The 41569-nt window shown below is 44.1% G+C and carries 37 protein-coding genes and 2 tRNA genes (1 of these 39 cut by a window edge); 28 read left to right on the top strand and 11 right to left on the bottom strand.

Annotated elements, in window-relative coordinates; genetic code table 11:
• Nucleotides 1-398, top strand: partial view of a hypothetical protein gene (locus H150_RS0107630; protein WP_019958459.1) — the final stretch only. The gene continues 469 nt to the left of window position 1, outside the view; 398 of the gene's 867 nt are visible here — the last part of the coding sequence; its start codon lies off the left edge, out of view; it ends in the stop codon at nt 396-398.
• A gap of 72 nt (nt 399-470) precedes the next feature.
• Here the strand turns inward: H150_RS0107630 and H150_RS0107635 are convergent, their stop codons facing one another.
• From H150_RS0107635 to H150_RS0107645, 3 genes are read right to left on the bottom strand one after another with little or no spacing between them, the layout of a single operon-like run.
• Complete coding sequence (locus tag H150_RS0107635) at nt 471-1943, bottom strand: efflux transporter outer membrane subunit (protein ID WP_019958460.1); 1473 nt, start codon at nt 1941-1943, stop codon at nt 471-473.
• Nucleotides 1936-5271, bottom strand: coding sequence for an efflux RND transporter permease subunit (locus H150_RS0107640; RefSeq protein ID WP_019958461.1), 3336 nt, complete (start codon nt 5269-5271; stop codon nt 1936-1938). The genes H150_RS0107635 and H150_RS0107640 overlap by 8 nt, the downstream gene beginning before the upstream one ends.
• Before the next feature lie 12 nt (nt 5272-5283).
• Entirely contained in the window at nt 5284-6567 is a 1284-nt protein-coding gene (locus H150_RS0107645; RefSeq protein ID WP_019958462.1) for an efflux RND transporter periplasmic adaptor subunit, read from the bottom strand.
• 255 nt (nt 6568-6822) lie between these two features.
• Between H150_RS0107645 and H150_RS0107650 the strand changes: the two genes are divergently transcribed.
• From H150_RS0107650 to H150_RS0107670, 5 genes are all read left to right on the top strand, one after another.
• Complete coding sequence (locus H150_RS0107650; RefSeq protein WP_019958463.1) at nt 6823-7464, top strand: TetR family transcriptional regulator; 642 nt, start codon at nt 6823-6825, stop codon at nt 7462-7464.
• Nucleotides 7465-7580: 116 nt separating this feature from the next.
• A complete protein-coding gene (locus H150_RS0107655; RefSeq protein WP_019958464.1) occupies nt 7581-8492 on the top strand; it encodes an AAA family ATPase in 912 nt (303 codons plus the stop codon).
• Entirely contained in the window at nt 8476-9429 is a 954-nt protein-coding gene (locus H150_RS0107660) for a DUF58 domain-containing protein (protein ID WP_019958465.1), read from the top strand. The genes H150_RS0107655 and H150_RS0107660 overlap by 17 nt, the downstream gene beginning before the upstream one ends.
• Nucleotides 9402-11399 (top strand): transglutaminase TgpA family protein, encoded by a 1998-nt coding sequence (locus tag H150_RS0107665; RefSeq protein WP_155970488.1) that lies wholly within the window; start codon nt 9402-9404, stop codon nt 11397-11399. Before H150_RS0107660 ends, H150_RS0107665 begins: the two co-directional genes overlap by 28 nt.
• A gap of 26 nt (nt 11400-11425) precedes the next feature.
• Complete coding sequence (locus H150_RS0107670) at nt 11426-14365, top strand: FtsZ/tubulin family protein (protein WP_019958467.1); 2940 nt, start codon at nt 11426-11428, stop codon at nt 14363-14365.
• On the opposite strand, the gene H150_RS0107675 is transcribed toward H150_RS0107670, so the two are convergent.
• Nucleotides 14362-15216 (bottom strand): RnfABCDGE type electron transport complex subunit B, encoded by an 855-nt coding sequence (locus H150_RS0107675; RefSeq protein WP_019958468.1) that lies wholly within the window; start codon nt 15214-15216, stop codon nt 14362-14364. The two genes, H150_RS0107670 and H150_RS0107675, sit on opposite strands and share 4 nt — an antisense overlap.
• 207 nt (nt 15217-15423) lie before the next feature.
• Here H150_RS0107675 and H150_RS0107680 point away from each other — a divergent pair, with 207 nt between their 5' ends.
• Complete coding sequence (locus tag H150_RS0107680) at nt 15424-15723, top strand: I78 family peptidase inhibitor (protein WP_019958469.1); 300 nt, start codon at nt 15424-15426, stop codon at nt 15721-15723.
• Nucleotides 15724-15919: 196 nt separating this feature from the next.
• On the opposite strand, the gene glnA is transcribed toward H150_RS0107680, so the two are convergent.
• Nucleotides 15920-17338, bottom strand: a complete 1419-nt coding sequence (glnA, locus tag H150_RS0107685) for a type I glutamate--ammonia ligase (RefSeq protein ID WP_019958470.1) — start codon at nt 17336-17338, stop codon at nt 15920-15922.
• Nucleotides 17339-17596: 258 nt separating this feature from the next.
• Between glnA and aroE the strand changes: the two genes are divergently transcribed.
• Together aroE and mtgA are read left to right on the top strand one after the other, a co-directional pair.
• The gene (gene aroE, locus H150_RS0107690) at nt 17597-18424 is read left to right on the top strand and encodes a shikimate dehydrogenase (protein WP_019958471.1); all 828 of its coding nucleotides are present in this window, start codon (nt 17597-17599) and stop codon (nt 18422-18424) included.
• The gene (gene mtgA / locus H150_RS0107695; RefSeq protein ID WP_019958472.1) at nt 18409-19146 is read left to right on the top strand and encodes a monofunctional biosynthetic peptidoglycan transglycosylase; all 738 of its coding nucleotides are present in this window, start codon (nt 18409-18411) and stop codon (nt 19144-19146) included. The genes aroE and mtgA overlap by 16 nt, the downstream gene beginning before the upstream one ends.
• A 214-nt stretch (nt 19147-19360) precedes the next feature.
• Here mtgA and dapB read toward each other — a convergent pair whose 3' ends face one another.
• A complete protein-coding gene (gene dapB, locus H150_RS0107700) occupies nt 19361-20173 on the bottom strand; it encodes a 4-hydroxy-tetrahydrodipicolinate reductase (RefSeq protein ID WP_019958473.1) in 813 nt (270 codons plus the stop codon).
• Nucleotides 20174-20271: 98 nt separating this feature from the next.
• On the bottom strand, nt 20272-20631 hold the full coding sequence (locus H150_RS0107705; RefSeq protein WP_019958474.1) for an outer membrane protein assembly factor BamE: 360 nt from the start codon (nt 20629-20631) through the stop codon (nt 20272-20274).
• Between the two features lie 153 nt (nt 20632-20784).
• Here H150_RS0107705 and fur point away from each other — a divergent pair, with 153 nt between their 5' ends.
• From fur to dapD, 3 genes are read left to right on the top strand one after another with little or no spacing between them, the layout of a single operon-like run.
• Nucleotides 20785-21219, top strand: coding sequence for a ferric iron uptake transcriptional regulator (gene fur / locus H150_RS0107710; RefSeq protein WP_019958475.1), 435 nt, complete (start codon nt 20785-20787; stop codon nt 21217-21219).
• Nucleotides 21220-21221: 2 nt separating this feature from the next.
• Nucleotides 21222-21953, top strand: coding sequence for a leucyl/phenylalanyl-tRNA--protein transferase (aat, locus tag H150_RS0107715; RefSeq protein WP_019958476.1), 732 nt, complete (start codon nt 21222-21224; stop codon nt 21951-21953).
• 8 nt (nt 21954-21961) lie between these two features.
• Nucleotides 21962-22783 carry a 2,3,4,5-tetrahydropyridine-2,6-dicarboxylate N-succinyltransferase gene (dapD, locus tag H150_RS0107720; RefSeq protein WP_019958477.1) on the top strand — a complete coding sequence of 274 codons (822 nt, stop codon included), beginning with the start codon at nt 21962-21964 and terminating at the stop codon, nt 22781-22783.
• Between the two features lie 89 nt (nt 22784-22872).
• Here the strand turns inward: dapD and H150_RS0107725 are convergent, their stop codons facing one another.
• Both H150_RS0107725 and H150_RS14020 read right to left on the bottom strand, forming a co-directional pair.
• Nucleotides 22873-23979, bottom strand: coding sequence for a polyamine ABC transporter substrate-binding protein (locus H150_RS0107725; RefSeq protein ID WP_211206676.1), 1107 nt, complete (start codon nt 23977-23979; stop codon nt 22873-22875).
• Between the two features lie 31 nt (nt 23980-24010).
• The gene (locus H150_RS14020) at nt 24011-25405 is read right to left on the bottom strand and encodes an NAD(P)/FAD-dependent oxidoreductase (protein ID WP_040755798.1); all 1395 of its coding nucleotides are present in this window, start codon (nt 25403-25405) and stop codon (nt 24011-24013) included.
• A 435-nt stretch (nt 25406-25840) separates the two neighbouring features.
• On the opposite strand from H150_RS14020, the gene trxC reads away from it, so the two are divergent.
• Together trxC and H150_RS0107740 are read left to right on the top strand one after the other, a co-directional pair.
• Entirely contained in the window at nt 25841-26275 is a 435-nt protein-coding gene (trxC, locus tag H150_RS0107735; protein WP_019958480.1) for a thioredoxin TrxC, read from the top strand.
• A 314-nt stretch (nt 26276-26589) separates the two neighbouring features.
• Nucleotides 26590-27000 (top strand): hypothetical protein, encoded by a 411-nt coding sequence (locus tag H150_RS0107740; protein WP_019958481.1) that lies wholly within the window; start codon nt 26590-26592, stop codon nt 26998-27000.
• Between the two features lie 100 nt (nt 27001-27100).
• On the opposite strand, the gene H150_RS14025 is transcribed toward H150_RS0107740, so the two are convergent.
• Nucleotides 27101-28000 (bottom strand): pirin family protein, encoded by a 900-nt coding sequence (locus H150_RS14025; protein ID WP_019958482.1) that lies wholly within the window; start codon nt 27998-28000, stop codon nt 27101-27103.
• Between the two features lie 87 nt (nt 28001-28087).
• On the opposite strand from H150_RS14025, the gene H150_RS0107750 reads away from it, so the two are divergent.
• The 6 genes from H150_RS0107750 to H150_RS0107775 all read left to right on the top strand — a co-directional run bounded on the left by H150_RS0107750 (nt 28088) and on the right by H150_RS0107775 (nt 33770).
• On the top strand, nt 28088-28636 hold the full coding sequence (locus H150_RS0107750) for a DUF924 family protein (RefSeq protein WP_019958483.1): 549 nt from the start codon (nt 28088-28090) through the stop codon (nt 28634-28636).
• A gap of 466 nt (nt 28637-29102) precedes the next feature.
• Nucleotides 29103-30884, top strand: a complete 1782-nt coding sequence (ilvB, locus tag H150_RS0107755) for a biosynthetic-type acetolactate synthase large subunit (protein WP_019958484.1) — start codon at nt 29103-29105, stop codon at nt 30882-30884.
• A complete protein-coding gene (ilvN, locus tag H150_RS0107760; protein ID WP_026353570.1) occupies nt 30884-31375 on the top strand; it encodes an acetolactate synthase small subunit in 492 nt (163 codons plus the stop codon). The genes ilvB and ilvN overlap by 1 nt, the downstream gene beginning before the upstream one ends.
• A gap of 90 nt (nt 31376-31465) precedes the next feature.
• Nucleotides 31466-32482 carry a ketol-acid reductoisomerase gene (gene ilvC, locus H150_RS0107765; protein ID WP_019958486.1) on the top strand — a complete coding sequence of 339 codons (1017 nt, stop codon included), beginning with the start codon at nt 31466-31468 and terminating at the stop codon, nt 32480-32482.
• Nucleotides 32483-32734: 252 nt separating this feature from the next.
• A complete protein-coding gene (locus H150_RS15105; protein ID WP_155970491.1) occupies nt 32735-32890 on the top strand; it encodes a hypothetical protein in 156 nt (51 codons plus the stop codon).
• A gap of 163 nt (nt 32891-33053) precedes the next feature.
• Nucleotides 33054-33770, top strand: coding sequence for a methyltransferase domain-containing protein (locus H150_RS0107775; RefSeq protein ID WP_040755770.1), 717 nt, complete (start codon nt 33054-33056; stop codon nt 33768-33770).
• 128 nt (nt 33771-33898) lie between these two features.
• On the opposite strand, the gene H150_RS0107780 is transcribed toward H150_RS0107775, so the two are convergent.
• Nucleotides 33899-34501, bottom strand: a complete 603-nt coding sequence (locus H150_RS0107780; RefSeq protein ID WP_019958489.1) for a 2OG-Fe(II) oxygenase — start codon at nt 34499-34501, stop codon at nt 33899-33901.
• Between the two features lie 387 nt (nt 34502-34888).
• On the opposite strand from H150_RS0107780, the gene trmB reads away from it, so the two are divergent.
• The 8 genes from trmB (at nt 34889) to H150_RS0107820 (ending at nt 41569) form a co-directional block, all read left to right on the top strand.
• A complete protein-coding gene (gene trmB, locus H150_RS0107785; protein ID WP_051083017.1) occupies nt 34889-35617 on the top strand; it encodes a tRNA (guanosine(46)-N7)-methyltransferase TrmB in 729 nt (242 codons plus the stop codon).
• A 402-nt stretch (nt 35618-36019) separates the two neighbouring features.
• Complete coding sequence (locus H150_RS0107790) at nt 36020-37729, top strand: proline--tRNA ligase (protein ID WP_019958491.1); 1710 nt, start codon at nt 36020-36022, stop codon at nt 37727-37729.
• 85 nt (nt 37730-37814) lie between these two features.
• Nucleotides 37815-39164, top strand: a complete 1350-nt coding sequence (locus tag H150_RS0107795; RefSeq protein ID WP_019958492.1) for a deoxyguanosinetriphosphate triphosphohydrolase — start codon at nt 37815-37817, stop codon at nt 39162-39164.
• Nucleotides 39165-39210: 46 nt separating this feature from the next.
• Nucleotides 39211-39945 carry a pseudouridine synthase gene (locus tag H150_RS0107800; protein ID WP_019958493.1) on the top strand — a complete coding sequence of 245 codons (735 nt, stop codon included), beginning with the start codon at nt 39211-39213 and terminating at the stop codon, nt 39943-39945.
• Nucleotides 39946-39954: 9 nt separating this feature from the next.
• Complete coding sequence (locus tag H150_RS0107805; RefSeq protein WP_019958494.1) at nt 39955-40611, top strand: GAF domain-containing protein; 657 nt, start codon at nt 39955-39957, stop codon at nt 40609-40611.
• A gap of 1 nt (nt 40612) precedes the next feature.
• Entirely contained in the window at nt 40613-41242 is a 630-nt protein-coding gene (gene ribA / locus H150_RS0107810) for a GTP cyclohydrolase II (RefSeq protein ID WP_019958495.1), read from the top strand.
• 166 nt (nt 41243-41408) lie between these two features.
• Nucleotides 41409-41484 (top strand) — tRNA-Val (locus tag H150_RS0107815).
• Nucleotides 41485-41492: 8 nt separating this feature from the next.
• Nucleotides 41493-41569, top strand: a tRNA-Asp gene (locus tag H150_RS0107820).

Consider the following 41569-nt stretch of genomic DNA (forward strand, 5'->3'; position numbering starts at 1 on the left):
GTCAATTGGATGATGTGTTGGCGGCGCAAGCAGACATGATTTATGTGGGTGGTGAATGGCTAGAAAGTCGTGTGATGCATCAAGAAATAGGTCGTTTGAATGTACCTGTGGTGGTGTGTAAAGACAAACACCACACTTTGGAGCAATGGCTGGTTGCCGCAGAGCGTGTGGCGATGCATGGCAATCACCAATTGATTTTGGGCGAGGCTGGCACTTTGAACATTCAATCCAAACAGTCTTACCGTTTAGACATTGAAGCGATTGCGCAAGCGGTCAAATACACACATTTGCCGGTTTTGGCGAATGTGACACGCTTGGGTTATGGCGTGTTAAGCCAAGCACAATTGGGACAATTGGCGGCGGTAGCAGGTGCGAAAATGGTGTTACAGGACGCTTAAATCAGCGTTTTTATTGCATAAATTCAAAAAAATGCCACCTTGTAAAAGGTGGCATTTGTCATGCAAAAAACATTATGGTTGTGTATTTTGTATCGTTGGAACTTGGCCATCGCTATACGCTTTCAGGCCGCCTCCTAAAGTGCGATACAAGTCCACATGGCTGTTGAGCCATTGTTGTTGCACAGCCAATAAGCTCATTTGTGCTGCATAGCTTTGGCGTTGCGAATCCAATAACGCCAAAGAATCGGTAATGCCTTGGTTGTAACGCATTTGCATCAAGCGGTTGCGATCGACTTCCGCCGTAGTGCTTTTGCTTTGAGAGGCATATTGCGCTTTCAAAGTCGTATTGGCTGCCAAAACATCCGATACATCTTGAAATGCATCTTGTACGGCTTTTTCATAATTCACAATGCTGATTTCTTTGCGCACTTTCACCAAATCCAAACCCGCTTTGGTTGCACCCCAATTGAAAATTGGCCAATTGATTTGCGGCATAAATGACCAAGTTCGGTTAGGACCTGTGAACAAACCATCCAAAGACGTACTGCCTGAGCCAATATTGCCTGTCAGACTGATGGATGGGAAAAATGCCGCCCGCGCTGCTCCGATATCGGCATTGGCAGATTTCAATTGGTATTCTGCTTGGCGAATATCAGGGCGGTAAAGCAACATTTCCGAAGGCAAACCCGCAGGCAAGCTGTCGTAAGCAAATTGTTGCGTCAAGCTGCTGGCTGTTGCCAACTGACTAGGGTAATTGCCGCCGACCAAAGTCACCAAAGCATTGCGCGCTTGTTCTCGTGCGCGCAGTTGTGCTTGGTAATCGGCTTTGGCCGATTCAACCAAAGTTTCGGCTTGGCGCAAGTCAATTTTAGACGACACGCCATGTTGATAACGCAAAGATGCCAAACGCAAACTTTTCTCGCGGCTTTCCATCACGCCTTGCGATACTTTCATGGCTTCATTGGCAAAGCGTTCAGCATAATAGGCTTTGGCGACGGTGGCTACCAAGCTGATTTGTGCCGCATCACGCGCTTCACGACTAGAGAAATATTGATTCAAAGCCGAATCGCTCAAGCTTTTGATTTTTCCCCATAAGTCTAATTCAAATGAAGCAACGCCTAAGCCGACACTGTATTGTTGGCTGATGGCATCGCTGTTTTGACCGCGCAAATCGGCAGCAGAACGTGAACGGCTTTTACTGCCATTGACATTCAAACCAGGAAAACGCTCTGCATTTTGGATGCGAAATTGTTTTTCAACCGATTCGACGTTCAAAGCTGCCAAACGCAAATCTTTGTTGTTTTCCAAAGCCAAGCCAATCAATTGCTTGAGCTGAGGGTCGGTAAAATACGCTTGCCAACCCAAATCATAAGCACGAATTTGGGCATGGTTGGTATTGTTGTAACGGAACTGTGCGTCTTCTGAGAAAACTTCAGGCTGTTGGTATTTTGGTGCCATGCTACAAGCTGACAATACCATCGCAGCAGCGATGGTGATTGTCAAACCAGACAATTTGGCACCAATGGTTTTGCGACCATTAGTCATGTTTGTCCTCGTTTTCTTTTGCTTTGTTTTTACGGTATTCTGCCCACAACTCGGTTTTGATTTCTTGTTTCAAGGCATTGCGATCTTCTTCACTCAAAGAGGCTTCCACTTTGTTGACATAATGGTCACACATCTCTTGATCGACACCAGCTGCATTGGCATGTGCCATGTCGCGTTCTTGTTGGCGGCTAGATTGCTTGAACAAACTGCGCACTACCAAATAAAACACAGGTACAAATAAAACTGACAAAACTGTACCAATGGTCATGCCCCAGAATACGCCTGTACCGATGGCACGTTGGCTCGCTGAGCTGGCACCTGAAGCAAAGAACAAAGGTACCACACCCAAGATAAAGGCAAACGATGTCATCAAGATAGGGCGGAAACGCAAATGGGCGGCTGCCAATGCAGCTTGGGCAGCACTCTTACCTTGAGCTTGTAAGTCTTTGGCAAACTCAATAATCAAAATGGCATTTTTAGCAGACAGACCAATGACGGTAATCAAAGCGACCTGAAAATACACGTCGTTGTTGAAAGAGTAAATCGAGCCTGCCGAAGTCATACCACGACCCCAAACACCCAAAACAGTACCCAATAAACCCAAAGGCACGACCAAAATGACAGCCAATGGAATGCTCCAACTTTCGTATAAAGCCGCCAAACACAAGAAAATGGCCAAGATAGAGAAAGCATACAAATACACGGCTTGATTACCTGCTGCTTTTTCTTCTTTAGAAGCACCCGTCCATTCATAACCGAAACCAGTACCCAAGTCTGAAGCCAAACGTTCCATTTCTGCCATGGCTTCACCAGTACTGTAACCGACTGCAGGTTCACCTGTGATTTTCATCGCAGGATAACCATTGTATTGCACCACTTGCATTGCACCTGAAATCCAGTTGGCAGTCGCAAAAGTAGACAAAGGTACGGCAACACCTTGGTTGTTGATGACACTGATGGCCAAAATATCTTCAGGCTGCATACGCGAATCAGGTTTGGCTTGTACGACCACACGCTGCATACGACCTTGGTTAGGGAAGTCATTGGCATACGTTGAGCCGATTGCTGTTGAAAGAGCAGCATTGATGTTGGCAAAAGGCACACCTTGAGCATTGGCAGCATCACGGTCGATGTCGATACGCAATTGAGGGGCATCTTCTAAGCCTTCAGCACGAAGCGACTGAGGATTGAAAACAGGGCTTTGACGTGCTGCCATCAACAATTTGTTGCGAGCTTCTACCAATGCCAAATGACCATGACTACCACGGTCTTGTAAACGGAAGCTAAAACCGTTACCTGTGCCTAAAGCTGGAATGGCAGGCAAGGTTAAGGCAATCACCACACCGTCTTTGACTTGTTGCATCATAGTGCCAGTGATTTTGCCTGCAATCGAATTGGCATCTTGGCCTGGCGCTGAACGCTCGGACCAGTCCGTTAAAGTCAAGAAACTCATACCCATATTCTGACCTTGACCTGCAAAGCTAAAGCCTGCCACTGTCACGGTTTCAGCAACTTCGGGTAAATTCATGACGAAGTTTTCGTAAGTCTTGACTGTTTCCATGGTTCGATCAGTCGTAGCACCTGGTGGCAATTGGATGATACTCAAAGCCACGCCTTGGTCTTCTGTGGGTAAGAAACCAGTCGGAATGCGTGCTAATACGAACAAAGATACGCCAATTAAAGCGGCATAAATCACCAACATGCGGCCTGAACGGCGCAATAACTTACCGACAAAACCTTCATAACGCTTGGCATTGATGTCAAATTTTTGGTTAAACCAATTGAAAAATTTGCCAAAAAAGCCTTTTTTAACATGGTGGTCTGGGTCAACTGGTTTTAATAAAGTAGCGCACAAAGCAGGTGTCAAAGACAAAGCTAAGAATGCTGAGAAAACAATTGAAACTGCCATCACCAATGAAAATTGACGGTAAATATTACCTGTAATACCTGTGAAAAATGCCATCGGAATGAATACCGATACCAAAACCACGGTAATACCTACCACTGCGCCTTGGATTTGACCCATGGCTTTTTTGGTGGCATCTAATGGTGATAAATGCTCTTCTGCCATGATGCGCTCGACGTTTTCGACCACAACAATGGCATCATCGACCACAATACCAATGACTAAAACCATTGCAAACATGCTTAAAACGTTGATAGACATGCCAGCATATTGCATGATGGCAAAAGCACCCAGCAAGGCAATCGGCACAACAAGAGTCGGAATCAAGGTATAGCGGATATTTTGTAAGAAAATGAACATCACGATGAATACCAAAATCATGGCTTCAATCAAGGTATGTATCACTTTTTCAATCGAGATACCGACGAATAAAGAGCTGTCGTAAGGCACTTTCCATTGCACACCTTCTGGGAAGAATGGCGCCAGTTCATCCATTTTGGCACGGATGGCATCAGATGTGGCCACAGCATTGCCTGAAGGGGATAATTGAATACCAATACCTGCCGCAGGTTTGCCATTCAATCGTGCTTCAGTACTGTAGTCTTGTTGACCCAACTCGACTTTCGCGACATCTTTCAAGCGTACAGTAGAACCATTGCTGTTGGCGCGCAAAACAATGTTTTCAAATGCTTCTACTGTGCTCAATTGACCTGGAACAGTAATGGTGGCACTGATGGTTTGGTTGTTACCTGATGGTTTATCGCCCAAAGTGCCTGGTGCTACTTGGGCATTTTGAGAGCGAATCGCAGCATTGACTTCGTTAATCGACAGATTTAAGCCTTGAAGTTTGGCTGGATCAATCCAAACACGCATTGCCCGCTCTGAACCAAACACTTGTACGTTGCCGACACCTTCAATCCGTTGCAATTCAGGTTGTACGTTACGTGCAATATAGTCTAGCGTGTCGCTCACGGGGGTTTTGCCGCTTTCGTCATACAACATTAAGAACATCAAGAAGTTAGATGTTGATTTGCTGACGGTAACACCGACTTGTTTGACCGCTTCGGGTAGACGTGATTCTGCTTGTGCCAAACGGTTTTGAACGTTGACTTGGGCAATGTCTTCATCGATGCCAGGTTTAAAAGTGATGGTCAAAGAACCTGTGCCATTTGATGTGGCTGAGGATTCCATATAGTCCATACCTTCTAGACCATTCATTTGTCTTTCAATGATAGACAATACTGAGTCTTGCAAAGTTTGTGCATCGGCACCCGCATACGCCACACTCAGTTGAATGGTTGGTGGCGTGACTTGAGGGTATTGTTCCACAGGCAGGCTGCGTATGCCTAATAGACCTGCTAGCACAATAAAAATGGAGACCACCCATGCAAAAATGGGACGGTCAATAAAAAACTTAGACATGTTGACCGTCCTTTATGATGCAGCCGCTTGGCTGGCCGCCACAGGTGCTGAGCTTTGTGCAGGAGCAGAAGCTGGGGCAGCTTGTGGTGTGGTGGTTGCGGTAGCTGCTTTGCTTGGATCTTTCCATGGTTGGGTTTGAACTTTTTTGGCTTGTGTCATACCGACTACAGCCATGCCATCGACAATGATTTTATCGCCTGGTTTCAAGCCATCGGTCACTACCCAATAACTGCCTTGTGAGCGAGAAATTTTGACAGGGCGTGGGGCAAATGAACCATCGGCATTGGCAATCAAAACAATATCCGCTTGGCTACCACGGGTTACAGCTTGTTGTGGTACTAAAGTGGCGTTGGCAATTTCTGCTTGCGGTACTTTCACACGCACATACATACCCGGCAATAATAAATTGTCAGGGTTTGGCACCTCAGCACGCAAAGACATTTGACCTGTATCTTGGTCTACCGTCACATCGGTAAACAGCAAGCGGCCTTTAAGCGGATATTCGCTGCCATCTTCTAATAAAATTGTGACTTCAGGATTGCCATCAATCATAGAAATTTCACCATTGGCCATGGCTTGGCGCAATTTGATGATGTCACCAGTGGCTTGGGTTAAATTGACATACAAAGCAGATGTTTGTTGGATGGTTGCCAAAATAGTGGCATCACCTTGACCGACTAAAGCCCCTTCGGTTACAGAAGCTTTACTGATATGACCTGAAATAGGCGCGGTCACATAAGCATAATTTACATTGATTTGAGCAGTTTTAATCGCTGCTTTGGCTGCTTGTACTTGAGCACGTCCCAAACGCTGTTGGGCGATAGCGGCATCGTATTCTTGTTTGCTGATAGCACCTTCGGCTACCAATGGTGCATAACGTGCCACATCGGCATTGGCCTTAGCTAAGTTTGCTTCTGCAGTGGCCAATTGTGCTTTGGCTGTGTCCAATTGTGCCAAATATGGGGCATTGTCAATTTGGAACAAAGGCTGACCTGCTTTGACATAACTGCCTTCAGTAAACAGGCGTTTTAAAACGATGCCTGCAACGCGTGCACGAACTTGTGCAGTGCGACTGGCTTCCAAGCGACCTGGCAATTCATTGGTAATGGCTACTGTACCTGGTTCAACTGTGAACACAGAGACTGTCGGCGGCGGTGGCGTTTGGCCAGCAGCGCCACCTGGACCTTGTTTTTCACCACCGCAAGCGGCCAATGCTGTGGTCACAATCAAAGCAAGAATGCAGGCTTTAAACCGTTTTGGTTTGGAAGCATGTGTCAGTGGTTTTACGAACGACATGTGATGTTCCCTTTGATGGAAAAGAAATCTTGTTGGAAATGGATAATTCAATCAGCTTTTTGAACTAAGACAAAGCAAATGTTAATATCATGGCAATTTGCGATTATACATACATTGATGTATGTTCAGTCAATGGGCATTTTACAGAGCTTGACTTTTGGTGTGTCAGCCTTGCAAGTATAGATTTTGGTGAGGCTGTGGTATAAAAGTTCCAAATGATTAAATTGTTAATTATTTGAGAAGAATGAGAAAAAAATGAGAAGAAGCAAACAAGCAGCGGCAGAAACCAAATTGCAATTGATTGAAGCGGCCTGTAAGGTGTTTTATCGAGAGGGCGTGGCGAAGGCAACTTTGGAACAAATTGCCCGTGAAGCAGGGGTGACACGTGGTGCGTTGTATTGGCATTTTAACAACAAAGCCGATATTCTTGATGCGGTATTCCAAACCGTCATGCCACAGTTGCATGAATTGGATGATTGTTTGAGCCAAATGCAAGGGGATGAGTATTGGCATGCATTGGAGGCTTATTATGTGGGATTTTTTGAGCGCTTAGAACAAAATTTATTATTGCGTCAGTTTTGTACAGTGGTGCATTTAAAATGCGAAATGACTGAAAACAATGCTCAAGTTGTGTCTTTGCTCGCCCGTTATCGATATTCTTGGGAAGATCGCATTGAAGTCATCATGCAACAAGCCGTGGTGGTTGGTGCTTTACCTAAGAATACCGATGTGCCTAAGACGGTTGCGGTGTTCAAAAGTTATTTGGTCGGTGCCATGGTCAATTATTTAAGCGATATTGAGCAAGGACGCGTATCTTTGTCTGTGTCTATCCCCAGTTTACAATTACAATATATCTTTCGCATATTAAAACAAATGCCTTTGTTACAAGCGTCCTGAAAGCATTTATGTTTAAATGTTGAATCAAAATGGCTGCTTGTGAACATAAACATCCGCATTTTTAGAGATGTTTTTCAAATATGTATGTTAAATCAATGATAAAAAGGCAAGATTGAATGAATCCTGCATTACAAACCATACAAAAACAATTGAACAGTCTGATTTTGGGTAAAAATTCGACTTTGGATTTGGTCTTAACATGTGTGTTGGCACGTGGTCATTTGTTGTTAGAAGATGTACCCGGTGTGGGTAAAACCACATTGGCGACGGGTTTGGCGAATGTGTTGGGATTGAGTTATCAGCGTGTGCAGTTTACCAATGACATGTTGCCATCGGATTTATTGGGTGTGAATGTGTTTCAGCCGCAAGAATCTCAATTCAAATTCCATCAAGGTCCTGTGTTCAACCAATTTTTATTGGCAGATGAAATCAATCGGGCGTCTCCCAAAGTGCAATCGGCTTTGTTAGAGGCGATGGAAGAGGGGCAAGTGTCGGTAGATGGCACCACATATATGTTGCCCAAGCCTTTTATGGTCATCGCCACGCAAAATCCAACCGAACAATTGGGAACGTTTCCCTTGCCTGAAAGCCAATTAGACCGATTTATGATGCGTGTGTCTTTGGGCTATCCTGCTGAGCAAGCCGAAAAATACTTGTATTTGCATGGCGACCGCCGCCAATTGCTACCTAAGTTACAGGCCGCTTTGAATGGCGAGCAGTTGCAAGCTTTGCAGCAGCAAGTTCAACAAGTACAAGTGAGTGAAGCTTTGGCCGATTATGCATATCGCTTGGTTCAAGAAACCCGCAAATTGGGGCTTTTTGTATTGGGCTTGAGTCCACGGTCAGGTTTGGCGGTGATTGCAGCGGCCAAGGCATGGGCGTTTTTGCAATCGCGTCAATTTGTGATTCCAGAAGATGTGCAGGCTGTTTTTCCATCGGTAGCCAATCACCGTTTGCGCTCATTGCAAAGCAATGTGACCGTTGATCAATTGTTACAGAAAATCATACAACATGTGGTCGTGGCCTAGAATCAAACGGCAAAAAATCATTTTGGATGTACAAGAACCTGTTTCTTGGCACCATATTTCTGTACGCCCGACACAATTGGGCATCAATTTATGGTTGATTGCCGCCGCTACATGGCTAGCTGCGCTCAATTACTCGGTCAATTTGGCGTATGGCTTGTCTTTTTGGATAGTCAGCGCCATGGGCGTGGCTTCTTTATTGAGTATACGCCAACTTTTGGGCTTGCGTTTGCGCTTGGATTTGCCTGATGAAGTGTTTGTGGGCGAGTCGGGCGTGGTGAATGTGAATTTGCTTGCCGAGGATTTGCGCAATCGACGCTTGATTGTGCGTATGGTTAATGAAGACACTATCAAACAAAGTTTGAGCAAAGAAGATTTGAATGTGTTACACACCCATTCCAATCATTTGCGTCAAACACATTTGAGTGTCGCGACCACGCATCGTGGTTATCAAAGCATTCCGCATTTGCAATTAATCAGTACGGCGCCATTTGGATTGTTAGAAGTGTCGGTGGTGTGTGAATGTACTGAAACATTCATTGTGTATCCTGCACCGATGGAACACACTGTTGTTCTTACAGGACGCCCTAGCAGCGAAGAGGCGGGCACTCAAAGACAACAAGGCGGCGATGAGGTGGCGTATTTGAAGCAATTTGTGGATGGGTATTCCTTACAAACCATTGCGTGGAAGCAATATGCCAAAACGGGTCAATTGTTGAGCAAACATTTTGAATATCCCACTGCCAGCTTGCCTGATGTCATTTCTTATAAAGATTATCCCAATGTTCATGCTACCGATCAATTGGCGTCTATGTTGTGCTATCGAGTGTTGCAACAACATCAATTGCAAAAACCATTTGTCTTAGAATTGCCTCATTTGACCATCTTGCCACAAGCCAAGCAGCGCAGTTTGTGTTTGAATGCATTGGCGGTGATGTAATGGCGATTTTAGCGCATTGGCAGTTACAACAGCCGACCAGTAAATATGCCCAAGTGGCTGCATTACTCACTTTGTTGTGGATTGCTTTTCCTTTGTTGTTGCAATTGCCTATGGGAGTGGGCATCTTTTTTGGCTTGTTGTTTGGCATTCGTTTGGTGTTGACCAGTTTGGGTATTGGTGGCATACCGACTTGGCTGAATATTGTGTTATTGATTGCAGCAGGTTTGGCGGTATATGTGCAATTGCAAACCTTGTTTGGTCAGCAAGGTGGCGTGGCGTTGCTGTTGTTGATGGTGGTGATCAAATCGTTTGAAGGTCAAAGTACGCGAGACTGGCAAGTTTTATTGGTGGCCAGTTTGTTTTTGGTGGTGGGCGGCTTGCTGTTTCAACAAACTTTGCAAATAGGCGTGTGGCTTTTGTGTGCTGTGAGCATGATTTTTGGCAGTTTGTGTTTGCTCAATGGTTTGTCGTGGCGTGAAGCATGGCGCAATACTTTGTTGAGTTTAGGGCTGTCTATTCCTTTGATGGTAGTATTGTTTTTGACCATGCCTCGTTTTTCGGAGCCATTATGGCGTTTGCCAGTGCAATCTCCCGCTGCCAAAACTGGCCTTTCTACTGAATTGACTTTGGGTGATATGGCTTCGGTCATTGAATCCAATGAGTTGGCTTTCAATGTGACATTTGAAGAGACGTTTCTCCCAAAACTGCGTCAAATGTATTGGCGTACGATGGTGATGAATGATTTTGATGGCAATACTTGGCATGCCAATACAGGCCGCACCTTAGCGCAAGAAACCTTCTTGGAAAATGTGGCTCCAGCTAAAGTGGCTTATGTCATGACACTGCATGATTTTCAAGGACATATTCCAGCTTTACAGCAAGTGGTATCTTGGGATGAAAGTATTTTTTTACGTGAAAATCAAGTGGTCACGGCTAAAAGACGTTATTCGCAATTGCGACAAGTGAGCATGCAAAGTGTCGTGAGCGATCGCATTGGTGAACGTTTGAGTTCGTATCAAATCAAGCGTTGGACAGAGTTGCCTGAGCAGTCCAATTTAAAAACCATCGCATTGGCCCAAAGTTGGAAAAATCAAGGCTTGAGTGATGAGCAATTGATTCAAAAAGCACTGCGTTATTATCAAGAACAAAAGTTTCAATACAGTTTAAGTCCGGGTAAATTAGAACAAAACCGTCAACAAGTAGACCAATTTTTATTTGATACCAAAGTCGGTTTTTGTGAGCATTATGCTACTTCCTTTGTCATTTTAATGCGTGCCGCTGGCATACCTGCTCGTGTGGTCACTGGGTATTTGGGTGGCAGTTTTAATGAAACAGGACAGTTTTGGCAAGTGCGGGGTAAGGAAGCACATGCTTGGGCTGAGGTTTGGCTAGAACAAGAGCAAGCTTGGGTGAGAGTGGATCCTACCAGTTCTGTTTCAGCTTCACGAATTGACGATGGTATCAATGCTGCGTTGCCTGAAAATATGAGTCAAATTGAAGGCAATTGGCCTGCACCATTGCAACGTTGGTTGGCGACATCGCAATATTATTGGCAACAATGGGTAGTCAATTATGATGCAAACAATCAAAAAGCCTTGTTTTCGAATTTAGGCAGTGGCGTGTTTGCTGTGGTAAAAGGGTTGTTGGTATGGGTGTTGGTATTATTATTGACACTGGGACCGATTGTTTGGTGGTGGCGACGACAATATCGACAACAAATTGATCCATTAGAAGCAGGTTTTTTATTGATTAAACACCATTTCATGGAAGATGAACATGAAGACAAATGGCGTATCGGAGCGTTGGAATTACAAGATTGGCTCAAACAACACCAATTGCTAACCGAACAATGGCAATTATTGTTACAGCAATATACACACTGGCGTTATGACCCTTCGAGTCAGGCATCAGAAGATGAATTGTGGCATTGGTATGCACAAGTCAAAAAACAATTGAAACACAGCCGTTAGGGAACAATGACTGTAAGGGAATACAAATGAATCATATTTATATTGGTCTAGGCGATGCCGCTAAAGAAGCATTGGGTGATTTTTATCAACTGTATAAAAGCAGTACGGTTGATAAAAGTTCGTCACTGCATGCGGAGTTTTTAACCGTTACCGATGTGGAACAGCAAAAATTGTATTTGTTTGATAATTTGCCTGAAAATACAGTAGAAGTGAATTATCAGATTCAATCCATTACCGTTGAGCCACCTACCATTCGCGATGCATTGATGTTTTTGCGCGACCATCGTTGGTTGAAAATGGATGCCGAAGAGCAAGTATTTTGGGCCTCTTTGATTGATTCTAATTCAGAAGACATTGAAAAATTGCCTCGGCGTGTGATTCGCCTGAATTTGGCAGCCGCTTTAGAACAATTGTTGAATCAAATTCATGCTGCGTATTTGCGTTTGCAAAGCAAATACGATGATGAAGGCTTGGCGTTACATTTGTTGGTGGATGTCTCGAACGAATGGGTGAAAGCCATTTTGAGTGATGTTGTGGTGCAATTGCGCCAGCATTATCCTTCCTTGTTTTGCCGCTTGAGCGTATTTGTATTGTTGCCACCTAATTTCAGCGTGACCAAGATGGAGCCTACAGAAAGTGCTTCGTTGTACGCCACATTTGTGGAGCTCAATGCTTTATTAAATAACCATTGGTTGCCTGAAAATTTATTGAATATTTTGCCTTTGAGTGAAGATGGCAATTGGGTCAATGCGTGTTATTTGGTGGAGCGAGACAATGAACAATACGATGTTTCTGGCTTGAGTGCTTTATTGCTACGCAAATCTTTTGTCAAAGATACGGTATGGCAAGGCTTGTTTTCAGACGAATATGCTCATTATGAAAATGGGCAAAGGGTGAAAAAACCCAATTTTGTCAGTTTTGGTATGTTGCGTTTGTCGGTTACGGTGGATTATCCAACCGAGTATTATAAAAAGCTGTTTACCGTCCAAGTTTTGAATGCCTTATTGTTTGCCAATTGGCAAGAGGGCATTGGTTTTATTGCTGATGACAATTACGAAACCCGACAAGAGTTTGTCAGCCAACTAGATTACATGATGCGAGAGTGGTGTTTGGACTCGGATTATTTGCGTCTGAACAAATTGATGACCAATGACCAATCGAAATTGCATCCTAAATGGGCTTCGGTCGAAATGGAGTGGGAGCGCAATCGTGAAGAGCGTTTAGACTCTTTGAGCGATGTGTCTTCTTCTGAACGTTCCGATGTTTTGTTGAAAAAATACCAAGACTTTTACCAAGACCGTTTCCGTTTAAAAGGTGTAGACAATTTCTACGAATTGGAATGGACCGAAAGCCGCTTGGATGCATTGGCGTTTAAATTGGTCAGCAATATTGAAAAATCGCTGATTGCGCAGTGGTGGAATTATGAACGTGGCTTGGCGGATTTGCCTGCTATGGTTTTGTCTGTGATGGACTATTTGGAACACCAAAGCAAGGCTTTAGAAGCAGAGCGCGAAGAGCATGAGCAAAAAGAAGCCAAACACATGGCTCAATATCAACGCTTGGCAACCGAAAAAGCCGATAACAAAACTTTATTTCGTTTGTTCGGTACCGATCGCAATGAGTTGGGCGAATTAGATGACCAATTGTATGCAATTTTTACCGCCCGAACTCACATTCAATCTTTGTTGTTTGCCCGTCGATTGTTTGAACGTTTGTATGACAAGCTAGATCAATTGCATGATCAAATCAGTGAGATTTTCAATCATTTGGTCACTGTACGCGATCGTTATGCCAAAATTTTGCAGCAAATTGACCAAATTTCAGCCAAAGGCACGTGGGTTTCACATCAACGTGATACGCATATTCAGCAAGTGTCTTTGAATGTGTATTTGGAAATTGAAAAAATGCGTGATCAGATTTTTGCACAACCTTTTGAAATCAAAAGCTTTGTGAAAAAATTCAAAAGCCAATTGCGCGATCAATTCTCACAACATGCCAATTTCAATATTTTCAATGAGCATTTGGGTCAAAAAGAATTTGGTATGTCATTGGATAAAATTTCCGATGGTTATGCAGAGCATTTGGATTTTTTATTATCAGGTAAAAACAAGCGTCCTGAAACCAGTGAGTTGATTACAGCGGCAGTCAATCTCACACCTCAGCGCAAGATGAACCAGTTTACTGAATTTCTGCAAAAAGTAGTCAGCATTAACCAACCACATAGTTACGTGCCCAGTCTTACCCCACATTTAGCACATGTTTTTGACCAAGACTCAAAATTTTTTGCACCAGAATGGGTGAAAGATACCAGCTCTCAGCCTGTGTTAGACCAATTGTTAAAAGCAGGACAGTTGACAATGGCAGATGTCAAACCTGCGCAGTCTTTAAGCAACTATTTGGACTTAATCAGTGTCTATCATTTGAATGTCAAAACATGGCCGGCCATGACACATTTGGCCAGTATGTATCAAAACAGCTTGAGTGAATATGACAATATCAAACGGGCATTTTTTCAGCTTCATTCAGAACACCGTTTGGTCAGTTGGATGGAGCATGCGTTGATTGATCCAGAATACAGTGCAGAAGCGATACGTCGAATTTTGATTAAAGCCTATGCTTTGAATATCATTGATTTTGAAGTGGATGGTTTTAAAGTCATGTTGACCAAAAATGAAAATGGTCAAGTGTTGACCGTTGATGGTTGGGTGTCATTGGTGACTTTGTTAGACAATATTAAATTGGCAGACATTGCACTTTTGGAACGTGTGTTACAAACCAGCGATGTGGCGAAAAATCTCAATGTTGCGTTCCAAAGCAAATTAGAACAATTGTTATACCAATTGAAGCAGGCATTTTTTGCTTTGGATGACGATGACGATGATGAGGATGATGGGGAATGGGCAGTCGCTGGTATGTTTGTGGCGTGGCAGCGTTCTACCCAAAAAGTATTGAATGAATTGAGTTAATTTTTGTTGGCTTTGCGGCGTTTTTTTTGCTCTCGCAGCAATTTAATCGCCGCTTGTTTTTCTGTTTCTGAGCCAAACTCAATATCACGCATGGCTTGGCGTATGGCAGCGGCATCCATAGCGGCCTGAACTTGGGTTTCTACGTGTTCATCTTGATTGTATACCTGAACTTTTTTCTGTGCTTGGGCATTGGCTGAGGCTTTGGCAATCAGAGCAAAAGGGTCGAATGCCGCTTTGGCAATAGGTGTGGTTTGGCTTGGAGTTTGCGCTGCTTGAGCATCTGCTTTGGCTTTGAGCATGGCTTCACGTTTGGCAACACGTTCGGCTTGCTTGCGTGCCTCTAATTTTTCCAAGCGTTGATTGCGTTTTTCAAAACGGATTTTTGCATGTGCTGCCGCTTGTTGCGCTGACCCGTTTGGTTCGGGTGTGATGCGTGGCAAATACGCATCGTTCACCGCCACCAAATCAATACAATCCACAGGGCAAGGTGGTACGCATAAGCCGCAGCCAGTACATTCGTTGGCAATCACATCGTGCATCCATTTGGTTGCGCCAACAATGGCATCCACAGGACATGCTTTGATACAAGCGGTACAGCCGATACAAATATTTTCATCAATCACTGCCAAAACTTTGGGTGCATCGGTTTTTTCGATGTCTGCAGGTTCCAGTATGGCAGTGTGCAGAAGTTCGGCCAATGCCACAATCGTCGTACGACCGCCAGGAGGACACAAATTGATGGTTGCTTCTTGTTGAGATAAGGCTTGGGCGTAAGGCGCACAACCTGGATAACCGCACTGACCACATTGGGTTTGCGGTAATAAGGTTTCAATTTGTTGTGCGCTGACCATGAGCGAAATCCTCTAAACATCGTTTTCAAAAAGGCAGCCATTGTAACACAGCCATGAAGCCTCTGTTTTGTCAGCACAGATGAGATTTACAGGCCGCTTGAAACAAGGATGTTCATAAACTATTTATGGGCTTGAGAGTCTGTATAACTGGTTGTTAGAAGAAAAACAAACCATCAATCACCGTATCATCATGGTAAGGAGTTCAAAATGAAATTAAAAATGGGATGGGCATTGTTATTGGCACTGGGTTTGGGTGCATGTGCGCAAAACAATCAGCCTGAAACCAAGCCCGCACCACAAGTGAACAAACAATGTGAAGCGGCTTTGGCCATGCGCTTGGTCGGTCAAGATGATTGGCCAGATGCACGCATTAAAGAATTTACCCGTGCTCAAACGGTGCGCAAAGTGGGACCAAATCAAGCAGTCACAGCAGATTATCGCTCTGAACGCGTGACAATTGTCGTTGATCCTGCAACCAAAAAAATCATTCGCGCCGCTTGTGGTTAAGGCGTGTTGTGGGCATGAGTATTGCCAACAGCATTGGATGTGAAATGAAATCAGGGCATGCCTTAAGTATTGATAATGACAAGCGTCCTGTAAACTTTTACAGGACGCTTGTGTGATTGAAATCGTTTGAAAATAAAGCGGATTAAAAAACCGCCTTTCAACAAGGCGGTTTGGAAATAAGGGTAACCGTATCGAATTACAAGCTGTAATACATTTCAAATTCGAGTGGATGTGGTGCCATTTGGATGCGACGTACGTCGTCTGTTTTGAAGGCGATGTAGCTTTCAATCCAATCTGCGCTGAATACACCACCGCGAGTCAAGAACTCGTGGTCTGCTTTCAATGCATTCAATGCTTCGTCCAAAGATGCGCAAACTGTTGGGATCAATGCATCTTCTTCTGGCGGCAAGTCGTATAAGTTTTTGTCAGCTGGATCGCCCGGATGGATTTTGTTTTGGATACCATCTAAGCCTGCCATCAACAAAGCCGCAAATGCCAAGTATGGGTTAGCGGTAGGATCTGGGAAACGCGCTTCAATACGGCGAGCTTTGGCGCTGGCAACGTGAGGAATGCGGATAGACGCAGAGCGGTTTTTCGCAGAGTAAGCCAATTTGATTGGCGCTTCAAAATGAGGCACCAAACGGCGGTATGAGTTGGTTGACGGATTGGTAATGGCATTCAAAGCTTTGGCATGTTTGATGATGCCGCCGATGTAATACAAAGCCATATCGCTCAAACCAGCATAGCCATCGCCTGCGAACATGTTTTGGCCGTCTTTCCAAATCGATTGGTGAACGTGCATGCCAGAACCGTTGTCGCCCATGATCGGTTTAGGCATGAAAGTTGCTGTTTTGCCAAAGTTATGCGCCACGTTTTGAATCACGTATTTCATGTCTTGGGTTTGGTCGGCACGGTGAACCAAAGTGCTGAATTTGGTACCGATTTCCATTTGACCAGCAGTCGCCACTTCGTGGTGATGCACTTCTACAGGAATGCCCAAAGCTTCCAAAGTCAAACACATCGCAGAGCGCAAGTCTTGTCCTGAATCCACAGGTGCTACTGGGAAGTAACCGCCTTTAACCGTAGGACGGTGGCCTGTGTTTTGACCATCATAGCTTTCGCCGCTAGACCAAGCTGCTTCTTCTGAATGGATTTTGAAGCGGGTGCCTTGCATGGTGGTTTCCCATTCAACACCGTCAAAAATGAAGAATTCAGGTTCTGGACCAAAGAAAGCTGTGTCGCCAAGACCTGTTGATTTCAAGTAAGCTTCAGCACGTTTGGCAATAGAACGTGGGTCGCGGTCATAACCTTGACCATTTGCAGGGTCAATCACGTCACATGTGATGACAACTGTTGGGTGGTCGTAAAATGGATCGATGAAAGCAGTGCTGGCATCAGGACGCAACAACATGTCTGAAGCTTGAATGCCTTTCCAACCGCCAATGGATGAGCCGTCGAAAGCTTGGCCATTTTCAAACCATTCTTCGCCATCTTCTAAAACCACGTGTGCAGGCACACTCACGTGTTGTTGTTTACCTTTGGTGTCGGTGAAGCGTAAATCAACGAACTTGACATCATTTTGTTCAATGAGGTCCAAGACATTTTGGACAGACATAGCAGCTCCTTTAAAAGCAATGCGAAAGAAAGAGTGGATAGTTCAATGCAAGTGAAACGATTGTGCCACATTTCTATTATTAAAAGAATGTGGCAATGCAAAAAAATAAACAATAAATGAACAATAATGGACAAATAATTGAGTTTTTTATAAAAATAGTTTTGCATTTTCATTTATACTCAAAAAGGAACTTTTTGCACATTGGATAAAATAAGCATAATATGCTTTTCTTGTTACATCATTGACCTACTTATGAATATGCAAACAAAACCACGTTATGCTGTTTTTGGCCATCCAATCGCTCACAGCCGTTCACCTGAAATCCATTTGGCTTTTGCATTGCAAGAGCAAGTACATATCAGTTATGACAAAATTTTGTTACCCATAGAGGGTTTTTCCCAAGGTGTGGCTGCCGAGATACAGGCTGGTTTACAAGGTGCAAATGTCACTGTGCCATTCAAATTAGATGCTTGTGAATTTGCTGATGAATTGAGCGTGCGTGCGCAATTGGCAGGTGCGGTGAATACATTGGTGGTGCGTGACGATGGCAGCGTTTATGGTGACAATTCCGATGGTTTAGGCTTGATGAATGACATTGAAAAACAATATGGCGTGTCTTTGCAAGACTTGTCCGTATTGGTTGTGGGAGCAGGTGGTGCGGTGCGTGGCATCTTACAGCCTTTGTTGGAAAGAAATCCCAAAGCAGTCAGCGTTGCCAATCGAACAGTGTCTAAAGCGCAAGAATTGGCACACATTTTGGACATCGAGGCTTTGAGTTTACAGGACGCTTCTTTGCGTCAATTTGACATCATCATTAATGGTACGTCTAGCGGCTTATCTGACCAAGCCCCTGATTTGGCTTTGGCGGCGTTTGAGCAATGTCAATTGGCTTATGACATGGTGTATGGAGCTAAGCCAACGGCATTTATGGATTTGGCGCGTCAAGGTGGCGCCAAGCAAGCTGCGGATGGTTTGGGAATGTTGGTGGGTCAAGCTGCGGTGTCGTATCAATGGTGGCGTGGTTTTCAGCCGCAAACAGAATCAGTATTGCAATCATTAAGAGCCAGCTTATGTTCAAAAGCTTAAAAATGGTATTGGCATTGATTTTAGGTGTCGTATTGGTATTCCAATGTTACGCTTATGGCAGCATTTTATTTTGGCGTGCGTTTGCACCAGATGCCACCAGTTTTATGCGTACTCGGGCGGCGCAATATCCTAATGAAAATATCCAATATGATTGGAAAAATTACGATGGAATTAGCGTTAATTTGAAACAAGCGGTGATTGCTTCGGAAGATGCAGCATTTTCCAATCACGATGGCTTTGATTGGCGTGGCATCGAAAATGCCATCAAGCGCAATGAAAAAGCAGGTGAAATCAAAGCGGGCGGTTCAACCATTTCACAGCAATTGGCGAAGAATTTGTTTTTGTGGGAAGGCAAATCGTATGTTCGCAAAGCTGAAGAAGCTGTGATTACCTTGATGATGGAAGCGACGACAGACAAAGAGCGGATTTTTGAAATATATTTGAATGTGATTGAATGGGGACCGAATGTGTTTGGCGCAGAGGCGGCGGCACAATACCATTTCCAAAAATCAGCCCGCAGTTTGAGTAAGCAACAAGCGGCGCGTTTGGCGGCAATGATTCCTCGCCCACGTTATTACAGTGAGCATCCCAAAGACAAGCGTTTGCGCAACAAAACCAATATTATTTTACGCCGCATGGGTGCATCGGAATTGCCAGAAAACGATCCTGTGTTTCAAGGTTTGAATTTGCCTAAATTGCGCAATATGCCCAGCAATTCGTAATCGCTAACATTGTGGCATCAACCAACAAGCGTCCTGTAAGAAATGGTAATCCGCCGTTGTTTATGGGAATGTTGTTATTGTGTAAAGCCGAGTTGATTCATTCAAAAATGTAGGTTTGTTTTTTGATATTTTTGAATCGTTTTTTAAATTAAAAGCCAATCGTCAAGATTGGCTTTTGTTGTAATCTAAGTGACAATCATCAATCGATTGAAACTTACCAGCGCAAGTTTAAAACATCTTGCATGTCATACAAAGCTTTAGGTTGGTCTTTGAGCCAAGCGGCGGCACGCACAGCGCCATTGGCAAAAGTCAAGCGGCTAGAAGCTTTGTGAGTGACTTCCACGCGCTCGCCATCGGCTGCAAACAAGACGGTATGGTCGCCGACGATATCGCCACCGCGCACTGTGGCAAAACCGATTTTGCCCGCTTCACGTTCGCCTGTAATGCCTTCACGTGCATACACAGCCACATCTTTCAAATCTTGACCAATGGCATCGGCCAAAACTTCACCCATGCGCAAAGCGGTGCCAGAAGGGGCATCCACTTTGTGGCGGTGGTGTGCTTCGATGACTTCAATGTCAAAGCCTTCGTTCAATACTTGTGCGGCTTTGTGGATTAAGGCAAATGTTAAATTCACTCCGACGCTGTAATTGGCGGCAAACACAATGCCGATTTTGGCAGCGGCTTCGGCAATTTTGGCTTTGCCTGCGTCATCAAAACCCGTAGTGCCAATAATCATGGCTTTGTTTTGTGCCACACAAGCATCTAAATATTTTAAAGTCGATTCAGGACGGCTAAAATCAATCAACACATCGCTGACTGCCAAAACCGCATCGGTATCGGCACAAATTTTCACACCTGTGTCCAAACCCAAAGTGAACCCAGCATCCAAACCCAAAGCAGGCGATTGGTCGTGTTCCAAAGCGCCAGAGAGGCGACATTGTGGATGGTCGTTGATCGCTTGCACCAAAGCCCGACCCATACGACCGTTAGCGCCAACAATGGCAATATTCAATAATTCAGACATATTTTTCTTTTTAACTAACAAATTTAACAAACAAATTATGAGCACCGCATGTAGAAAGATTGCAAGCCATCTACATGCGGTGAAAACTAACAGGCCGCTTATGGCTTATCGGTTTTTTCGGCAGGGTTCAAAGCCGAACCTTCTGCGCGACTTAACACATCACCATCAAAATACACGGTTAAATTGTGGTTTTCTTGAGTAATGCCGTTGCGAGTGACAGCAAATTGGTAATCCCAACGGTTGGCATGGAAAGCCGAGCGAATGCTAGGCGTGCCTAATAACAAGCGCACTTGCTCGCGTGTCATACCAGCTTGCAATTGTGCTAGGCGTTGTGGGTCTAATTCATTGCCTTGTTCGACTTTCAGTTTATATGATGGAAAATTGGAAACACGCTCAGAAGAACAAGCGCTCAAACCCAAGGCAGCTACGGCTAAAGTTAGGACAATGTATTTATTCACTCGATTACCTCGGTTCAGTAATGAAAAGATTGTGACAGGATTGAGGGTCGTGCAGATGGCCTACTATGAAGCTGATTTACCGCTGCAATCGCGGTGGGCAACCATCCAGAAAGTAGGTATTATAGCGGCTTATGACATCAAGTGGGAATCATCATGGATCACAATAACAACATTGCCCAATTAAAAGACAGCGGTTTGAAAGTTACCGGCCCACGTTTGAAAATTTTGGATTTGTTTGAACAAAATCCAGATGCACATTTGAGTGCTGAAGACATTTACCGTTTGTTGCTGGAAGACGACAGCGACATTGGTGTGGCGACCATTTACCGTGTGTTGACTCAGTTTGAGCAAGCCGAGATTTTAATCCGTCATCATTTTGAAACGGGTAAAGCGGTGTATGAACTCAATCGTGGCGGACATCACGATCACATCGTCTGTGTGAAATGTAACAGTGTGATTGAGTTTTTCGATGAGCGCATTGAAGCGATTCAAGAACAAATTGCACTGGAAAATGGTTTTCGCATTGTTGACCATTCTTTGTACATGTATGGCGTGTGTCCTGAATGTCAGGCCAAAGCTAAAAAATAACCATGCAGTTGTCTTACCTAACCGACGACATTCAGTCTTGGCCTGATTTGACCATCGCCCAACAACAGCGCGATGGTTTGGTGGCTATTGGTGGCGATTTGAGTGTAGAGCGTTTGCTTGCCGCGTATCAACGCGGCATTTTTCCATGGTATAGCGACGGTCAGCCCATTTGTTGGTGGGCTTTGGCACCACGCATGGTTTTGCGTCCTGAAAACTTATATATCGGTCGCTCTTTGGCCAAAAACGTGCGCAATCGTCGCTATGCTGTCACCGTCAATCAACAGTTTCAAGCCGTTTTAAGCGCTTGTGCGAATGTGCCACGAGAAGGACAAGACGGCACTTGGTTGACAGCCGAATTGCAATGGGCATTAACACAAATGTTCCGTCAAGGACATGCGCATAGCTTTGAATATTGGCAACAATCTGCACAAGATGCCAGCCAATGGCAGCTCATGGGCGGACTGTATGGCATTCAAATCGGACGGGTGTTTTATGGCGAATCTATGTTTGCTTTGACGGGTGACGCTTCAAAAATCGCTTTTGTCCATGCCGTAAAGTATTTACAATCTTGCGGCATCGAATTGATCGATTGCCAAATGCACACACACCATTTGGCCAGATTTGGCGCTTTGGAAATCGCATTTGCTGATTTTCAGGCCGCTTTAAACCTTTATTGCCAACAAGATTTGCACCAAGCAATGGTTGCAGGCGTGTTGGTCAATCAAATCAACTAGGGAGCATCATGTCTAATTTACAAACCACCATCGAACAAGCTTTTGAAAACCGTGCCGATATCACACCTGCGAATGCACCTGCAGACGTGAAAGCAGCGGTAGACGAAGTCATCGCTCAATTGAATGCAGGCGTATTGCGTTGCGCTGAGAAAATTGATGGCGCTTGGGTCGTGAATGAGTGGGTTAAAAAAGCGGTTTTATTGTCTTTCCGCTTGAACGACAATAAAGTCTTGAACGATGGTGTGAACCAATATTTTGATAAGGTGCCAACCCGTTTTGATGCTTACACTGACGAAGATTTCCGTCAAGGCGGTTTCCGTGTGGTGCCAGGTGCGGTGGCGCGTACGGGTTCATTCATTGGCAAAAACGTGGTGTTGATGCCGTCTTACGTGAACATTGGCGCCTACGTTGACGAAGGCACCATGGTAGACACTTGGGCGACTGTTGGCTCTTGCGCACAAATTGGTAAAAACGTGCATTTGTCAGGCGGCGTGGGCATTGGTGGCGTGTTGGAGCCATTGCAAGCGAGCCCTACCATTATTGAAGACAATTGCTTTATCGGTGCACGTTCTGAAATCGTGGAAGGCGTGATTGTTGAAGCGGGTTCTGTGATTTCTATGGGCGTTTACATCGGTCAATCTACTAAAATTTTGGATCGTGAAACCGGTGAAATCACTTACGGTCGCATTCCAGCAGGCTCGGTGGTTGTGTCTGGTTCTTTGCCTAGCAAAGACGGCAGCCACAGCTTGTATTGTGCAGTGATTGTGAAAAAAGTGGATGCACAAACTCGCAGCAAAACCAGCGTGAACGAATTGTTGCGCGGCATTTAATTTGTTTTGATTTTTGAAAACAAACAACAAGCGCCCTGTAAGTTTTATAGGGCGCTTGTTTTGTATGGTACGAAACTCTTCAACCTAAATTATTTGGCCAGCCAAGCGTTAAAGCGTGGAATCAACTCTTCTGAGTGGTCACCCCAAAATGCTGCGTTAAATGGCAATGCTTGTTCCATATTGGCTGCAAATGTTGGTAATTCAGTTGCATATTTTTCAGGTACGTTGGCCGCCGCTTGCTTGTTTGGTAAGCCATAAGCCATGAACTCTGGTAATTTCACTTGGTTTTCTGGCAAACTTGCGAACGAAATGAAATCCATAGCGGCTTCTTTGTTTGCCGCACCTTTTAAAATCGCCCAGCTGTCAATCGAGTACATGCTGCCTGGCCAAACGATTTTGAAATTGGTGCCTTCTGTGCGGTTCAAGCCGGCGACACGACCATTGTAAACCGATGCCATAGAGACTTCGCCTGAGGCCAATAATTGCAAAGGTTGTGCGCCAGATTCCCACCACAGCACATGCGGTTTGATTTCATCCAACTTTTTGAATGCCCGTGCTACGCCTTCTTCGCTTGCCAAAACCTCATACACTTTGTCTTGTGGTACGCCGTCAGCCATCAAAGCAAATTCCAACGTGTAAGTAGGGGTTTTGCGCAGTGAGCGTTTGCCTGGGAATTTCTTCACATCCCAAAAGTCCGCCCAAGAAGTCGGGCCACTTTGAATTTTGTTGCCATCGTAAGCAATGACTGAAGACACAACAATGGCGCCCACGCCACAATCGTTTACTGCAGTTGGCAAATAAGCGTCTTTTCCACCGAGTTTGTCCCAATCCAAAGGCTCTAACAAACCATCTTCACAAGCCGATGCCAAAGTCGCACCTTCTACTTGAACCACATCCCAGTTTGGGTTGCCCGATTGCACTTTTGCTTGTAACACACCATAACCGCCATCGTAGTTTTCATCCAAAACCGATTTGCCCAGTTTCTCTGAAAACGGTTTGAAATAGACTTCACGCTGAGCATCCTGGTAAGTGCCACCCCAAGAAGCGATGGTCAAATCGCGTGTCTTATTGCTGGTGCTCGATGTGCTGCTGGCTTCTGGTATAGGTGTGCTAGAAGGCTCTGCGGGCGGATTGTTACAAGCGCTCAAAGCAATCAAAGCGCTGCAAATGGTGATTAACATCGGTTTCAAATGCATCAAAAAACTCCGTGTGTGGTTGAAGCTGTTTTTAGTTAAGTCCACAAATTTTGTAGGCAATGCTTGCCAATGCGGTGGTTTGAGGTTGTTGTTTTCGGTATTCGATTTGATCGGCCCAACCGAGCATGCGGTACATGCTGTGGATGCCTATCCAACGAAATGGCTCTGTTTCCCATGTGGGATTTTGAAAATTGTTCCAAGGCAAGCGTTCCAGCTCGCTTTGTTGCTGCAGAACTTTGGTGGCCATGTGGCGAGCGGCCAAATTTGTGCCTGCTACGCCATGGCCTGCAAAGCCATAAACGTGACCGACTTGGGTGTTGGGGCTCAGGCTGACGCTGGCACACCAATCGCGTGTCACGCCCAAAGAGCCTTTCCATGCATGCGCAATTGCAATGGGGTATTCTGGAAATACCGCTGCCAATTTGTGTTGCAATTGAGCGATGGTGGCGTTGTCCAAATGGCCATGGCCTGCATCAACTGAATTGAATTGATAAGGCGCGCCGCGGCCGCCAAAGACAATTCGATCATCGCGTGTGCGTTGGGCATAGAAAAATTGGTGTGATTGGTCGTTCAAAAGGTATTTTTGTGTCCAGCCAAAGCGTTGCCAAAAAGCTTCTGGTAACACTTCTGTGGTGATGATGGATGAATTGACCGGAATGATTTTGCGGTTTTTGAGCAAAGCGTCGCTGTAGCCTTCGGTACAGCTGACAACGTAATTGGCCGACACTTTTTGACCTTGGACTTGAACGTGTTGTTTGCCAAAAGCTGTAACAGGGCTGTTTTCAAAAATTTTGACCCCTCGTGTGCGCAAACAATCACGCAAACCAAACGCCAATTTCGCAGGCTGAATGCGTGCGCCATGTTTGAATAACAATGCGGCTTTGACATTGTTACTGTTCAAATGCGTTTGTGCTTGGGTTTGATTCAAATACTCAATTTCGTCTTGTGGATAGCCAAATTGGTGGTCGTGCTGCTTTAATTTATGTAAGCGCGTGGCTTGTGCAGGGTTCATGGCGATCGTTAACAAACCACCTTCATGCAAATCACAATCGATATTTTCTTTTTGGCAAACTTGTCTGACTTCGGCTATGGTGGCGGTCACTTGTTGTTGGAAAAACACGATGTTTTCTTGGCTGATACCTGCCTTGAGCATTTTGGAGACAATGCCTGGCATGTGAGGCGAAAGCCAGCCGCCATTGCGTCCAGATGCGCCATAAGCCACTTGTTGGGCTTCAAAAATGGCAATATTCCAATGAGGTTGGGCTTGGTTTAAATAATACGCCAACCACAAACCAGTGAAACCAGCACCAATAATCACAACATCAAAATGTTGGTGCACTTGTGCATCAAAAGTTTGGGCATTGGCATTAAATGCAGTGTGTTCTGGTAAAGATTTGACCCAAAAAGAAATGTTGTTGTGTGACATGGTTTTGGTCTTCAAAGAATAAAAAAGATTGGTATTGGTTTTAAATGCATAAGTCATTAAGATAGGCGTATGGTATTTGAAAAATCAATGAATTTTTACAAATAATTTGAAATTGGAATGGTTAATAAAGTTAAATAATATCTGAATGTTAAATATGAAAATATTATTTTTTTAATATTGAATAGAAAAATTTTCTTTGTTATATCAAACATTATTTTGGAATCAGATGTGGGTATGAGTTTGAAATTTTTCGAATGAATTTATTGAAAATAACAGCCAATTTGTTTCAATGTTTTTTTGTGAAAAAATTGAAACAATTTTTATTTTTAGTAAAAATAAAAATAAAAATCAAATTAGCCTTGAGTCTTATTTGGGCAAACAGTGCGTGGGAAAACTACGATAATATTGGTTTGAAAATTGCCAAGGAGAAAAATGATGTCCGAGAACATACATGTGGTGTGCCCACATTGCCATTCAACCAACCGTGTGCCCACGCAGCGCTTAAATCAAGAGGCCAAATGCGGACATTGCCAAGATGTTTTATTAATCGAAAAATCGGTTGCTTTGGATGCTGCATCATTTGAGCGTCATGTTGGGCGCAGTCAATTGCCGGTGGTAGTGGATTTTTGGGCACCGTGGTGTGGGCCATGTCGCTCGATGGCACCTGCTTTTGAAGAGGCGGCAGACCGTTTGTTGGGTATCGCGCAATTGGCGAAACTGGATACCGAGGCGCATCCACAAGCGGCCGCACCTTACCATATCCGCAGCATTCCGACGATGGTGGTGTTTATCGAGGGTAAGGAAGTGGCTCGTGTCTCTGGCGCTATGAGTGCTGCACAAATTGAGCAATGGGTGCAGTCGGTGTTGTAGCGCGGGTTAGAATGGTGTTCTAAGCGTCCTGTACGGTGCGACAGGGCGTTTTTTTATGTATTGATGGTTTTTTGGCATTGTAAATGCTCATTTGTTGATTTAAATGCTTTCCAATAGATGAATAATAGGTATTTAATATGCTGTTTTAATTGGTGAAGTTATTTATTTTGGGATTTTTTATACAAGATGAAGCAACAATTTGATGTCATAGTCATCTGAGAAAAATAAGATTCTCATGCAATGAGAATATAGATAAGCAGTATCAATTCTATTTCGATAGACCATAAAAACAAAAATATGAGGAGTGAAAAGACATGTATTTGTTGAAAGCCAAATCTCAAAGTAATAATGTTTCCATACAATTAGCGGCATACAAAAATTACGATAGCATTGTGGAAATTTTTGATGCAGAAGCAGTGGTTGCCGCTCAAAAAAATGACAATGCACAGGTTTTAAAATTGGCAAAAAAGCACAAATTGGCTTTTGCTTTGTACCATCCTGAGGTCATAGAAGTAGAACATGATTTGTCGCAAATGTTAGATGGCCGCATGCGCAGCCATGGCAAAATTCTGTATTTGCGTCCCGAGCAAAAAGAGTCTTGGGCTGCTTCAGGTTGGCTAGAGCGTTTTATGGACCAAGGCGCGGTGGTTTTTGAAGGAGATTATGAGGCTCAATGTTTGGATTTGGTGCGTTATAATATGTGTTGGGGTGGGAGTTTTGAGTAATGTATTGAGGATGTTTTAAAACAGCCGTTGCATCATGTTAATGAAAATCCGCTTTCACCACCTCCATGACATCAATCATGAAGATGGTATAAAAACAATATTAAGAACGTGGTCCGCTGGCTTTTAAGGTGCCATTAATGAGCGGTGCTTGTAACCAGCCATCACCTAATAGGCTTAAATTGCCAAAGCGTTCGCTTTGATTTTGCCAATCTTCACGTGCTTGTTCGATTTCTGCTTGCGTACGTGCCACCAAATTCCACCATACAATCAATTCTTCTTGCATCGGTTCACCACCAATGAGCAATACTCGGCTATTGGCTGGTAAATGAACATTCACTTCAGTTTGACCTTTAGGCAAATAAACCAAGACTGACGCATCGCAATCGGTTTGTTCTATGCTGAAGTTGCCTTCTAATGCCATCAAACCATATTCAAAATCAGGATTCAAAGGCAAAGTCACCTGATGGGTTTGTTGGCTTAGGATATCTACTGCGATCAAAGGCGTGTGAACTTTGACGCTAGAGGTCTGTCCTTGCCATGAGCCCACCAAAATCGTTTGCGTGGATTCATCTGTTTTTATGGCAAGCAAATTGGGATAGTTTTCAAATGCAGCAGGCATGTTTTTATGGCTGTCAGGCAAGGCTATCCACAATTGAGCTGAATGCAAGCGTCCTGTAGGGTTCAAGCTTATTTCAGTATGGGCAATGCCATTGCCTGCAGTCATTAAGTTGATTTGACCTGCTTGAATGGTTTGATGGTAGCCTAAGCTGTCTTTGTGTTCGATTTCACCTTCTATCATCCAAGTAAACGTCTGCAAGCCAATATGAGGATGGGAGTGTACATGCAATTGTTCTGCACGAGTGACTTGTACGGGACCTAAATGGTCTAGGAAAATCCACGCACCAATACGGCGCAACGCACGTTGTGGTAAGCCGCGCAGAATTTCAAAACCTGGGCTTAATTCGGTTTTGGCTTGGTTTAACACTTCAAATTGAGTCATGAGGTCACCTTTTGGGTAAAATAAGCATCAAGCAAGCTTATCACAAGCTGCAATCAGGTTGTATCTGACACGAATAAGGAGAGAACAATGAAATTGGCATCAATACAGGAAGTATTGGCTTTTTGGTTGGATGAGTTGAGTTCTGAGCAGCGTTTTAGCAAAGATTCAGATGTCGATGAACACATTCGTGAGCGTTTTTGGGAAACTTGGAAAGCGGCAACTGCAGGCGAGTTGTGGTCTTGGCGAGACAGCTTGCAAGGACGCTTGGCGGAAATCATTGTGCTAGACCAATTCAGCCGCAATTTGTGGCGTGAAGATTGCCGTGCTTTCGATCAAGATGGTATGGCTTTGGTTTTGTGCCAAGAAATGTTGCGCCAAGAAGGGTTTGCTGATTTGAGTGAAACGGAGAAACAATTTGCTTTGTTACCGATGATGCATTCTGAATCGCTCATCATACAGGACGCTTCTTTACCATTGTTTAAGCAACATACCAATGACAATACTTTGGATTTTGCGCAGCGACACCGTGATATTGTGGCAGAGTTTGGGCGTTTTCCTCATCGTAACTTTGTTTTAGGTCGACCATCTAGCATGCAAGAGGTGGAGTTTTTACAAAAACCTGGGTCTTCATTTTAGAAAATAGTGAATCATATCAATTTTATAGATTAGATTGGATGCGGCCTGTAAAGCTAATGTCATTAGCAAGCAGGCTTTTATTTTATTGGCATGTAATTGATTTTATTTACAATTGTTAATATGAATTAATTTTTTTTATAAAACAAGATTAAAATATATTAATTTCCGTGTATGTGAAAATTAAATTCTAATTTATGACATTAATAAGCAATATTTAAGATAATTTGTTTATAAGTGAAGTAATTGGACATTTTGTTGCCTTGTTTTTCGTGTTGCGATGCAGTATCTTAAGCGCTGTTCTGTTGTTCAAACCCACAACGTCTATTTTGAATGATTGTGTGAATGGATTGTCATGACTTAAGTATTGTCACGTACCAAAAATCGTCGTCAATATTGGGTGCTTTTTACAAGCCTTGTATGAAATCGTTCATGCCTTTTGGAATACTCGTATTATTAAGAGGTGTTTATGCAATTATCAGGTGCACAGATTGTTGTGCAATCTCTCATCGCTGAAGGCGTAGAATACGTTTTTGGCTATCCTGGTGGCGCAGTTCTTGAAATTTACGATGCCATCTATCAGCAAGATAAATTCCGTCATATTTTGGTTCGACACGAGCAAGCTGCCGTACATGCTGCCGATGCTTTTGCACGCTCTAGTAGCTCAGGCAAAGCTGGTGTTGCGTTAGTGACTTCAGGTCCTGGTGCAACCAATGCCATTACAGGTATTGCCACAGCGTATACCGATTCGATTCCATTGGTGGTGCTTTCAGGTCAAGTGGGTACGCCTGCCATTGGTTCTGATGCATTCCAAGAAGTTGATATGGTGGGTGTGAGCCGTCCTTGCGTCAAACACAATTTTTTGGTGACTGACATCGCAGATTTGGCAGAAACCATTAAAAAAGCATTCTATATTGCGGAGTCTGGTCGTCCCGGTCCTGTTGTGGTCGATATTCCAAAAGACATCACGCAAGCGATGGCAAAATTCAGCTATCCTGAAGAAGTGTTCATTCGCTCGTATCAGCCTGCAACCAAAGGCCATACTGGTCAAATCAAAAAAGCTTTGCAAGTATTGGCAGGTGCCAAGCGCCCATTGGTTTATTTCGGTGGTGGCGTGGTATTGGGCAATGCTTCAAACGAATTGACTGAATTTGTGAAGTTATTGGGTGCACCAACAACGGGCACTTTGATGGGTTTGGGCGCTTACGATTCTACCGATCGCCAATTCATTGGTATGTTGGGCATGCATGGTCGCTATGAAGCGAACTTGGCGATGCAAGAAGCCGATGTGGTGATTGCCATTGGTGCGCGATTTGACGACCGTGTGATTTCGGTACCAAGCAAATTTTTGGCCACACCTAAAAAAATCATTCACATAGACGTCGATCCATCGAGCATTGCCAAGCGCGTGAAAGTGAACGTGCCGATTGTGGGCGATGTGAAACTGGTATTGCAAGAGATGATTGCGCTTTGGAAAGAGCAAGAATTGATGTTGCAACCCGCGGCTTTGGAAAAATGGTGGAAAACCGTTGAGGCTTGGCGTTCACGCGATTGCTTGTATTTTGATCAAGGCGACGATGTGATTTTGCCACAATATGTGGTGAGCACTTTGGCACGTTTGACCAATAATGAAGCGATTGTGACGTCCGATGTGGGTCAGCATCAAATGTATGCTGCGCAATATTATCCGTTTACCCGCACACGCCAATGGATGAATTCAGGCGGCTTGGGCACGATGGGCGTGGGTTTGCCGTATGCGATGGGTGCCAAATTAGCGAACCCTGAGCAAGATGTTTGCTGTATCACGGGCGAAGGCTCGATTCAGATGAACATTCAAGAATTGTCGACTTGCTACCAATACCGTATTCCTGTGAAAGTGATTAACTTGAACAACGGTTATTTGGGCATGGTACGCCAATGGCAAGAATTCTATTACCACGACCGTTATTCTGAGTCTTACATGGATTCATTGCCTGATTTTGTGAAATTGGCAGAAGCTTATGGTCATGTGGGCATGCGCATTGACAAACCAAGCGATGTGGAAGGTGCTTTGAAAGAAGCATTGGCATTGAAAGATCGCATGGTGTTCATGGATTTCATTACCGATAGAAAACAAAACGTCTTCCCTATGGTGGGCAATGGTAAAGGCTTGAACGAAATGGTTCTGCCACCGCACATGCGTGAAACCATTGCAGATTCTGACGTGAACGATGTTCACGATCGTGATTACGACACTCGGAGCGTGCCATAATGAGACATATTTTATCGATTTTGATGGAAAACGAATCAGGTGCGATGAGCCGTGTGATTGGTTTGTTTTCTGCTCGTGGTTACAACATTGACTCTTTGTCAGTGGCGATGACCGAAGACCCAACTTTGTCACGCATGACGATTTCAACGCGCGGTGATGAAGAAGTGATTGAACAAATCACCAAACAATTGAATAAATTGATTGAAGTGGTCAAAGTCATCGACTTGAACGATTCGCATTTTGTTGAGCGTGAATTGATGTTGGTCAACGTGCGTGCTGTGGGCAAAGACCGTGATGAATTTTTGCGTTTGGCAGAGATTTACCGCGGCCGTGTGGTGGATGTGAGTGAGCGTACTTATACCATCGAAGTGACGGGCACCACTGAAAAATTGGATTCTTTTGTTCAGGCTTTGCCAAAAAGTTTGATTTTGGAAACCGTCCGCACTGGTGCCGCTGGCATCGGTCGTGGTGAAAGAATGTTGCGCATCTGAATCGCGACACATAAAACATAGATACTTAGGTGTTCTTAAACCTTACAGGACGCCTTTAACAATACCATTTTTGGAATTTAAGGAAATAAAATGAAAGTTTTTTACGATAAAGATGCTGACTTGTCTTTGATTAAGGGTAAAACTGTTGCGATTATTGGTTACGGTTCACAAGGCCATGCACACGCTCAAAACTTGAAAGATTCAGGTGTGAACGTGGTTGTGGGTTTGCGCAAAGATGGCGTGTCTTGGAAAAAAGCTGAAAATGCAGGTCACAATGTTAAAGAAGTGGCTGAGGCGACTGCTGCTGCTGACGTGGTGATGATTTTGTTGCCTGACGAAAGCCAACCAGCTGTTTACCGCGATGCTATCGCACCTAACTTGAAAGAAGGCGCTGCATTGGCTTTCGCTCATGGCTTTAACATTCATTACAACCAAATCGTGCCACCTAAAAATGTTGACGTGATCATGGTTGCGCCTAAAGGCCCAGGCCACACTGTTCGCAGCGAATACTTGAAAGGCGGCGGTGTACCATCTTTGATCGCGGTTTACCAAGACAACACCGGTCGCGCTCGTGACATCGCTTTGTCTTACGCAGCGGCTAACGGCGGCACCAAAGGCGGCGTGATTGAAACCAATTTCCGTGAAGAAACCGAAACTGACTTGTTCGGTGAACAAGCGGTATTGTGTGGTGGCGCGGTTGAATTGGTGAAATGTGGCTTCGAAACTTTGGTTGAAGCGGGCTACGCACCTGAAATGGCTTACTTTGAGTGCTTGCACGAATTGAAATTGATTGTAGATTTGATGTACGAAGGTGGTATCGCGAACATGAACTACTCAATTTCTAACAATGCTGAGTATGGCGAATACGTAACTGGCGTGGAAGTGGTGACTTCTGAAACCAAAGCTGCGATGAAAAAAGCTTTGTACCGCATTCAGTCTGGTGAATACGCGAAAATGTTCATCAACGAAGGCCAATTGAACTACCCTTCAATGACCGCTCGTCGTCGCATGAACGCAGAACACCAAATTGAAATCGTCGGCAAACAATTGCGCGACATGATGCCTTGGATTGCTAAAAACAAATTGGTTGATCAAGAGAAAAACTAATTTAATTTTTAATTAAATTGGATATTTAAAGCGTCCTGTAAATGTTTACAGGACGCTTTTTTAATTGGATTTAATGATTTTTAAATTTGATTTAAATCTTTTAATTTCAATCGCATATGGATATTTATTTGAGCTATCTCAATAAATATTACAAATGCGTCCTGTAATCTTGAACCAGTTTTTTAATTTAAATGTCATTATGGTTTGTCAAATCAAGGTGTGGTTGTCGCCAACATTGAAAAGGAGCCTGAAATGGATGGGGTGCAATTGAATGACTTTGAGTATGAAGATGAGTATGACGACGAATATGATTTAGGTGATTTGGTGGTCATTTGTGGCGGTGATGTTGCCCAAATGAATCAAGAAGAAATGGAAAACTGGTTGGAAAGGCAATTACCCAATTGTTAAATATGACAATGACAAGCGTCCTGTAATATTTTACAGGACGCTTGTCATTGTCATTGTTATGCTGATTTTTTAAATACATTGTTTAATTTTATGATATTTGATTGGAATGAATGGGATTTTTTTTTGTCAATGGCATATGATATTTGATAAAAAGGATGAAACCATGCACCCAACAGCCATGCAAAACGCAGAGATTTTTTTTAAAACCTACGCCGCTTCATTTGATGGGCAAATTAAAAGAGTGGTTGAAATTGGCTCGCAAGATGTCAATGGCTCTCTTAAAACTCATGTGCCTATGGATTTTGAATATGTGGGCGTGGATTTTGTCGCAGGCAAGGGTGTGGATGTGGTATTAGATGATCCTTATAGTTTGCCTTTTGAAGATGAAATGGCGGATATCGTCATCAGCAGTTCTTGTTTTGAACATTCGGAAATGTTTTGGTTGGTGTTTTTAGAGGTGATGCGCATTTTAAAGCCACACGGTTTGTTTTATTTGAATGCGCCGTCAAATGGTGTGGTACACCGTTATCCTGTCGATTGCTGGCGCTTTTATCCTGATAGTGGGCATGCTTTGGTGACTTGGGCCAGACGCAACCACATTCCTGCGGTATTGTTAGAGTCTTATACAAGCAAACAAGCTGTGGCTCAAACTTTGTTTGCAGCTGAGGATTGGAATGATTTTGTGGCTGTTTTTTTAAAAAATGGCGAGCACATTCATCAATACCCCAATCGAATTTTGCATACCAAAAAAGATGTTTACAATGGCATTTCTCAATGGGAGGGTGCGTGGCATGAATATGAGATTTCGGCTTTGACTGAAGACCAATTAAAATTGCAAAAAATGCAAAATGCATTATATAGTCAACATATTGCCTTTTAATATCTTAATACTCCAAAGTCAAAATCAAAAAAGCGTCCGATTACAGGACGCTTTTTGGCATTGAAATAAGATGTTTGGCATCAAAATGCAGGTCGCTGTGCGACATCGGTATGAGTGGCGGCATGGTGTTACCAAATGGTTTGGTCGTTGCGCAGCCATGCGGTGATGGACAAACGTTGTTGTTGTGCCAATTGAACCTCGTGCAGTAAGTCACTTTGGAATAAGGCAATGCGGTTGGGTTTGGGTATGAGAGTATGCCAAACGTCATTTTTGTCTTTGAAATGCAATTGACCTCCCCAATCTTCTTCCCATGTTTCATGCAAATAATACACGGTGGAAATGACACGACCATTTTTGCCATGAGGATTGTCACGGTGTAAGGCGTAAAATTCGCCAGTGTGATAGCAGGCAAAATGCGCTTCAACGTCATTGATGCCCAAAAAAAATGCCCGATTCAATGCATCGGACAATATTTTTAAGGTGTGGATGTGCTGTTGAGCGATTTCCAATTGGGTATCAATCCATAAAATGTGGTCGCTGCGAATGTGACTTTGCACGCCGTTTTGTATGCCAGCATTGCGAAATTTTTGTAAGTTGTCCATGCATTCATTCAAAACTTCATGCGCAAACGTCGTTGGATAAGCGTTGTCAATCACGCTGAATCCATGTTGAGCCAAATCATCAAGGATTTGCTCCAAATTCCAAGTGATGGGTAGGTCTAAAATTTCCATGAGAGGGGTGATTTTCAAATAGAGAGTTAAAAAAGGTGCGCCATCATATAGGAACTTTTGGGTAAGATAAATAAAAAAATGTGCTTGGTCATGATTGAGATTTGTCAGGTATTTAAACGCTTGCTATGGCAAGTGATTTTTTCAAAAATACAGCATACAAGCGGCCTGTAAATGAATGTTGTCAGGTGATTGAAATGCTGATTGGGTGATTTTGATGGGAAATGGGATGGGATGTGGTGTGTGTTGCGATGTTTCAAATAATGGTGTGCCAATGGCAAAGTCATACTAGATGTGTGCGCAATTGAAATTTAAGCGGCCTGTAAGCCCGACAGGACGTTTAAATTTTGTATAATGGCAATCTTTGAAATGATTGCAGTGATACAGCCCATGAGCGAACAAGAATCTGAAAAACAATACCAAACCTCTGACATTGACAATGAAGTGAGTCACAAACGTGGCATACGCAGTTATGTTTTGCGCCAAGGTCACATGAGTGATGCGCAAAAAGCGGCGATGTCTGAAGGTTTGCCAAAATATGGCATCGAATACCAGCCTGAATTCATTGATTTGAACGCCGTATTCGGTCGTGACAATGACAAAATCTTTGAAATCGGTTTTGGTATGGGAACGGCGACAGCTCACATTGCGAAGGTTTTGCCTGAAAAAGACTTTGTGGCGATTGATGTGCATGCGCCGGGTGTGGGTAATTTGTTGAAATTGATTGAAGAAAACGAATTAAGCAATTTGAAAGTGATGCGCTACGATGCCGTTGAAGTGGTGAACAATATGTTGCCTGATGGTTCTTTGGCTGGTATCCATGTCTTTTTTCCAGACCCTTGGCATAAAAAACGCCACAATAAACGCCGCTTGATTCAAACGCCATTTGTGATGCAATTGTTGCCAAAATTGAAAATCGGTGGCTATATTCATTTGGCGACCGATTGGGAAGAATATGCAGTGCAAATGTTGGAAGTATTGTCAGGCATTGATGCTTTGCAAAACACTGCCACGGATTATGCACCAACCCCTGAATACCGTCCTGAAACCAAATTTGAAGCTCGTGGCAAACGTTTGGGTCATGGTGTGTGGGATTTGGTGTTTACCCGAGTTAAATAGCAGATATTAATGAATTTTTAGTAAAAATGCTCGATGCATGTTTGTAGTGACCACATTGGGCATTGCCTAGCACCATCATCGCCGATGGTGTAACTCACCAAAATATTGTCCACATAGCCTGTGGATAAATATGTAGATAAGTTGTGGGTAGAGCGTAAAAATACAGTAAAATCAAGCTTGGCAGCATGATTGCTTAAATAATAGACAATTTTTTAATATTGTTTAAAATCAAATACTTAATAATGTCAAGAGACTTGTGTGACAAATTGTGGTTACCATGTGACCATAGTAAGACAGGTTTTGAATATTTTGGATAAAGCCTGATTTGTCAAGCGGTGGATAACAAACAAAACTCTTGGTGGATGGATAGTAAAGCACGCTGTAACGTGCAGAAAGAAAACAATGAAAGCCAGTCAATTTTTTATTTCGACTTTAAAAGAAGCACCAGCAGAAGCAGAATTGCCGAGTCACCAACTGATGTTGCGTGCAGGTTTGATTAAGCGTGTGGCGTCAGGTTTGTATACATGGATGCCGATGGGCGTGCGTGTAATGCGCAAAGTTGAAGCGATTGTGCGCGAAGAAATGAATGCAGCGGGTTCAATTGAATTGGTGATGCCTGCGATACAACCTGCTGAATTGTGGCAAGAGTCTGGTCGTTGGGAATTTTACGGCAAAGAATTATTGCGTTTGCAAGACCGTCATGGTCGTGATTTTTGCGTGGGTCCGACCCATGAAGAAGTGATTACCGATGCCGTGCGCAGCGAAATCAAATCTTACAAACAATTGCCAAAAAACTTTTACCAAGTACAAATCAAATTCCGTGACGAAGTGCGTCCGCGTTTTGGTGTGATGCGTGCGCGTGAATTTGTGATGAAAGATGCGTATTCTTTCCATGCTGATTTTGATTCATTAAAAGCCACTTACAATGTGATGTACCAAGCGTATTGCAATATTTTTGACCGTTTGGGTTTGGATTATCGTCCTGTGGCAGCGGACACAGGCAGTATTGGTGGCACAGGTTCGCATGAGTTTCAAGTATTGGCTTCCAGTGGCGAAGATGTGATTGCTTACAGCACAGGTTCTGATTACGCAGCCAATATTGAATTGGCACCGACTTTGCGTCAAGAAGGCACACGTGCACAAGCGAGCCAAGAATTGACCAAAATCCATACCCCGAACACCAAAACCATTCAAGCTTTGGTTGAGTTTTTGAATGTACCGATTGAAAAAACGGTGAAGTCGATTGTGGTAGAAGGTGAAGAAGAAGGTTCATTGGTATTGTTGTTGTTGCGTGGCGACCATGCATTCAATGACATCAAAGCAGAAAAATTGGCAGGCGTGAAATCGCCATTGACCATGGCAACGCCTGCAGCCATCAAAGATGCGTTTGGTGCCAATGGTGGTTCTTTGGGCCCTGTGGGCTTTACAGGCCGCGTGTATGCCGATTATGCGATTGAATTGTTGAATGATACTGTTGTGGGTGCGAACGAAGACGACTACCACTACACAGGCTTTAATTTTGGTCGTGATGCAGCTGAGCCTGAGTTTGTGGATTTGCGCAATGTCATCGAAGGCGACGCCAGTCCTGATGGTCAAGGTGTGTTGAAATTGGTACGTGGTATTGAAGTGGGTCATGTATTCCAATTGCGTACTAAATATGCAGAAGCGATGAAAGCGACCTTCTTAGACCAAAATGGTAAATCCCAAGTGATGGAAATGGGTTGTTATGGTATTGGTATCACGCGCATTGTCGCTGCGGCGATTGAGCAAAACAACGACGAGCGTGGCATCATTTGGACCAATTCAATGGCACCATTCCAAGCGGTGATTGTGCCAATGAATTACAAAAAATCTGAAGCGGTACGTGAAGCGGCGGATGCATTGTATGCACAATTGAAAGCTGAGGGCGTGGATGTGTTGCTGGACGACCGTGATGAGCGTGCGGGCGTGTTGTTGAATGATTCTGAATTGCTCGGCATTCCACATCGCATCGTTATTGGTGACCGTGGTTTGAAAGCGGGCGAGGTAGAATACCAAGCGCGTCGCGACAATGAATCGCAAACAGTGGCAGTGGACGTTATTGCAGCAAAAGTATTGGATGCATTGAAATAAGTGATGTAGCTGATTGACAGGACGCTTTTGCCAAGGGTGAAAGCGTCCTGTACTATTATGTGGCGCCCTTTAATAAGGAATGTTTATGACAATGAATTGGCAACAGCTGCTCAGCGCACAACGTTTTAAGCAAATCGATGGCGAGGTGATGCCTACGCGCACCCCTTCTACTCAAGAAGGCATCGATGCGCTGCGCACAGATTTTCACATCGATTACGATCGTGTGGTGTTTTCAGGTGCATTTCGGCGTTTGGGTCGCAAAACCCAAGTGCATCCGTTTGCGGAAAACGATTTGACACACAATCGATTGACTCACAGCGTGGAAGTGGCCAGTGTGGGGCGTAGCATCGGCAATCGTGTCGGAGCGATGCTGGCGCATGGTGGGTTTTTGCCTGCTAACTACACGCCTCAAGACATCGGTGGCGTGGTTCAGGTCGCTTGTTTGGCGCATGATTTGGGCAATCCACCGTTTGGACACACTGGTGAAGATGCATTGCGCGATTGGTTTCGCAATCCGCAACATGCGCATTATTTGGCACTTTTGAGTGCTGCCGAGCGTTGTGATTTACAAACTTATGAAGGCAATGCCCACAGTTTGCGCACAGTTTCTGCTTTAGAAATGTATCGCCATCGTGGCGGCATGCGTTTGACCGCTGCAACAATAGGAACTTTGCTCAAATACCCTTGGACGAGTTCTGAACCCAATATGGGACAACATAAATTCAATGTTTATCAAGCTGAGTTGCCGTATGTGCGCCGTGTGGCGGATGAATTGGGCTTGATATCTGTGAACACTGACCGTTGGGTGCGACATCCTTTGTCGTATTTGATGGAAGCGGCAGATGACATTTGTTATGCCTTATTGGATTTGGAAGATGCGGTTGAAATTGGTTTGCTGTCGGATTTGCAAGTGGAGGCGATTTTGTCGAAATTGACGTTTGTTGAATCTACTTGGCAAGCGCAATCGGCACGCCAAAAATGTGCCATGTTGCGTGGCGTGGCGGTGGGTCGGGCGGTGGAAGACGTTGCCAATACTTTTATGTTGCATCAGCAAGAATTATTAGCAGGCGCATTTCAAGGCAAAGATTTGTTGGCATTTTGTTCTAATGAGGTGCGAGATACTTTGGAAGTGGCCAAAGAAGCAGCACGCCAGTATATTTTCCGACATCCGAGCAAATTGATGAATGAAATTGCAGCATTTCCTTGTTTGGGACAAATTTTGGAATTGTTATTGCCTGCGGTATTGGCTTATGTGGTGGAAAGAAAAGTCAGCCACAGACAATCTTTGGTCTTGGAATTGTTAAAAGAAGACCCTATTTTAGAAACAGACAGCGTTTATCAAGCCTATATGAAAGTGTTGGATTTTGTCGGTGGCATGACCGACAATGCCGCAGCCAAAATGGCCCGCGAAATATCTGGCATCAGTATGGTGTAAGCGTCCTGTAAACATTGACAACGCCGTGAGGCGAGGAAAGTAAGAGATGGAATTAGAATCGATGCGTTTGTCCAAACGCATGGCACAATTGGGTTTGTGTTCACGCCGTGAAGCAGATACGTATATTGAACAAGGTTTGGTGAAGGTCAATGGTGTGGTGGCAATATTGGGACAGAAAGTTACCGAAGCCGATCGCATTGATTTGGCCAAGCAAGCCCACGAAGCACAAGCGGAACGTGTGACCATATTGCTCAATAAGCCTGTCGGCTTTGTATCGGGTTCACCTGAAAAAGAATACCGTGCTGCCATTGAGTTGATTACTGCGCAAAACCACTGGAGCGAGGATACCAGTCGCCGCACGTTCAAACCATTTATGCTCAAAGGTTTGGCTCCTGCAGGCCGCTTGGACATTGATTCAACGGGTTTGTTGGTGTTGACACAAGACGGTCGTGTGGCCAAGCATTTGATTGGTGAAGACAGTCGCACTGACAAAGAGTATTTGGTGCGTGTGCGCGGTCAAATTCAGCCTAATGGTTTGGCTTTGCTCAATCATGGTTTGAGTTTGGATGGCGAGGCGTTAAAACCTGCACGTGTGACATGGCAAAACGAAGACCAATTGCGCTTTATTTTGCGCCAAGGTAAAAAACGCCAAATTCGCCGCATGTGTGAATTGGTAGGCTTGCGAGTGGTAGGTTTGAAACGCATTCGTATTGGCCAAATCAAATTGGGTAATTTACCGCAAGGTCAATGGCGTTTTGTACGTCCTGAAGAACAGTTTTAAGGTGGCGTGATGAGTCAAAATTTAATCAAAGATTATTTGCGCACCCAAGGAATCAAATTGCCAATTGAGATGGTGCAAGTGGCGTATTTGACTTTGGGTACGGTTTACAACGTTGCTGAAGTCAAGGATTTGCCAGCAAACCTATGGCAAGACACGACATATGATTTTGATGCGGTTTCTGTTTTGGAGCAATCCGGGATTCACAACGATTTTTTGCGTTCGGTATATGCTGTTTTGGATTCCACTTTCCAGCGCTATCCAGCCAAAGTAGCTTTGTATGTGGTGCAGCCTGAAGTAGAAGGTTTGGTTTTGAACCGTTTTTGGCACAATGGCATGAATATGCCACAAAGTTTGAATGCTGCTGAGCATGGGCAATGCTTGCTGCATCGTGTGGCGCAAACAGGTTGGGGTCAGTTGATTGACGATGCTCAGCGCTGGGTCAATATCAGTGAAATGAGTGCTGAAGAGAGCCATTTGGGCTTGAGCCAAATGTTGTGGCCGTTGACCACGCCCAGTGGTGCGGTTTTGGGTGTTTTGTATGTGACCTCGCCAGAAGTGGCTGCGTTTGATGAAAATGCACAAGCTTGGTGGTTGGGTGCGGCTTTGACGGTAGCTGATGCTTTGTACAATGTATTTCCGCCTGTGGGCGCAGATTTAGAGGATTAATATGATTTATCAACCTGAAATCAAACCCAATCAACCACAAAATGATATCGAAGTGCGTCATGTTGCTACTTGTCGTTTGCCAACTGAATGGGGCGAATTTCAAATGCATGGATTTGAAGAAGTCATCAGTGGTCAAGACCATGTGGCTTTGACCATGGGTGATGTCAATCATGGTGAGCCCGTTTTAACGCGTGTTCATTCTGAGTGTTTGACAGGTGATGCTTTGTTTTCGCAACGTTGTGATTGTGGTCCACAATTACAGGCCGCTATGCAAGCGATACAAGCCCAAGGTCGTGGCTGTATTGTGTATTTGCGTCAAGAAGGTCGCGGCATAGGCTTAATCAATAAAATTCGTGCTTATCAATTGCAAGATCAAGGCATGGATACCGTTGAAGCGAATGTGGCTTTGGGCTTGCCTGTGGATGCCCGTAATTTTGTGCTGGCTCGCAATATATTGCGTTTTTTACATATTACCGATATTACATTAATGACCAACAATCCACAAAAGGTAGAAACTTTACAGGACGCTGGTATCAATGTGGTGGCGCGTGAGCCATTGATTGTGGGTTTGAATCGTGAAAACGAAGCTTATTTGCAAACCAAACACGATAAATTGGGACACATGTTGTAATAGAATTGGGGCGTGTTCACTCGGTGTTGATTGGATTTTAGATAAAATCAAAACTTTTTTTTCTTTATGGAACAATCCTATTGGAAAATACTTTGTTTTGATGCTTGCGGCAAATCGGTTCCTATGTTTTAATACGCCCTCTAAACGAATTGCATGAAGCAACTCGGGGTGATTAGCTCAGTTGGTAGAGCGTCTGCCTTACAAGCAGAATGTCGGCGGTTCGACTCCGTCATCACCCACCAAGAAATTAGCGGTGGTAGCTCAGTTGGTTAGAGTATCGGCCTGTCACGCCGAGGGTCGCGGGTTCGAGTCCCGTCCGCCGCGCCA

This window comes from Vitreoscilla stercoraria DSM 513, from assembly GCF_000382305.1.
Classification (GTDB): domain Bacteria; phylum Pseudomonadota; class Gammaproteobacteria; order Burkholderiales; family Neisseriaceae; genus Vitreoscilla; species Vitreoscilla stercoraria.

Coding starts and splice junctions, on each gene's coding strand:
- H150_RS0107635 (WP_019958460.1), bottom strand. CDS start 1,943: ATGACTAATGGTCGCAAAACCATTGGTGCCAAATTGTCTGGTTTGACA.
- H150_RS0107640 (WP_019958461.1), bottom strand. CDS start 5,271: ATGTCTAAGTTTTTTATTGACCGTCCCATTTTTGCATGGGTGGTCTCC.
- H150_RS0107645 (WP_019958462.1), bottom strand. CDS start 6,567: ATGTCGTTCGTAAAACCACTGACACATGCTTCCAAACCAAAACGGTTT.
- H150_RS0107650 (WP_019958463.1), top strand. CDS start 6,823: ATGAGAAGAAGCAAACAAGCAGCGGCAGAAACCAAATTGCAATTGATT.
- H150_RS0107655 (WP_019958464.1), top strand. CDS start 7,581: ATGAATCCTGCATTACAAACCATACAAAAACAATTGAACAGTCTGATT.
- H150_RS0107660 (WP_019958465.1), top strand. CDS start 8,476: ATGTGGTCGTGGCCTAGAATCAAACGGCAAAAAATCATTTTGGATGTA.
- H150_RS0107670 (WP_019958467.1), top strand. CDS start 11,426: ATGAATCATATTTATATTGGTCTAGGCGATGCCGCTAAAGAAGCATTG.
- H150_RS0107675 (WP_019958468.1), bottom strand. CDS start 15,216: ATGGTCAGCGCACAACAAATTGAAACCTTATTACCGCAAACCCAATGT.
- H150_RS0107680 (WP_019958469.1), top strand. CDS start 15,424: ATGAAATTAAAAATGGGATGGGCATTGTTATTGGCACTGGGTTTGGGT.
- glnA (WP_019958470.1), bottom strand. CDS start 17,338: ATGTCTGTCCAAAATGTCTTGGACCTCATTGAACAAAATGATGTCAAG.
- aroE (WP_019958471.1), top strand. CDS start 17,597: ATGCAAACAAAACCACGTTATGCTGTTTTTGGCCATCCAATCGCTCAC.
- mtgA (WP_019958472.1), top strand. CDS start 18,409: ATGTTCAAAAGCTTAAAAATGGTATTGGCATTGATTTTAGGTGTCGTA.
- dapB (WP_019958473.1), bottom strand. CDS start 20,173: ATGTCTGAATTATTGAATATTGCCATTGTTGGCGCTAACGGTCGTATG.
- fur (WP_019958475.1), top strand. CDS start 20,785: ATGGATCACAATAACAACATTGCCCAATTAAAAGACAGCGGTTTGAAA.
- aat (WP_019958476.1), top strand. CDS start 21,222: ATGCAGTTGTCTTACCTAACCGACGACATTCAGTCTTGGCCTGATTTG.
- dapD (WP_019958477.1), top strand. CDS start 21,962: ATGTCTAATTTACAAACCACCATCGAACAAGCTTTTGAAAACCGTGCC.
- H150_RS0107725 (WP_211206676.1), bottom strand. CDS start 23,979: ATGCATTTGAAACCGATGTTAATCACCATTTGCAGCGCTTTGATTGCT.
- H150_RS14020 (WP_040755798.1), bottom strand. CDS start 25,405: ATGTCACACAACAACATTTCTTTTTGGGTCAAATCTTTACCAGAACAC.
- trxC (WP_019958480.1), top strand. CDS start 25,841: ATGTCCGAGAACATACATGTGGTGTGCCCACATTGCCATTCAACCAAC.
- H150_RS0107740 (WP_019958481.1), top strand. CDS start 26,590: ATGTATTTGTTGAAAGCCAAATCTCAAAGTAATAATGTTTCCATACAA.
- H150_RS14025 (WP_019958482.1), bottom strand. CDS start 28,000: ATGACTCAATTTGAAGTGTTAAACCAAGCCAAAACCGAATTAAGCCCA.
- H150_RS0107750 (WP_019958483.1), top strand. CDS start 28,088: ATGAAATTGGCATCAATACAGGAAGTATTGGCTTTTTGGTTGGATGAG.
- ilvB (WP_019958484.1), top strand. CDS start 29,103: ATGCAATTATCAGGTGCACAGATTGTTGTGCAATCTCTCATCGCTGAA.
- ilvN (WP_026353570.1), top strand. CDS start 30,884: ATGAGACATATTTTATCGATTTTGATGGAAAACGAATCAGGTGCGATG.
- ilvC (WP_019958486.1), top strand. CDS start 31,466: ATGAAAGTTTTTTACGATAAAGATGCTGACTTGTCTTTGATTAAGGGT.
- H150_RS15105 (WP_155970491.1), top strand. CDS start 32,735: ATGGATGGGGTGCAATTGAATGACTTTGAGTATGAAGATGAGTATGAC.
- H150_RS0107775 (WP_040755770.1), top strand. CDS start 33,054: ATGCACCCAACAGCCATGCAAAACGCAGAGATTTTTTTTAAAACCTAC.
- H150_RS0107780 (WP_019958489.1), bottom strand. CDS start 34,501: ATGGAAATTTTAGACCTACCCATCACTTGGAATTTGGAGCAAATCCTT.
- trmB (WP_051083017.1), top strand. CDS start 34,889: ATGAGCGAACAAGAATCTGAAAAACAATACCAAACCTCTGACATTGAC.
- H150_RS0107790 (WP_019958491.1), top strand. CDS start 36,020: ATGAAAGCCAGTCAATTTTTTATTTCGACTTTAAAAGAAGCACCAGCA.
- H150_RS0107795 (WP_019958492.1), top strand. CDS start 37,815: ATGACAATGAATTGGCAACAGCTGCTCAGCGCACAACGTTTTAAGCAA.
- H150_RS0107800 (WP_019958493.1), top strand. CDS start 39,211: ATGGAATTAGAATCGATGCGTTTGTCCAAACGCATGGCACAATTGGGT.
- H150_RS0107805 (WP_019958494.1), top strand. CDS start 39,955: ATGAGTCAAAATTTAATCAAAGATTATTTGCGCACCCAAGGAATCAAA.
- ribA (WP_019958495.1), top strand. CDS start 40,613: ATGATTTATCAACCTGAAATCAAACCCAATCAACCACAAAATGATATC.